Genomic DNA, 57,671 nt, shown 5'->3' on the forward strand with positions numbered 1-57,671 from the left:
CATTCCTATTTTTACAGTTGTGCCACCAATATCAATTCCCATCATAACTTCACTCATCAGAAACACACCTCTTCCTTTGTTCACGTAAACGCGTTATTTCTTTTCGCAAAAGTAATCTAGCCTGCATATAATCTGTCTTGGATATGAATTGGAACTGATACATTTCATTTATTTCCATCTCCATCAATTCCAGATCTCCAAATCTGTTACCAGTGTATATAAATGTTCCATACCTTCTCAGCATTTGTTGTATATCATATATCGTTTCCATATCGTCACCATTTTTCATTATATCAAATCCCAACATATATAGGAATTATAAATTATAACAGTAAAAATCCAGAACGTCTATTAACGATCTGGATCTTGTGGATTTAAAAAATCCGGTCTTCGATTTTTCAATGGTATTGGTGCTCTTATAAAGATATCCCGAAACGCTTGAAATGAAAATGGTAAAACAGGCCATATATATGGAATGCGAAATGATTTCATCCGGGTTAAATAGAGTATCCATAACGTAATACCTGCAATATAGCCAATTACACCAAACATTGCGGCTGTTAATAATAGAAAAATTCGTACCAGCCGATTGGCAAGACTTAATTCATAACTGGGTGTTGCATAAGTTCCTATTGCGGCCAGGGCTAAGTAAAGTACGACCTCATTTGAAAACCAGCCAACTTCTACTGAAACCTGCCCAATCATGATTGCGGCTACCAATCCTAATGCTGTAGCCAAAGACGATGGAGTATGAATAGCAGCCAATCGTAGCATGTCTATCCCAATTTCAGCGATTAAAAACTGTAAAAGTAAAGGAATATTGCCAATTTCATTAGGACCAATAAAATCCCATCCTTGTGGCAAATACTCCGGATACACTGAAATCAAATAATACAGTGGCAAGATAAAAATTGATGCAAACACTGCAATAAAACGGATCATTCGTAAATATGCGCCAACCAGCGGTTTCTGACGATATTCTTCTGCATGCTGCATATGGTGCCAATATGTAGCGGGGGTAATCATCACACTTGGTGAACCATCTATTATAATAAGTACATGCCCTTCATATAAATGTGCTGCAGCTGTATCAGGTCTTTCCGTATATCGGACAGATGGATAAGGATTCCAGTGCCGGCCACTGATGAATTCTTCAATTGTTTTTTCCGCCATAGGCAGACCATCTGTATCAATCTTTTTTAATACATGCTTTAAATGTTTAACGCGATCCGGTTCTGCAATATCCGCTATATAACAGACACAAATATCCGTTTTTGATCGTCTGCCAATTTGAAGGTATTCCATTCGCAACGAACGGTCGCGTACCCTCCTCCGTGTTAAAGAAGTATTGAACACGATTGTTTCTACATACCCGTCCCTAGATCCTCTTGTTACTCTCTCCAAATCGGGTTCTGCTATAGACCGAACCGGATACGTCCGGGCATCTATCATAATTATTTTATCAAGGCCGTCAACAACCAATGCTGCAGGACCTCCCAATACAAGATCAGATGCCTCGTTTAAATCATCAACCTGATCAATCTCAACATATGGAATATATGTTTTTAGTAATTTCGTCAACGGATCAGGGTCTAAATCCTCAGGCTCTAGCTTAGCCAATAACTTCATTAAAAAATGCAAGATATCGTCTTTTGCAAAACCGTCTATCACAAATAACGCCATATTTCTTTCGGCGTATTCCAAATCCAGTTGAATAAGATCGAAGCTTTCATCCACGCCCAAGAAATTATTCATATATTCTACATTTTCTTGAAAGGAATCAAATAAAAGCTTTTTATCTTTAGCCATAAAGTCACCCGACATTTCATAAAAGTTTATAAGAATAGTTTGCTCTATGAGCTATATTTTATACAGCAATTCTGCAGAATCATAAATACTTGCAACCAATCATATAGTTTTGTTAAGTCGGGCTTTTAAGGATGGGAAATCATGAAAAAAAGAATATTTTTATTAACCGCTATCATACTAACCTGTTCCATTAGCATTCTTTATATTATAAAAATGAATGCATCCCCTGCTATAACATACTTTCCAATTGACGAGGATTCTGTTTTTACTTATGCTAAAACCAACCTGGAACTTTCTCAAGAAACAGGAAATGATTCGTATGAAATAAATTGGACAAGCGGTTCAAAAAGTGATAAAGAAATGTATTTACGTCAAGATGCTTCATTGCTATTTGATAATGGCAGATTAAGAGGGGTGCGGAGTAAATGGGTTCAGGAAACTAGTGAAATTCAATTGCAAGAAAAACTGGCAAGTGAGGACAGCAGTTTCTTTCAGGTAATTTCCTACCACCATGGTGAACTGCATTATCCGGACAATCTAATTAAAAGCATTCACCAAATGTCTTATGATCAATTATATATCATCGATTCACCAGTTACATCACTTGATTCCTTTACATCACCCGCAAATAACCTTGAAAGAGAATGGAAAAGTCTGCTTGACCGTACAACCAAACAGCAATTATTATATCATTGGCATCAATTATTCACGCATTTTCAGATTAACAGCGAATCCTATTTCGCCGTACCCCTGACCAACTTACATCAATATGACGTGGAGCCACTCCCTTCCATGACACAGGAGCAAACAAAGAAAATTATGGGACAATTATGGGAGGGATTGTATAAAAATTACATCATACCAATTACTGAGTCGAAGAACGATGAAGTGACAAGTTATGTCCCAATTATATTGTTTGATAAAGAAAAAGAGCATTTACTGGTATTGTTTGAATTAAATGGTGAGAAGCAACGGCTTATTCAAAAGTATGCAAACTGAAAACGTGTGCAGATAAGCACACGTTTTACCATTTAATTTACATTTTTCCCCGTGATTTGTTCATATAGACTGATAAAGGATTCATCCTCAGGTTTCTTTTCGTATGCGATTTCTATCAATTCCTCTGCTCTACTATCTTCCCCTTCATTATAATACAATAAAGCCAAATTATAATAGGCTTCTGGCAGCGCCTCGTCGTATTGAATACTATGCTCCAAATCCTCAATTGCTAATTCAATCTGATTCATTTCAATATATGCAAAAGCGCGTTGGAATAGCAGGACACTATCCAGGTCCCCCTCCATTTCCAAAGCCTCTGTAGCAATTTCTGCCACCTCTTCGTACTTTTCTTCTTTTAATGATTCTTCCATGTTCATTAATTGGTAGGATTGGTTTTGCAAATTATTTTGTACACCATAAGTGATTAACCCGTAAATCATTGCTATATACACAAGAAATGCAAGTAATTGCATCCCGGGTTTTCTTTTATGAGGGAGGTGCACAATTCCAGCAGCTATAAATCCTGCAACTAACCCCCCTAGGTGTGCTCCATTATCAACCTGTGGAACAGCAAAACCAAAAACAACGTTGATACCAACTAAGATAAGAACATTCATCCCCATTGTTTGGAAAAATACTTTCTTATGAATAACCCCAAAAAACAGCAATGCTCCAAACATCCCAAACAGTGCCCCGGAAGCGCCGGCAGATACACTAGTTGTGAATGCGAAACTTGCTAAACCACCCCCGATACCAGCAAGAAAATAAATAATTATAAAGCGAAATGAACCATATATTTTTTCAACCAGTGAACCGATATAATAAATTGCAAGCATATTCATGAAGAGATGAAATAGGCCAATATGTATAAACATAGACGTTATAATCCGCCACCACTGTCCATCAATAATTGCCGGATTGTATTTTGCACCAAATTCGATCAAATCATTAACAGATGTACTGTCGCCATTCTTCTCAAACATGACAAAAGCAATAATATTAAGCATCAATAATATATAAGTAAAAATCGGTTTACCAAATGAAAAAATACTTTCAACTTCTTTTTGTTTCCTATTCATTTTAGCTATTAAATACATATGATAGTTTTTGATCTTTTCTTCCTTCTCTAAATCAGAAAATCCGTCACGATTTATGACTGGTGTTGCGCCAACATCTGATAATAATCTTGCTTTTTCTTCCGTGGCATCTGTTTCGTCCAAATAATATAATTTCGCTTTTACATTTTTTTTCTCTTTTAGTTGCATTGGTTTCTTCAATTGCTCCCAATCGTCGACAGGTGCATAGAAAGATACATATACATTATGCAATTCAATATTCTTACCAACTAACAGGCCTTTCATCTGCTTCATTTTTTGAAAAACTTGTTCCATATCTTTTTGTAAATGATTTTTCCAATCGAACCCTTTATGTGCCAAACGAATGACCGTTGACGTATTTTTCCCATACTTCTCCAGCCATATCTCTTCGTACACATCATTTATATGTAAAATTTCAAAATCGTTTTCCGCAACTAAATGCCAGGCAATTTGATACATTGTAAATTGTTCGTCAATATACATACCAGCCCTCCCTCCTAAAATACATCATACCAAAATGACCTGGATTTTTCTTTGGAAAACTTAGCTTAACTATCATTTCGCCTTATGCAACAGGAGAATTTTATATTTTTTTCTCATGGCTGATTTCTAAAAGTTTGTTTTTTTTTGACGCAAAAACAATAAAATGCAACGTACTTGAAATAAAGGTTGATGCTTTTACCCGCTGCGGAAAGCAACCCGCAGTTACGTCTTATTTTTATATCAGCTGCGAAGGTTAAAGAGCAACAAACTATGCGAAAAGAGCTTTTCTCATAAAAAAAGAAAAAGAAGCTGTTGATAACAACTTCCCTTTTTAATAACTATGCATCTTTTGGTGGTGGAGCATTAAATAGCCCGGAAACAGCTTTTTCCTTAATTTCCGGCAAATTCATTGATAAACTTACTGCCATTTTTCTCAAGAAGCTTACGGCAAGTATCATGTTCATCACTCGATACCGCCATTTGTAAAGAATTGATATTACTGTTGCGGCACTTAGTATAATGAAGAATATTCGCATGCTAACACCCTTTTCTAATTCATGGTGTTATTAGTTATTTTCTACCGGCTTAAATTTATACATGCTTAAGCTATTTCTTATTTATTATTCCTTTTTCTGTTATAAGATAATTGACGGGTATGTCGTAGATCTCACTGGGGAGAGGATTTACTAGCTGATCTGTGCTTAATATAGATACTGTCTCGTTGGTAAAATCAGTTAAAAATCGATCATAATATCCGCCGCCAAACCCAATTCGGTATCCTTCTGTATTAAACATCAAGCCAGGGACGACCAATAAATCAATGGATAATTTTTCGACTCTCTTTTTTGCTTCTGGTTTTGGTTCCAGCAGATTATAATAAACGACTTCTAATTGTTCATATGTATCCAATTGATAAAATGTAAGGCTTTTTTGTTGTGGATTGCACTTTGGTACACAAACTGACTTATTTTGATCCCATGCTGCTTCAATAATTTGTTTCGTATCCCATTCAAAGCCTTGTGAGATTGTAATGCCGATTGTATGTGCATCTTTCCATAATGTTGAATGCAATAAATTATTTGTAATCAATCGTTCAAGATTTTGCTTCTCCTTAACTGAAATACTTTTAAGTTTTGCAATGGCAGATTTTCTAAGCTGAAGCTTATCCATTTTAACACCTCTTCGCCCACACTTTTAATCCATTCATTAAAAATAAACTCTTATCAATAATCCTGATAAGAGTCTATCTTCTCGCACATTTATTTTGTTTCGCGGTGTAGGGTATGTTTTTTTAAACGTGGGCAATATTTCATAAGCTCAATACGCTCAGGATTGGTACGCTTATTTTTTGTTGAAATATAATTACGATCTCCTGTTTCAGTACAAGCTAAAGTAATGTTTACGCGCATGGTTTTCCCTCCAGACTTTAAAAACTTGCTTTTACTAGCATTTTGTTCATTTCAGACTTAATAATAATAGCAGATGTTTGAAAAACTATCAAGGCACTTCGGAAAAAATTTATGTTTTCTCATTTCGCATTGTATGTTATAAATGATATTGTAACATAATTTGTAGTTTCTTGTATAATCATGTTTGAAACGGAGGTAGTTAAATGTTTTATGCGATAATCTCTATTATTGCTATTGCTGTTGTCTTGTTCATTCTCTCATTTTTTATGAATGATAAATTTGAAGACCTGGAAAATCAGGTAGAACAACTTTCAATTACAACAATGCAAGATACATACCAAGTGAAGAAGAAAATCAAAATTTTAGAAGAAGAATTACTTCCTGATGAGTTCACTCAGGGGACGAAAGAGAAAAGTAATTGATGACATACAAAACTTGGGTATCACAAAGCCTATATGGCGGAAAATTAAATGCAATTATGGAGTAGGACCGTTTTATCCTTTCCTAACTGCAAAAAAATAAGCAGAAGGAGAAAAATATGAAACAGCCAGTTCGTTCATTCGCTATAGGTTTATTCACTGCTGGAATGGTAATGCTTATTGGGATTTACTTTTTTGAGACACGTGAAAATAATGCCGATCAGCTATCTATTGATGAAATGATTCCGGCAATCGAGACAGAGGGTTACCGTGTGCTAACAGAATCGGAATATATCTCTCTTTCAGTAAATGGCGGTAATGATAGTGAAGCAAGTAATGCCATGGAGAAAACAGAAGACACAGAGGAAGAACCTGATGAAAATGAGGATTCCGAAGACGAAACCGTGAAAGAAAACAATTCGGAAGATGAACAAGCAGAAGAAGATTCTGTCACTACGTACATGCTGGATATAGTTCCTGGTATGGATTCTTCAGACATAAGTTCTATATTAGATGAAAATGAAATAATTGATGATACTGAAAGCTTTATCCAATATTTAAATGAGCACGACTACAGTATGTATATTCAAATTGGTGAATTTGAGTTATCGGATGATATGAGCTTTTACGAAATTGCTGAGAAGATTACAAATTAAGCGATAAGCGGCTGATCCAATCAAAGGATCTCGCCCTTATCGCTTTTTAATGCTAGTTTAGATTATAATTTTCCCCTTTAACTAAAAACAATATACTTTCCCCAATATTAGTGATATGATCAGCAAAACGTTCAAGATATCTTGCTGAAAAAGCTATTTGCATAACATATTGAATTTTATCAGGATTCGTTGCTGTTTCACTCAGAAGTTCACTGATTGTACGTTTATAAAACTTATCAACCTGATCATCCATCTCCGATAACTTTCTGGCGATTGTTATATCTTCATTTTCAAAAGCAATTACAGCTGTTTGCAGCATGTCCATACAAAAATCTTGCATCGTCTTAATTCCTTCCGGCACAGGCGACTCGTTATCTGTCCCTAAGTGCAGCGTTGAATTGGCTATGTTTTTAGCGTTGTCCCCCATTCGCTCTATATCTGTAACGATCCTTAAAGCAATAATCAATCTTCGCAAATCAGTGGCAACCGGCTGTTGTTTTGCAATAAGTAATAACGTTTTATTATTTATATCCAATTCTTTTCTGTCTACCATTTTATCATTATCAATGACCTTATTTGCCAGATTGATATCCTGATTATATAAAGCGTCTATCGATTCTGTCAAAGCTTCTCCAGTTTCTTGTGCAAGGTCGATGATCTCCTGCTTTATTTTCTCCATTTCATTCTGGAATTGCCCGCGTGTAACCATTTCTTACTCCCCCTTATTACTTCATTTTTAAAACAACTTTCCTTAGATGTAAATGTATACCTATTATAACTAAATAGTATTAATTCTCTCTTAAAAAAATGTAAATTAATTGTAAATATCAAATCTCTATCTAAAAAACTCTAATCAACGGTCAAATTGATTAGAGTTTTTGGTTAAAGTGTATAAATTTTATGTTATATCTTTGTTCTGTTTATTTAACGGTTCATCATTTTATTCTTGCGCTTCTTCATCTCTGTCTTCTTTTATATCAAAATACGTATCCATTATACGCTCACCAATCGCATGCTGGATTGGATATTCACCACTGGCAGTATGCGGTACGACAACTGCAAATGCAATTTCAGGCTCATCGAAAGGAGCGTAACCGACAAGTGACAGATTCTCCGTTTCAAAACTCGTTCCGTCACCAGGGTAAACAAAACTTTCCGCAGTTCCCGTTTTACCAGCAGGATTATAATCCTTATCAGCATAATAGCTGTACCCAGTACCACCTTGCGATTGGAAAACCTGTCTAAACCCTTCCTGAACACGTTCGATATTGCTCTGATCCATCTGAACACGGTTCAATGCATCCGTATTTATGCTTTTGTAAAGCGGCCCCGGATTATCCATGGATGGTACCGGGTCTCGTATTTCTTTTACAAAATGCGGCCGGACACGATAACCGTCATTAGCAATGGTAGATACATATTGAGCCAGCTGCATCGTGGTATATGAATCATACTGCCCAATTGAATAGTCCATTAATAGCCCCGGGCTATGCGGATTGTCCCCGATGAAACCAAGGGATTCAAAAGGAAAATCAATGCCTGTTTCAGTACCTAAGCCAAATTGCCTGAAATAGTTGCGCATTTCCTGCCAGGAACTTGTATCAAAAGCCGCTGAACTGCCATTAGGAAATGGATACCTGTCTTCCCCGCCCATCTTTAACGCAATATAAAACATATAGACGTTAGATGAGTACTTCAATGCTCCAATATCATCTACAGAACCTATGGTACTACTCAGAGACCCTTTCGGTGATCCTCCCCCGATTTTTATTGGCCTGTCATAAAATCTTTGGCCAGGAGATATAACACCGGCCTGATGTCCAGCCAGCACTGTGGCCCCTTTAATTGTAGAACCTGGAAGGTGTGCATCATACAATGTTTTATGTGCACTGTTTTCATATTCATTTTCATCTCTGTTATACGTTTGACCGGAAACTGCCAGCAATTCACCTGTTTGTGGATCCATCACAACAGCTAACGCGTCCTTTAAGAATCTGTTCTCATACGGATTATCACTTATTGCCGCCTGCAGCTCCTCACGCACAATGTTATCCACTTCTTCCTGAAATTCCATGTCTATTGTGAGAACTAAGTCCTTTCCACGTTTCCCTTCAACTACAGTCTTGGAATCTATCGTTCTGCCACTTTTATCTGTCGTGTACTGAATCTGTTCCTTCCTTCCCCTAAGAACATCTTCGTATTGTTCTTCCAATCCACTTGTACCGACACGGTCATTTCTGCTGTATCCTCTTGTTAAATAGTAATCTTCTGATTCGGCAGGTATACCTTGTTCCTGATCTGTTATTGATCCGAGAAGAGAATTTAAAGTATCACCATAAGCATTGTCCCTGTTCCAATCCGTTGTCGCATTAATCCCTGGAAGTTTATCCAGATTTTCAGCTACCCGGGCATATTCCTCTGGAGTAACATCTTCATTCTTTACAATTTGAGGCGTTAGGGAATAAGCTTTATCCAATTCTTTCTTTATGGCTATAACTTCCTCTTCTGCTTTTGAGAAGTCACTTATTTCTTCTTCTGTAATACGATCCAAAACTTCATTATAATATTCCGAATTACTCATTTCAGCTGCTGCTTCATCTGAGACACGGCTTTCCACTTCCTCGGTGTTATTTAAGTACCAATATTCCTTCCTGTTTCTTTCTGTAATACCTTCCAGATCTTCTTTACTATCCATAGAAATAAATTCTGCCAAATTTTCCGCTACTTCAAGCCGGTCTTCTGCCTGCACTCCTTTCGGCGGGGTGTATGTAATAGAGTAGACAGGATCATTGTCTACTACAACATCATGATTACGATCATAAATTTTCCCCCGTGGTACAGGTATTTTTGTTGTATCCTGTATAGTGCGGTCAATTTCATCCTGAAAATCTTCCCCATTCAGTATTTGAACTACTCCCAGTTGAAGTATCAAAACAGAAAATAATAAAAATACAATGAAAAATAATATGTTTAATCGGAAGGGAAGTTGTGCTTTTTTCTTTTTCTTATTTTTCATTTATTCTCCCCCAAATGAAATGGTTTGCTAAATATCCATTATTAATTATACCATTTCTAAGAACAAATTCTAACAGGTTTAACGATTTTTTTCATCTGTCATCTGATCTTTTATCATAACTTCCTTTTTATTTGGTGCTGTCAGGTAAATATCCTTTACAAATAAATAAATAAATAAATGTCCCGTCCCGAAAATGACCAATAACCATGGGATGATCTGTTCTGCAGAAAAAATAGAGACAGCTATCAGAAAAACACCAATGGATATAAATCTGCCCAGATTAACAAACAATTCCCTTACAACGATATATTCTACACGTAGATCCTTTGCCTTCCAAGCCTTTCCTATGACATCATAGCTTAGAGAAACATAAGGCACATTGATAATTGGATATGCAATCCCAATACATATTGCATAAATAATCAGCAATAGATAACTTATATCAAATATAATGATAAAAATTGAAAAATAAAGGATTAACGCACCGATTAATATTGCCTTTTTCCTTAAATGTGATTTGATAAATTTGGTGGCAATAAAATAAAACACAAATGAAAGTCCGGATAAAAATAAGTTGAATGTTCCTAAAGCAAATTCACTTTGAGTTACCAAATACACCCATATCGTAATCACAAAAAGAAAAATTCCTTCCCTTAATCCTTGTGCCAGGTGTGCATATAAAATCCGATTCCAATTTTTATTATGATGTCTTTCTTCCACAACTCTTTTAAAATGAAAACTGCCTTCTGCCTGGCGGCGATTTAAGAAAAAGCTGCAAGCTACCGCACAAATAAATAAGATAAATGAAAGTGTAAAAATTGTAGTGTATCCAAGGTTTTCAGTCATCCTTGCAATTATTGTCCCTGCCAGTAACGGGCCAACCATTCCACCAAATGATTGTAGCACACCCAAAAAGCCATTAAAGAAGTCTCTCGTTTCCGGTTCAGTTATTTCAAATGTTAATACATTAAATGCCAGCCAATAAAAGCCATAACCGATTCCAAGTAAACTCCCCAGCATAAAATTAAATGTAGAAGCATTTTCACCTATTATTAATACACTTAAAAAAAACAGAGATAAAAAAATTACTCCTAGCCTTAATACGATCACTCTGTCAATTTTCTTTGCAATCTTTCCTGCAAGTATAAAGGTAAGTGGCTGAAATATAACGATGCCCAAATTGTACATAGCAATGGTGATATAATCTCCGGATTGCTTCCACAAATATATATTAACAAATGTATTTGACAGGAAGAGTCCTAATGAATAGAGTCCACCAATGACCAGTAATAATAATAAATCACGATTTATATCCAGTTTATCTTGAAAAAAATTCATTTTTTTTAACATAACTGATACCCCTTTTTGTCATTTATAGTGTTATCAACCCGAGTACCAGATATGCAAATTGGATGCATTAAACAATAATTACCATTAGGAAATCCAGGTAGTAGGAAGGTTTTAATCTTACTGTTGCAAATAAAAAAACACGGGAGTCACTTCCCGTGTTTTCATCGTTTATCATTATTATTTTGCTTCACTATAATTTTTTGCTACTTCATCCCAATTTACAACATTCCAAAATGCAGCAATATAATCAGGGCGTTTATTTTGATACTTTAGATAATAAGCATGCTCCCAAACATCCAGACCTAGTAATGGAGTTTGGCCTTCCATAATAGGTGAATCCTGGTTAGGTGTACTTGTTATTTCAAGTTCTCCATTATTTAGAATAAGCCAAGCCCATCCTGAGCCAAAGCGTCCTGCTGCAGCATTGCCGAATTCTTCTTTGAATTTATCAAAGCTGCCGAATTTTGAATTGATTTTATCAGCTAATTCCCCAGATGGCTCTCCACCGCCATTTGGCGATAAAACTTTCCAGAAAAGGCTGTGGTTTGCATGTCCGCCACCATTATTGCGGACTGCAGTACGTGCACTCTCAGGTACAGCGTCCAGATTACTGATTAAATCTTCAACTGATTTCTCCTGAAGATCTGCATGTCCTTCCAACGCACCGTTTAACTTTGTAACATACGTATTATGATGCTTGGTATGGTGAATGTTCATCGTTTCTTTGTCAATTGTTGGTTCTAATGCATCATATGCATAAGGTAGTTCTGGTAATTCAAATTTTGCCATTTTTAGTGTTCCTCCTCTAATAAAATTGTTATTAAAAGGATTGAAAATTCACCCTTTAGTGTAAAGGTTATCAAAGCTTTACTGGGTATGCAAACTTTATGCATGTACAAAAAGTAGAATTTTCTCCAACATGAAAACTATTCCCTTTTACTGTTAATTAAAACATCATTCATTTAAACATTTTTTACTAAATAAAAAAACAAGCAATTCGCTTGTTAACAAAAGGTGGCTCGGGACGGAATCGAACCGCCGACACAGGGATTTTCAGTCCCTTGCTCTACCGACTGAGCTACCGAGCCGTATTATATATTTTATAATTCAAATTCTGTGCTTTTTAAAACATTGCTTTCGACAATTTTAATTCTATCATCTGATTCATAATTACTTTAAATATGTATGGAGGAGGAAGAGGGATTCGAACCCCCGCGGGCTTTGACACCCCTGTCGGTTTTCAAGACCGATCCCTTCAGCCAGACTTGGGTATTCCTCCGAGTTTTGATGGTGGACCCTGCAGGACTCGAACCTGCGACCGATCGGTTATGAGCCGATAGCTCTAACCAGCTGAGCTAAGGGTCCTTTATATTTAATTTTAATGGGGCGATCGATGGGGATCGAACCCACGTATGCCGGAGCCACAATCCGGTGCGTTAACCACTTCGCCACGACCGCCATCTGTTATTTATTGGTAGCGGCGGAGGGGATCGAACCCCCGACCTCACGGGTATGAACCGTACGCTCTCGCCAGCTGAGCTACACCGCCATATTGGCTCCACAGGCAGGATTCGAACCTGCGACCGATCGGTTAACAGCCGATAGCTCTACCACTGAGCTACTGTGGAATAATTGATTTCGTATTGCTGCAGATTTATTAACTTAAATTAACAGCGACGAAATATAATTTATCATGTTCGACAAGATCTGTCAATATCTTTTGTTAACATTTTAATTTTTTCGTTGTTTTGATTAGAAAACTTTTCTATATGCATAACTTAGTTACACAACTAAGGATTACAAATAAATATCAGTATTCTTTCTAATTCATTATGTAGCTATCCAAGCGACAATATATAATATAGCATTTTAAACTTTGGATTTCAATTAAAAACTTAAAAAACATTTATACAGATACAAAAAAATGAAATCTAAAGTACTTTAATCACCCACTATAAAAGGAAGGTCAATATAATGTGCCTCTTAAAGCATGCCTTTATCTGATGTGCACCTGTAACTCCCTATAAAGGCTTATAAGGAACGAAAATAAAGAGAAGGGGCTTTCCCCTTCTCTTGGCAAATACTATTCTTCCAGGACCTCTTCAGCTATATTAACAGCATGATCGCCAATTCGTTCTAAATTACTAATCAAATCTACAAATACGATACCAGCCGATCCGTTACAAAGACCTTCATTCATCCGTATAATGTGTTTCTTACGGTAAGTGCGTTCCATTTTGTCTATTTCTTCTTCTTTTTGAACTACTGCAAGCGCCTCTTCTCTATCCACATTTTCTAAGGCTTTTACTGACTGTTTCACAGTAAGAATCGTTAAATCAAACATATTATTAAGATCTTCTTCTGCCTGCTCTGTTAAATGCACTTTATTTGATATTTTATAATCAATTAATTCAATAATATTCTCAAAATGGTCGCCAATCCGTTCAATATCACGGACAGTATCCATTAAAGCCGTATGCTTAGAACTTTCTGCCTCTGTTAGAGAATCTGCAGAAATATTAATAAGATATTCTGTTATTTTCTGATCCAGATTATTTAAGGCACCCTCTACCTGCATGGCCATTTCTGAATGTTTTTGCTGATTTGTAGTTAAATACAGATTTGTTTCTTCCAACCCTTTGGATGCGTATTCGCCCATGCGAATAACTTCCGACTTGGCTTGATCCAGCGCTAATGTTGACGATTGCTGGATAAAAATCGGATCTAAATGTTTTGGTTTGTATTCAATAATGGTGTCTTCTCCAGGCACTATTTTCGTTACGAGCCATGCTAACGCACCAATGAATGGAAGTTGAATAACAGTATTGGTTAAATTGAAACTACCATGTGCAAAAGCAATGGTCATCTCTGGGTTTAAATTAAACTGTCCCTGCAGAAAAGAAACTGCTTGTGTAAATAAACCTAAAAGCAAAATACCGATTGTTGCCCCAAGTAAATTAAAAATAACATGTGTATACGCAGCACGTTTCGCAGCAACAGAGGCTCCAATTGATGCCAGGACTGCCGTTATAGTGGTTCCGATATTATCTCCGAACAATACGGGCAGAGCTGCAGCCAATTCAATCGCCCCCTCTGAAAACAACCCTTGCAAAATACCTATGGTTGCACTAGAACTTTGAACAATCAGTGTAAACACTGTACCAATTACTACACCTAATATAGGCGTTTCACTCATACTAACCGTTAACTCATGAAATGCTTCCATACTACGTAATGGAGACATACCACTGCTCATTAATTCCAACCCGAAAAATAACGCCCCAAACCCGAATATTGTTTGGCCAATGGCAGTTACTCTATGATTTTTAAAGAAGAAAATTAAAAAAGCACCTACCGCTAAAATGGGCAAAGCATATGCTCCAATGTCTAAACCAATAATAAATGCGGTTACTGTCGTTCCAATGTTGGCACCCATGATTACACCGATAGCCTGTCTGAATGTCATAAACCCGGCATTTACGAGACCTACTGTAAGTACCGTAGTACCGGAACTACTTTGAATTAATATAGTGACAATAATACCAGCTAACACACCCATAAATGGATTGCTCGTAAACTTGTCCAAAATATCTCTTAATCGGTCACCAGCTGACCTTTGCAGACCATCACCCATATATTTAATACCAAGAAGAAAAATACCTAGTCCACCAATAAATTCAAATATCAGTGTCTGCACATCGATATCCAATTGTTGCTACCACCCTTCAGTCTTGTAGAATCTTGTCGTATTCCATTACTATTATTAAATGAAGTTGAAGGATTTGTAAAGGAACAATTTAAAAATTAACAATAACTTTACATTCCTGTTTAGCTGTCTATTTATTAGTTACCCTATTAGGTGTCTTTTCATTCCTAATATAAACAAATAACCCCCATGAAATCATGGAGGTTATTTGTTTATTGATCAGCTATTTTTTCAACAAGTATCTTTGTACCATCTACATGCACAATCCGGACAGGAACATTCTTTTCAATCCACTGACCATTTGATATTGCACTATAATCTTTTTTATTTACCCTAATGGTCCCGACCGGTCTTAAAGCACTTAACGTCACACCTTCGTCATTGATAAGTTTTTCGTATTCCTGATTCATCGAATTGTATCCAGCTTCTTTTGTTAATTGATCTTTTAAGGCAATCTTGGTCCACATTTCCCTTCGTTTAAAAACTTTCAGGAAAAACAAAGAAGATCCAGCGCCAATAAGAACTCCTAAAACCGCATATAAGCCAGAAGCTAAATCTGGAGCTGCCAGTGCAACGGCAGTTAACATTGTTGCCAGACCCAAGGTAGAAAGCGTTCCATCATTTATTATTTTTCCATCAATCACAATAAGTAATAATCCCACAAAATAAATAATAAGCATAATGATAAAAGAACTGGTTTCCATATATGCTGCAAAGTAAACCGTAATAAAACCAATACCTAGAAGTCCGAAGATCCCCCGCATATTAACGAAAATTTCACCAAGCAAAAATAATGTTCCTAAAAATGTAATAACAAAACCTATCCAAGATAAAGAAAATATTTCCAATTCATTTCCTCCTCCCATTACCTTGTACGTATTACAATTATAAATTGTTTCAACAAAAAGGAGTATACATATGAACTTTTTTAAAAAATTTTTTATCTATATTCTATTTATTCTACTTTTCATAAGTATATACCAGGATTTATCTGTTGGTACAGTTCCGGAGATAAAAAAACAATCGACCGATGTGGAGCAATCTGACGAAAAATATGATGTTGCGCATGTTAAATTGAAAGCTGGAGATACTGTTTTATCAATCGTGGAGCGTATAAATAATAATGAGTTAAAGCAAGTCGATATTGAACAAATTATTACAGATTTTCAAACAATAAACCCTTCCAGTGACCCTTACCAACTTGAGCAAGGTGTTTACTACTATTTTCCAGTGTACAATAAGCCATAGAAAATTCGTATCCATAAAAAAACAGGGGCTGAAATATTCAGCCCCTGTCCATTTAGAAAAAAGGAATAATAAAGAGTGTAATTAAAATTGAGATTGCCCCTGCCGCAATTGCAATATTACCAAGCGTATCTGCTCCACGACTTCTGGAAACAAACCCTAAGATAATCCCTGCGGCTCCTAAAATAACCGGCCATATAAAAAAGGATATGATGGATAAAGCGATCCCAATCCATCCATAGGTGCTAATAACATCCTCACCCATATGACTTTCCTGATCATCATGATTCAACACATTATCTGCTGTAAATTCTTCAGCATATTCTTCATTCCGGGAGCTATCCGGTTCAATACCTACATAGTCTTGATTTTTTCTGTTTTCACCATGATTTGGCGCGGGTTCTACTCCATTATTTCTTTTGTTTTTATAATTATCCACAGATAAGACCTCCTTTTCTACTTTTTGAGGTGCGTTTATAGCTTATGGACTTTTTGTCATTCTAATTATGCTACATTCTGGAAAATTGGCAGAATGCAATTGATTTGTAAACTTTATATCCAGTTTGCATATATTAAAACAGCATCTGTATAAAAAGGAGTATAGATATGTCAGTTTTCATTAAAGAGTTAGTTCGAAATAAATTAAGACAACTAACACCAGAAGAACTGCTTCATTATAGTAAACAGTATGGATTTTCCATAAACCGAACGACTGCTAATAATATCACACAATATTTAAAAACAAACCCTGTCGACCCATTTCACGCAAACGGCCGGGATAAAATGTTTCAGGAACTGTCCAGACTTACTGATACACAAACCGCTAACAAAGCTCAACATCTATTTCAAGAAATAATTAAATCTTACGGACTGGAATACCTTTTTAATGAATAAAGGCAAAAACACACAGTGGTGCTTTAGCTCATGCGGGAGTTTTTGCTTAAGACCTCAGACGGAGCAGGCGCTGGAGCTGGGCGTGGCTTATATTGTAACGAAAATATATACTGCCACATTTATATGCTTTCTTTACTTTTAAAAAAGGAATAACACCCTTTTCAGGTGTTATTCCCAACTCATAATTTTATCTTTCAGTTCTTTATCAAAGGCAGCATTTTTAATCATTTCAATTTCAAATTTATACGGAGCCTTTTTGCTTTTCTTATCTTCACCAACAAAAGGTGTCTCCAATATCTTAGGAAGGTTCTCTAATTGCGGATGATAGATGACATGGCTAAGTGCATCGAACCCTATATGGCCAAACCCGATGTTCTCGTGACGGTCCTTATGTGCTCCACGTTCATTTTTACTATCATTGACATGAATTACTTTTAGGCGATTGACACCAATAGTTTTATCAAATTCATTCAAAACGCCATCAAAATCGTTAACAATATCATAACCCGCATCATGAATATGACACGTGTCCAAACAGATGGATAATTTTTCGTTATGCGTAACACCATCAATGATTTTTGCCAGTTCATCAAATGTACGTCCGATCTCAGAACCCTTTCCTGCCATTGTTTCCAATGCAATCTGAACATCTTTATCATAGTCCAGTACTTCATTTAAACCTTCAATAATTTTCTTCGTCCCTTCTTCAACTCCTGCTCCAACATGAGCACCAGGATGAAGAACGATCTGTCTTGCTCCTAATGCAGCTGTACGGTCTATTTCATTACGCAGGAAATTCACACCTAAATCAAATGTTTCCGGCTTGACAGAATTTCCAATATTAATAATATAAGGTGCATGAACAACAATATCATCAATACCATTCTTTGTCATATGTTCTCTGCCATCTGTAATATTTAATTCTTCAATCGGTTTCCGCCTCGTGTTTTGTGGTGCACCAGTGTATATCATAAACGTATTCTCACCATAAGATACTGCTTCTTCACTGGATCCTAGAAGCATTTTTTTACCTTTCATTGACACATGTGAGCCAATTTTTAACATAGTATAACTCTCCCTTATATTCCTCTTTTAATGCTATTTCTTATACTTATTGTTCTTTGTCAATTGTCTTTTGATGGAAGCCTGTTGCTGTTTCATTTTTTTCTTATGGCCCGGTTTTACTTTTTTCGATTTACGTACCCGCTTCCATGCTTCCTTTTCTATATTTGTTGTCGTTTTTGTTCGTAAATTACGCTCATTCCAAGGTTTTGCCTCTTTCCATTCCCCATTTTTAACTTCGGTATAGATAAAGTCTAACCCTCTATTTTCTAATTTTTCTATAAGTTTAATATCACTTTCCCTATAGAGGCTTATTGCTGTACCTTCCAAGCCTGCTCTTGCCGTTCTCCCGACACGATGGATATAGAAATCTTCTTCTTTCGGCATCTGTGCATTGATTACATGACTGACCCCTTTAATATCAATCCCTCTTGCAGCTAAATCAGTTGCAATAATATATTGGTACCGGAGATTTTGAATATCCTTCAGCATTCGTTTACGTTCACGGGGGCTAAGACCGCCGTGAATTAGTCCCGCTTCCATTCCCTGTTCCTGTAAGGAAGCAGCAAGCTTATTTGCTATCTCCTTTCCATTTGTGAATATAATGGCCAGATATGGATGTATCGTTTTTGAGATTTCCATAATAATATCAGATTCGTCCCGATGCTTGACATCAATCAATCGATGCTCCATTGTCTCAGGTGAAAAATGGTCGTCCACTTTAACATACAATGGATTTTCTAAATACTTTTTGAATAAATGCTGCAATCGTTGAGGAATCGTTGCTGAAAATACGAGTAATTGTACGTTTTTATTGGAACGAACCAATAATTGATCCACTTCATTAATAAAGCCAAGATCAAGCATTAAGTCAGCTTCGTCTATGACAAACGAATTTGCAGAATGGAGCGATATCACATCTTCCTTAACTAAATCAAGTATTCTTCCGGGCGTTCCGACAATAATATGCGGGGGATTCTTTAATTTCTCCGTCATTTTCTGTTTATCTGTCCCACCTACCAGAAGCTTCGCAATCCATTGCTGGTCCATTTCTGCTAAATGAATGATTGTTTTAACTTCATCGTAAATCTGTGTTGCCAGTTCTCTTGTTGGTGCTGTGATGACAAATTGAACCTGGCGTTTGGATACATCCATCTGATTAAAGAGCGGCAACAAATAGGCATGCGTTTTCCCTGAACCGGTACGTGATTGCCCAATAACACTGGTTCCTTTTAAAATTGCCGGGATAACCTGCTTCTGTATATCAGTTGGATTACGAAATTTAAGCCGATCTATAACTTCCTCGATTACCGGTTGAAAAGAGAATTCATTAAAATTGTTTTTCACCATAAATAATACCCCTTCTTCGTCATTCATTATAGTAGAGATTCCTTTTTATAAAAATTGGAATGGATCGGTATTCGATTCAGAAAGAAGAATCTCCACATTTTCATCCTGCAGCTTTTCGTCCAGATATTTCTTTGTAGCTTTTTTCATTACTTTTTCTACATGATGCCCAGGATCAATAACTGCTAATCCATTTACCCAAGCATCCTGTGCTGCATGAAAGGTCATATCACCAGTTATATAGACATCTGCATCCTTTTTCCTTGCAATATCATGATATTTTTCACCACTACCTCCTAATACTGCAACCTTTTTCACTTCTTTCGTTAAATCACCTGTAACCCTTAGGTGCGAAATATCAAAAGCTTCTTTTACTTTGTCACAAAATTCCTGTAGTGTCAGCTTTTCATTGATTGTTCCAATTCTTCCAAGACCATAGGATTCACCCTTATTTTCCAATGGATAAATGTCATAGGCAACCTCTTCGTATGGATGTGCATCAATTACAGCACGTATAACCCGATCCATTTGTTCCTCTTGAACAATTGTTTCGATTTTCACCTCTGGAACAAATTCTATTTCATTGGTGGTTCCGATATAAGGATTTGTTCCTTCAAGCGGCTTAAATGTGCCTTGACCCGCTGATTGAAAGGTACAATGGCTGTAGTTCCCTATATACCCTGCGCCTGCTTCGTTAAAAGCATTCCTTACATTTTCTATGTGAGATTTTGGAACATAGACGGCAATTTTAAACAGGTTCTCTGCATCCGTTTCAATCAGTACATCTTTCGACTTTATATTCAATAAATCTGACATAATATCATTAACTCCACCGCTTGCAATATCAAGATTTGTATGCGCAGCATAAACGGATATGTTATGTTGAATTAACTTTTGGATGACACGGCCTTGAGGAGTGCCGGTATTCAATTGGTTCATAGGCTTAAATAAAAGCGGGTGATGGGCGATAATAAGATCAGCTTTTTTGTCGATTGCTTCATCAACGACAGATTCCAATACATCCAGGGTAATCATTATTTTTTTTACGTTTTTTTGATAGGAACCGATTTGCAGTCCAACATTATCCCAGTCATAGGCTAAATGTTTTGGCGCCCAATTTTCCATTAATTGAAAAATATCCGAAGTGTTTCTAATCATCCTTGAGAACCTCCTCGATCCATTGTAATTCTTTTTCAAACCTTTTTATTTTATCTATATTTTTTACTCTAGCATGATTCATTTGTTCAATCACACGTTTTAGCTTTTTATATTCATGTTTCCATTTTTTATGAAATACATCTGATTTGTTTTGTAACAATAGGGGGCCAAACAATAAATCTTTCTCTGTTTTTTCTTCTTCGTAGACAGGAATAACTCCATCCTTATCCCCAATGATAATTTCGTATATATGCCCGTTTTCTTCAATTATTGCTTCGTTCGTAATTCCATATCCTTGTGCCCAAAACCATCTTCGAACATTTCTGGCATCGACATTTGGCTGGGCTATAATACGATTTACCTTTCCAAGATTTGCTTTGCCCTCCTCGAGAATGTCCTGAATGAGTGATCCTCCCATTCCAGCTATTATAACTTGTTCAACCTCGTTCGGGTGTAATACATGTAACCCATTTCCCAGACGAACTTCAACATTATTAAACAGCCCGTATGAATTGACTGTAGCGACAGCACTGTTAAAAGGTCCCACGTTTATTTCTCCCGCAATTGCCTTCGCCGTTTGGTCCTCTGAACAGACATAGCAGGGTAAATAAGCATGATCTGATCCAATATCAGCAAAAAAAGCACCTTTTGGCAAGTATGAAGCTACTTTTTGTAAACGATGTGATAACTTTATTTTGTCCGTCATTAGAATCTCTACTTTCATAAAATAATGAAAAAGAAAAGCTTTCTGTTTTACCCAGAAAGCTTCCTTGTTTATATTTCATTCGTACTTATTGATATTCTTCTACTAACCACTGGCCTAAAGCTTCTGCCTGTGGCTCTGTAGCCATTCCGGCTGGCATGCTTCCTTGTCCGTTAATGATGATATCCTGGATTTCCTCAGCAGAAAGTTTGCTTCCGACTTCTGTCAGGGCTGGACCTGCACCACCAGATAAATCAGCACCGTGGCAGCTTGCACAATTTGATTCAAAAACGGCAGCCGGGTCTTCGGTAGTTTCACCTTCACCTGATTCTTCAGATCCCTCTGATTGTTCTGTTTGTTCTCCACCTTCTTCTTGCTCCTGAATCGTTTCACGCTGGTTCGCACCAACAAATGAAAAAACGATTACTGTAAGGATCCCTACAGCTGCAATAATAGCATAAGGGATGACTGGGTTCTTCATTGTAATTCCTCCTTATGTATTTCCCCAATATTTTACATCATTAAATAAGACTATATATATTTTACTCGATAACCACAATAGTTTAAAGAGAAATGATGCACAAAATCATAAAATAACACAAAATATTGTAATTAAGATACCGGCACAGCCGCAATCATTAGATATTTCATGTGCTTTTAAAGCTTATCAAATACCAACTGTATAAAAAAATCGTTCCACAGTAAACAGTAATTAGTAAATTAATATAATGTTTAAAGCCTGATGATATATATTATTATGGCCTTTTTCAGGAAAAATAAGTATCCAAGCCGAAGAAATTAAAAACAAAACTAAAATAACAATTTGCAATACAGGCTGAAATTCAGTAAAATATAATACAGTGGATGAAAACGGTAACAAATACACTAAAAATATTATCTTTAAAATTTGCAGCCGATTTTTTGATGTAACACTTTTGGAGTTTGGGTTTCTTTATCTGGTTCATCTCCATTAGTATACAAAACCAAAAGAAAATCACTGTATACTTCCGGAAGAAGATTATATGTTTTCCAATAATTGATATCTTTAACAATCGTTTCAATTCTGTCATTGGCTTCTTACTCCACTCATGATGCCACTTTACATCTGAGCAATTTTTATCACTAATGTATTACAATAAAAAGAAAAGTCATTGTACAAAAAGAATGATGCACAATGACTTTGAAATGCTAATCCATGAAGTCTTTTAATCGCTTACTCCGACTTGGGTGACGTAATTTTCGAAGAGCTTTTGCTTCTATCTGTCTAATTCTTTCTCTGGTTACACCAAACACTTTACCAACTTCTTCCAGGGTTCTGGTTCGGCCATCGTCTAAACCGAAACGCAGACGAAGGACATTTTCTTCCCTGTCTGTAAGTGTATCTAAAACATCTTCAAGTTGTTCTTTAAGAAGTTCATAGGCTGCATGGTCAGATGGAGAAACAGCTTCCTGATCTTCGATAAAATCACCAAGATGTGAGTCATCTTCCTCACCAATTGGTGTTTCCAACGATACAGGCTCTTGTGCTATCTTAAGAATATCACGAACTTTATCTGGTGATAATTCCATCTCCTCACCGATTTCTTCCGGTGTGGGCTCACGTCCCAAATCTTGCAGTAATTGGCGTTGAACTCGAATTAGCTTATTGATTGTTTCCACCATGTGTACAGGTATACGGATTGTTCTTGCCTGATCGGCAATAGCGCGAGTAATTGCCTGACGAATCCACCAGGTAGCATACGTACTGAACTTAAACCCTTTACGGTAGTCAAATTTTTCAACCGCTTTTATTAAGCCCATGTTACCTTCCTGAATAAGATCAAGAAATAGCATTCCCCGTCCTACATATCGTTTGGCGATACTAACAACCAGACGCAGATTTGCTTCAGCAAGGCGCCGTTTTGCTTCTTCATCGTCTTTTTCAATTCTTGTTGCTAATTCAATTTCTTCAGCTGCTGACAATAAATCAACACGACCTATTTCCTTTAGGTACATCCGTACAGGATCATTAATTTTAATACCTAATGGAACACTTAGATCATTCAGATTAAATTCTTCTTCTTTTGCAATTTGTTGCATGTTCGGATCGTCTTCCGTCTCACCAATAATTTCAACACCTTGTTCTCCCAGGTACTCATAAAACTCGTCCATTTGATCTGATTCAATAACAAAATTAGACAAGCGGTCTGCCACTTCTTCGTATGCTAAAGTACCACGTTTCTTACCCATTTCAAGCAATTGTTCTTTTGCTTGTTCGAGTGTTAACTCGGGTTCGTTTTGCTTTGTTTGCGAAGGCTTGTTTTCGGCCATGAGTTCCCCTCCTTCCAACTGCATTTAAATCAGTTTGTCTTCTTAAACTGTTTTTGTATTTCAATGATTTGCATAGCAATTTGTGCCGCTTTAAGCGGATCATTTTGTTGCTCAGCCAACTTCTGTTGTTCTTTTAATGTTTTAATATTACTCTTATCATTAGTTTCAGCACGAATCATTCTAATATAATCATTGATTTCCCTATCACTGATATCATCAAGTGTCGGGTTCATTGCAATCTCTACAACTAACTGCTTTGCTTTCTGGTCGGTTAATCTTTCGATAAATAAACTAACATCAGCAGGGTGACCTTCTTCATAAAATGCATATAAATGTGTTGCAATGATTTTATGCTCATCCATGGTAAAAGCGGCCCCAATTTCCTCCTGCGCTTTTTCAGCAATATAAGAATCCTGTAACATATATGAAATAAGCTTTCTTTCAGCATTATAATAAGCCGGTAATAATTTTTCGCCTTTATAAGCATTTACTGCCCTATTAGTATAACTGTTCTTTTCTCTCTTATCCTTATGAAAGCCTCTTTTTTCGCGATGTAATTGGATTTCTTCCAATAAAGTATCCATTGTTATATTATATTCAGTGCTGAGCTCTTTTAAATAATGTTCCCTTTCAACGGAACTATCAATCATTGCCAGCTGTTTTAAAACAACTTCTATATATTTTATGCGGTCCCCTTCCAGGCTAAGATTATAATCTTTTTTCAGATAGCGCATATAAAAACTCATGAACGTATCACTGGCTTTGATGATTTGATTTTTAAAAGCTTCGGCACCATAATTTTCAATAAAATTATCAGGATCCATATCGCCTGTTAAGTGCGCTACTTTCACTTCAGCGCCAACCTGACGCAATAAATTTGCAGCTTTGTATGTGGCATCAAGTCCGGCATCATCACCGTCATAACACAGAATAACAGTATCGACATAACGTTTTAAAAGTTTTGCCTGGATTTCTGTCAGTGAAGTACCAAGTGTGGCTACGGTATTTTTAACGCCTGCCTGATATGCAGATATAACATCCATATAACCTTCAAATAAAACTGCTTCACTTTCTTTTCTAATATATTTTTTTGCCAGGTCAAAATTGTAAAGCAACTTTCCTTTCTGGAACAATTCACTTTCCGAGCTGTTTAAATATTTGGGCTCCTGTTCTGTGATTGTTCGACCACCAAATCCAATGGTCTTTCCTAAATGATTTCGGATAGGAAATATGACTCTGCCTCTAAATCGGTCACTTACACTATTATCATCTTTTAACGATAGTAAACCTGCTTTAACCAGTAATTGTTGATGAAACCCTTTTTTTTCGAGAAATTCTTTTATGAAATCTTTCAGGTTAGGTGCAAAACCTAATTGAAACACTTCAATCGTTTCATCGTCAAGTCCTCTGTCTTTAAAATAACTGTAACCTTCTTTACCATCTTTGGTATGCCTTAATAAATGATGATAAAGTTTTGTCAGCCATTCATATGCAGACAGAATACTTTGATTTTCCTGTGAGAGCGTGGTCTCTTTCCTGATTCCGGACTCCGGAAGTTCTACACCACTTCGATCTGAAAGAAATTTTAATGCTTCATAAAAAGAGTAATTTTCCATTTCCATCACAAAGGTCAATACGTTTCCACCTTTACCACAACCAAAACAGTGGAATATCTGTTTTTCCTCTGTAACTGAAAATGAAGGTGTCTTCTCCCCATGAAATGGACAAAGACCAAAATAGTTCCTTCCTTGTTTTTTCAATTGGACATATTCGCCAATAACATCAACAATGTCATTCGTTTTACGTACTTCTTCAATAACTTCTTCAGGTACTTGATTGGCCATATGGATCACCATTCTATAATATTATTCGGGATGTACCTAAAAAAACCCTTCATATTTCGACATTTTTTTCTTTATCGTCGAAAAAAATTCCTTCTAACTCAAAAAAAGGATATCTCTTCATCGGTATTTATTCTTTCAATACTTTACCGTTGCCTGGTATTCAAATTAGACAATAAGTGACTATTTACTAAATTCTACATGAAAGGATGAGAATCCTTCCTATTTTTGAATGTTTTATTATTCAGAATACCTATGCAAGTGCAAAACGTTATTTTTCACTACATATATCTTTGCACAAATACATATTATAATACAAATATGATTAAATTGCCATTAAAAAATTTTATTTAAACAAAAAAGAAAGCATTCTACAGTCCACTGAAGAATACTTTTAAATTATAAAATTATTTTTCTTATCTACTTTTGATCGTATGCAAGATGATATTCGCTGTTTCTTCGACTGCTTTGTTGGAGACATCAATCACATCACAGCCAATTCTCTCAACTATTTTATTAAAGTATCCGATCTCCTGCTGAATTCTTTGTATATTTGCATAGGTAGCCTGGTCACCTAATCCTAAAGCTTTCAGCCGTTCTTTTCTAATCTCATTCAATTTACCCGGTTTGATTTTTAAACCGATACATTTTGCGGGATCCACTTCATATAATTCTTCTGGTGGATCAACTTCAGGAACGATTGGTACATTGGCGACTTTCAAGCGTTTATGTGCCAGATATTGTGATAAAGGTGTCTTTGATGTACGTGACACCCCTATTAACACAATATCAGCTCTCGCAATTCCTCTTGAATCCCTGCCGTCATCATATTTGACAGCAAATTCGATTGCTTCTACCCGTTTAAAATAATCTTCATCGAGCTTATGAACCAAGCCGGGTTCGAAGCGTGGGGTCTCATCAAATGCACGTTCCATTGCCTCTAGTGTTGGTCCCATAATATCGATTGCTTCTATATTTTTTTCTTTTGCCTGGAGATTCATATGATTTCTTAAAACAGGATCAACTAATGTGAATCCAATGATTCCATTCTGGTCTTTCGCCAATTGAATGAATTCATTAATTGTTTCTTTATCTTCAACATAAGGAACCCGGTTTATTTTAAAATCGCTATTGTTAAATTGACTTGTTCCTGCCTTAATCACTAATTCGGCAGTTTCACCAACAGAATCCGACAATACAAAGACAATTGGTTTTGCTCCCATCGTTTTAGCTCCCCCTTATACATGATCCTCCATCACCAATTCTACAAAAACTTTTGTAATTGTGGTTTTCGTGATGCGGCCTACTACTTCCAATCCTGCATCGGTATCTTTAACAACAGGTACACCATCAATTTGTTTATTAATTAATTGGTTAGCAACATCGATTAACAAGTCATCTTTTCTGCACACTGTAATATTTGGCATTCTCGTCATAATTATATGAACAGGGACACTACTTAAATCCTGTTGACCAATACTTGCTCTTAATAAATCCTTGCGCGATAGAACACCCGTTATACATGAGTTGGCATCCACAACAAAAATGGTACCAACATCTTCAAGAAACATTGTAGAAATCGCATCATATACGGAAACACTTTCTTTAACTACAATTGGCACATGCTGAAATTCATGCACTTTATATTTTTTAATTTTTTCTGTCAGTAACTCAGAACCTGTTTTACCAGTAAAAAAATATCCGACACGTGGCCTGGCATCAAGAAAACCAGCCATTGTCAAAATTGCTAAATCAGGTCTTAATGTAGCTCTTGTAAGATTTAAATGTTCTGCTATCTTTTCCCCGGTGATCGGGCCATTTTCTTTAACGATTTCAATAATTTGTTCCTGTCTATTTGATAATTCCACCTTTTCACCACCTAACGAGCAGTATGTCATACTGCTCTACAATATTATATCTTATTTGAAGGGAAAAGGAAATCTAAGTTATACTAATGGTTTTTAAAAATTCTGCTGCTTCCATTCAATAGTTCTTAAGTCAGCATAGTCGTTTATCAGTTCAGCAACCAGATTTACTAATCCAAGCCGATTATTGCGAACCTCTTCATTTTCTGCCATTACCATATTATGTTCAAAAAAGTCATGGATATATGCTGCTAATTCACCCAGTATTTCCATAGCTTTGGATGCATCATTTTCATTATCGGCCTTTTTGTAAGCTTTTGCAACCTGGAGATATTTTTCATATAAGTTTTGTTCTGAATCAGTCTCAAAATGTGCTGAATCAATCTTTGGCTTAACCGTTTCCGTTGATAAATTCAATACACGGACCAACGCTTCCTGAATATTTTTAAACTGGTCATCACTTCTTTTTCCGGATAAGACTTTAGCTTTGGCAAATGTATGATAAATAACACCAATTTCATTATGCAGAACTGCCTGCGTAACATCTTGTTCAATCCCTATTTCTTTTAACAAATATGCAGTCCGCTGCTTGAAAAATTCATGAAGCTCCTGGTTTGTTTCTCCATTATCTTGCTGACCTATATCCACTGAAAGATAGATGTCTTTAGCAATACCTAATAAACTCTCGATTGATACATCCCACTTGTTGACTTTCATTATTCTTAATACCCCGGTAGCCTGGCGTCTGAGGCCATATGGATCCTGGGAACCTGTTGGTATTAACCCGGCAGAAATACAACCCACAATCGTATCAAGTTTGTCTGCAATACTTACAATTGATCCTGCCGTTGATTCCGGAAGCTCGTCATTTGCATGTTTCGGCAAATAATGTTCACGTACCGACTGGGCAACAGCTTGATCTTCACCGAAATTCAACGCATATTTTTCCCCGATTAGTCCTTGTAGCTCTGTAAATTCATTTACCATGTTTGTCATTAAATCAAATTTACTTATTTCGGCGGCCCGAACTGCTGCTGATGTAGTTTTATCATCCAGTTGTAATAATTGTGCAAGCTTTGTTGTAAATTCGACAACACGTTTTTCCTTATCACTGATTGTTCCCAGTTTTTCCTGAAACACGACACGCTCTAATCGTTCTTGATAGTAATCAATCGAATGTTTTTGATCTTCTTCATAGAAAAATTGCGCATCAGCCAACCTCGCGCGAAGTACTTTTTCATTCCCTTTTGTCACTATATCAAGTTTGTAACTGTCCCCGTTACGTACACCGATAAAACGAGGTAATAATTTTCCATCATTTGATTTTACAGGAAAATAGCGCTGATGCTCTTTCATTGACGTAATTAGGACTTCCGGGGGCAACTGCAGAAATTTCTGTTCAAATGACCCTGCAAATACTGTCGGATACTCCACTAAGTTTTTTACTTCATTTAATAATTCTTCATCTGCCGGTATCTGAAAATCCTCTCTTTCTTCCAGTTCCCGAATGCCTTCTACTATTAAATGTTCCCGTTCTTTAGCATCTGCAATAACAAAACTATCCTTCAAAACGGATGGATAATCCTCCGCCTTTTCCAATGTAATTTCTTCCCCTAAAAACCGATGGCCAAATGTTCGATTACCAGTTTCAACATGAGCAACTGCAAACGGAACGACTTTTCCCCCATAAAGTGCGACCAGCCAGCGAATCGGTCTGCCATATCTTAAGGTTTCTTCAGCCCAGCGCATGTTTTTCCCAAATTGGATAGACTCAACAATCTCTTTAAACCCTGGCAATAAATCAATCGTTTGCTTACCTTCAATATGTTTTTTAACAAAAATATAGGATGTTCCTTTTATTTCCTTTGTATATATGTCTTCTACCGATTTACCCTGTCCTTTCGTAAAGCCCAAGGCTGCCTTTGACCAATTTCCATCGGTATCTTTAGCTATTTTTTCTGCGGGTCCTTTCGCTTCTTCTTCAATCGTTGTCTGTTCTTCTGCAATGTTTTCAATTTGTACAGCAAGCCTTCTTGGTGTTGAAAAAGAAGTAATGCCATCATAGGTGATACGTAACTCATCCAACCAGCTTTTTGTTTTTTCTGCCAGTTGTTTTTCTGCATCATCTATAAATCGTGCAGGCAATTCTTCCAAACCAATTTCAAATAAAACATCTGTAGTCATTTACCTTTCCTCCTCTTTCAGCATCGGGAATCCCAGTCGTTCTCTTTCAGCAACATAGGCTTTGGCAATATTTCTTGCCAGGTTTCTGATTCTTGAAATATAGCCAGTGCGCTCTGTTACTGAAATAACACCTTTTGCATCAAGCAAATTAAAGGTATGGGAACATTTCAGTACATAATCATAGGATGGGAAAACCAGTCCTTTTTCCATCGTAGCCCTGGCTTCTTTCTCGTACATCGTAAACAGTTCAAAAAGCATCTGGGTATTGGATGCTTCAAACGTATATATCGAATGTTCATACTCCGGTTGGAAAAATATATCCTTAACCGTAACATTTTTTGTCCATTCCAAGTCAAATACATTTTCTTTATCTTGAATATAGGAAGCAAGGCGCTCAATTCCATAAGTCAGCTCCACCGATACTGGGTTTGCTTCAAGTCCACCTATTTGCTGGAAATAAGTAAATTGGGTGATTTCCATTCCATCCAGCCAGACTTCCCAACCTAAACCGGCAGCCCCAAGTGTCGGATTCTCCCAGTTGTCTTCCACAAAACGGATATCGTGTTGAAGTGGGTCGATTCCAAGCTTTTTTAGTGATTCCAAATACAGTTCCTGAATATTATCCGGTGAAGGTTTCATAATAACCTGAAATTGATGATGTTGATACAAGCGGTTTGGGTTATCGCCATAACGGCCATCCGCCGGTCTTCTTGATGGTTCCACATAAGCAACGTTCCATGGCTCAGGTCCCAGACTTCTCAATAATGTCATTGGAGACATGGTCCCAGCACCTTTTTCCACATCATAGGCTTGCATAATAATACAATTTTGTTCAGACCAGTGTTTTTGAAGTGTTAATATCATTTCCTGGATATTCATTGTTTTTATACCCTCCAATAAGTTTTTACAATTAAATTCATAATTCATAACCGAAAGCAATTGGCAAAAAATTCTCGGGTTCACACTCATTTTTCTACGCGAAATGAAAAACCCGCCCCTATGTCTATACTTATATAGACATAGGGGCGGGTTTTAACCGCGGTTCCACCCTATTTGCTCTTATTTGTCATAAGAGCCACTTTTTATCCGAATTGCTCTGGAGTGCCGTTCCTTACCGTTCTATTATCCGGCTATCACTATTCCGGACTCGCTTTGAATAGAACCAGCTGCAAGTACTATTCTCCATCTCAGCAATAGTATTATATCAATATGTATAAATAATACTTTATTCCATGCTATATTGTCAATGATCGCATCATTTCAGCAGATCGATCTGATTTAGGAACTTTTTCGACTTTAAATAATATCCTCCGTATTGTTCATAATATGCATCCAGAATTTGCCGCAATAGTTTTCTATTCTCTGGTCTTACGGAAATGGACCCAACGCGCTCAAGTTCCAGACTGGCAAAAACATGTAACAGTTTTGCAACAGAATCTGGTATGGAAATCGCTTCATGATCCAGATGCCTGCAACGGTTACAGAGTAATCCTCCCTCCCGGATCGAAAAGGCAAATGGTGTCTCCTGATTTCCACAATTGGTACATTTATCAACTGTTGGAGCAAATCCACCTTTATTAAACAGTTTTAATTCATACATCATGAGGGGCACTTCTATATCCTCATTTTCTTCAATCCAACGCATTGTTTGGTATAACTGATCAAACAAATACAAATCGGGACTTTGAGAATCGACCAGTTTATCCGTCAATTCTGTAATATAGGCAGTATACGCTGTTTTCATTATATCCTCGCGAATCTTTCTGAAAGAATAGATCATTTCCCCCTGCTGTATCGTACTCAGACCACCTGAATTCAGGTAAATAAAAAATTCACCATATATGAATGGCTGCGTGACAGCAGCCATTCTACTTTTAGGTTTCTTTGCTCCTCTTGCTATACAAGCGATTTTTCCAAGCTTTTTACTAACAATTGTAACTATCTTATGTGTTTCGCTATAGTCCGTTGTTTTTATAATAATCCCATCAATTTTTTCCAGCACATACTTCACCTTTCTGTCTTATCAGATTGAAGTCAGACTGAACAAACATGCTCGTACTACTAATTCTTATCCTGTGGAGTGAGTTCTTCATTCGTTGAACCTTCAAATTCATTGACCTGTGGTTCATTTTCCAGCTCTTTCATTAATAAATAGGTTTCAATGTTTCCCGTTTGACTAAAGATTTTCCAGGTTATGTCAATCACAAGAAACCCCACCTTTCGTTAAATGTGTTTGAAAATGTAACGCATTCTTAGATTTCCCACACCTATTCAAACAATTAGTATAAAAATTTACCATGATTAATATTCATCGCTGCGAAAACCATATTCATTTAACTGACTTTGCTTGTTTCTCCAATCCTTTTTAACCTTAACCCAAAGCTCCAAATATACCTTTGAACCTAGTAATGCTTCAATATCCTTTCGTGCATTTTTACCGATATTTTTCAGCATACTTCCTTGCTTTCCAATAAGAATACCCTTTTGAGTCTTTCTTTCGGTTACAATGGTCGCCTGGATAAATAACTTTTCAGACTCCCTTTCTTCGATATTCTCAAGAACTACAGCAATAGAATGCGGCACTTCCTCTTTAGTTAGATGTAAAACTTTCTCCCGAATCAATTCCGTAATTACAAACCGCTCTGGATGATCAGTCACCTGATCTTCTGGATAATATTGTGGACCTTCTGGCAAATGCGTTTTCAGCACATCAAGCAAATGCGTCACATTATTTCCTTGTAAGGCTGATATAGGTATAATTTCTTCAAACTCGTATTTTTCCTTATATTGTTCGATTAATGAAAATAAATCATCTGGATGGATTAAATCGATTTTATTTATGATAAGAAATACTGGTCGTTTCACCTGCTTAAGGCGATCTAAAATATACTGATCACCTTTTCCGTATCCTTCTTTTGCATTAATCATAAACAAGACAGCATCAACTTCATTTAATGTGTCTTCTGCAATCTTCACCATAAAATCACCCAGACGATGCTTTGGCTTATGAATTCCTGGGGTATCAATAAAAACCATTTGCGCATCTTTTTCGGTTAATACACCTTGAATTTTATTTCTCGTAGTTTGTGGTTTATCACTCATAATCGCTATCTTTTGTCCAATTACTCTATTCATAAATGTTGACTTTCCGACATTTGGTCTGCCGATTATGGCAATAAACCCGGATTTATAATGATTTTCCATGTTGTTTCCTCCACGACGTATTTCTTTATGTTTTATCATACTACAAATACCTTCCAATTTCATGCTATCGACAAAACCTTTAAAAAGTATTTCTTCTTTTATAAATTAGGACATAATCTGTGAAAATGTTGCAAACTTTTTCCGGGTATTATAAAAAGCCCTTCATTCTGCAGGGCTTTTAAAAAAAACTATATAACCTGGGGAGAAAGATAATCAATCCAATAATCATTGCAATAATTACTGCAGTTAACACAGCACCTGCTGCAATATCTTTTATGGACTTCGCTGATGCATGCATTTCCGGTTTCAGATAATCAATCATCCGCTCAATTACACTGTTTGTTATTTCAGCTATGAGTACCATACCTATAACAAGGATAATAACTGCCCATTCTACCTTCGTTAATTCGAAGATAAAACCGGCAATTACGACCATTAAAGCCGCAGAAAAATGGATACGAAAGTTCCGTTCTTCCCTGAAAATTTCCAGTATCCCGTTCCAGGCAAATAAAAAACCAATTGATTTCTTTTTATCGCTCAATTCCAAATTCACCTAATATATCGTCCTGTCTTTGGAACATTTCCTTTTCTTCTTCTTCTTCCATGTGATCATATCCCAATAGATGAAGAAAACCATGTACGGTTAAAAAACCCAATTCTCTCTCGAAGGAATGATTATATTCATCTGCTTGTTCTTTTGCCCTATCAACAGAGATTACGATATCTCCCAACACTAGAGGGATATCTTCACCGACAATATCCAATTCACCTTCGACCGTTTCCTGAAGTGCGAAGGAAATAACATCTGTCGGTCTGTCCTGCTGGCGATAGTTTCGGTTCAACTCCTGAATCTCCTTATTATCGACAAAATTAATGGAAAGCTCGGCTTCTTTAGAAACACCTTCCTTTTCAGCAGTAAATATGAGTAACTTTTGAAGCAAATCGATGTAGTCTGTCGGGACAGATTTTGTTTCGTCATGGAAATCGATATGCATTTGTTTTACCTCCTTTATTGGGTACTGAATTCTAGAATGGGAGATGCCCTTAAATGATTCACAAATTGTAAGGTGAATTATTTTCAGATCTTTTAATGTTAACGGTGTTTCATTAATCTGCCCATCCGTCAGCCGGACATTCACAATCGAAGTTACAATTTCTTCATTTTGCAGGCTTCTTTAATGAACGTACAGCTGCTTCTACAGAATTACATATATACATGTGACTGCCACCTCTCTGGTTTGCGTTTTTAACCCAGCTAGCGATAAATGCTTCATTCACCTGTTTATTACTTTCCTTTCCCTGTAATAGAATTATTTAAGCAAGATCGTTTCATGATGTTTAGCAATAACAAAAACTCCTTTTGGAAACCAGGCCTTCTTTACTGTTAAAAAGGCTGATATAATCCTAAATACTGAATGAAAAAATAAATCAGCAATGGTATATTTTTTAAACGAAAGAAATACAAATAACAGTGTAGTTAGTGTAATCGCCAAACGTTCATGATGCAGATGCTTCATCAACAAAACGCCTATACCAGCTGGCTGCCGTCATGTGTATATAAGCTCTCGATGTTCAATATTGAAATGACAATTTTACTATGAACTGGATAGCGATTACTTTCCCTTTGTCCAATTTACTTCGGTTATGTAGTCTCACCATCCCAAAAAACCATCAAACTGCTTCTCCGAATGATTAATAAACTCAGACCGACAAGCAGGAGTACATTACGTTCATTATTCATTCGTCCGGAAAGGGTAGACTCATATTCGTTATTGTTTGTCCTTTCCGGACGATGATTTTCCTGCTCTTATAACAACTGGACACCCTCTTGTTTTTCATTTTAAACAATGATTTTACATGGAACTGCAATTTTCTTCATTCATGTCACCCCATGGCATGAATACTGAATATAGAAATATGACCCGAGTGTCCGGGTCATTCATTCTTTATGCAAAATCTAGTTGTTTTTAGCATATGCTTCAATAATTCGTTGTACTAGCGGATGTCTTACCACATCTGACTGATCAAGATGAATGAAAGAAATTCCTTTTACAGGACTTAGAATCTGACTGGCTACATGCAATCCGGATGTCATTCCTTTAGGTAAATCAATTTGTGTAACATCTCCGGTAATGACCATTTTCGATCCGAAACCTAATCGTGTCAGAAACATCTTCATTTGTTCTGGCGTAGTATTTTGTGCTTCATCCAGGATAACAAATGCATCATCAAGCGTCCTTCCCCGCATATAGGCTAATGGAGCAATTTCAATGGTGTCTCTCTCCATTAATCGTAATGTATGTTCCGCACCGAGTACATCATGCAACGCATCATATAATGGCCTTAAATATGGATCTACTTTCTCCTTTAGGTCGCCTGGCAGAAATCCAAGACTTTCGCCTGCTTCAACAGCCGGCCGTGTTAGTACAATCCGTTTCACGAGACCATTTTTTAAGGCGTGAACAGCCATCACAACAGCTAAGTATGTTTTACCGGTGCCGGCAGGACCAATCCCGAATACAAGGTCATTTGATTTGATCGCAGCGATATATTCTTTTTGGCCTAATGTTTTTACCCGGATTGATTTCCCTTTGACATTCTTCGTTATTTCATCTTCAAAAAGTGTTTCAAATTGATTGATTTTCCCTGCTTTTGCCAGGTCTACAGCATAAACAATATCACGTTCTGAAACGGTCAGTCCTCGTCTGATAACTGACAACAAGGTTAACAGGATATCCTGGACAAGAGCAATATCTTCATCTGTACCCGCTACACTCACTTGTTCCCCCCTGGTAACGATGGAAACATTCAATTGTGCTTCAATTTGTTTTAGGTATTTATCATTTGTACCAAATAGAGCCAATGCTTCATTTGGACTTGTTAATTGTAAATCAATTTCAGTAAGGTTTTCCGGCATAGTAAATCTCCTTGATAAAAGGTAGTCAAATCACAGCTTATTTATTTCTTCGTTGAACCTTTTGTTAATGGTTGAGCTGTGGCAATATTTTCCTCTACACTAATATATAAGTTTAATTTAACTTTACCATTCTCTAATGTTTCTTGCAAAACTTTTTCTGAGATAATTTGTGACTCTGGCCCCAACTGTAATTTCAATTCACTTTTTGCCTGTTCAATGCCTATTTTTACCGCTTCTTCTTTTGTTCTTTCAATATTGTTGAAACTTTTTTCACTTAAAATAGTTTCAACAATATTTACTGGTAAAGGCCATTTAAAAAAATATAATGATTCATCATTCATTTCTCGATGTATTTCCTCATACTCTGGTGATCCAAACCCCCAAATTGGTAATTTTAATTTTCCAATCTGTACATAATATTTTTTTTCGCGATTTCCAGTAAGAAATTCATAATTCCCTTCCAAAGGTACCGTTACTGAAACCTCATACCATGTAGTTGCTGTAATTTCCCCATCAGCAGCAACAAGCCCCAATTCATTTTCATTATCTTCAGCGTCGTCATCTTCATTGTCTTCCTCATTTAATATTCCCGAAACAAGTATATCACCCTCTTCCACATAGTCATTAACACGGACCTTTGGAAGGCCATTTGACACATACATATTTTTAATTACCCCTTTTTTCGTGGCTATCAAATTACGCGGTTCTTTTTCTACTTCTTCCTTAACAACTATTTTTTCTACACCTTCAAGGTAAAAGGTTGTCCCCTTTTGTTGAACTCCCACCCATAACAGTTCTGGTACATCCTTAATCAATTGCTGCTGAATTTGATTTTCAGACTCTAATGTGAATATCCAGGCACCTGAATGAATTCCATAGTTGTCCAGCTGTTTACTTATTTTTTCTTCAATGTCTTTAGGAACTCCGCTTATTTTTACTTCCCAGATTATATTCGATAGAAAAAGGATAAGCATTATACTTAAAATCATCCCTAATATAAGTCCCTTTTTTTTCATAAATCGCTTCATAAAAAACGGAATGCCTCTTTTATGGATGAATTTCAACTTATACCCGGTTCTTCGTTTCACACTTTTTATTTTATTCATATCATTTAATCGAATATTTCCTTTACATACATCTGATGAGACTCTTTTCACATCCCACACTGCAACATCCATTTGATTACACGCTTGGAAAAACAACTCCGGATTTTCTCCCTTGACCAGTACCGTTACGTATCCAGTTATAATTGAGCCTTGTTTATGCTTCATTTCTTCCTCCTTACCAGTTCAGAGCTATTATTCAGGTATAAACTTAACTTCTGCAATCTTTCCTTCCAATAAGATTTCTTCCGGTACCATCAATTTAATAACAAAAGAAGACCCTGTAATTTGAATAAAACCATTATTCGTTTTTAGTCGCAGTTCAGTATCTGAATAGGTTGCCAATCCTTGATGGTTTTCAATGTATACATGTAATTGCCCAATAATTGTAATACGGGGCAATTCAAGAATTACGTCAGAAGGAAGGGAAAGGTATTTAATCAGCCATGGACGAATAAACTGTTGAATTTTTTTCACGTATAGAGCCCCCCTCTCTCATTCATATTTATGAATGAACAGAAAAGATAAGAACAATAATGATAAACTTCCATATGAAAGAAATATAGCATACAAAAAAGCCATCAACCCTGGAAGCTTATTCGCTCACAAGATTGATGGCAGCTATCTGATTCATGAATTCCTTTTTTTTGCCAGAACAGATTGGTATGGCTTTTTTGCCCTTGGTGGACCCAAAACTTCAGACATAATAATACCATTTACTAACCCTTTTCTATCCAGGTTATCTTTTATCTGACTTTTAACCTCTTCTTGATTTTTACTTAAATCTTTACTTCTTTCTAGTGAAGTATTTTCCCTTATGGCATCATGCGGAAGTTTTTCCATCTCTTGTTTGGAATCTGTCCGCAATTTTCTTGCCAAACGGTCCATCTGTTCATTTTGCTGTTCCTCAACGGAGGTTGTTGAAATAGAACGTTGAGATGGTTGTTCCGCTGTCCTGCTTTCTTGCTGTGACTCGTTACCACCTGAAGGATAAGGTGTAGGTCTGGGAACATTATTCCTGTTTCCAGGCGGTTGCGCTTTTCTATTCTGCTCTTGTTGTTGGGCAGCATTGTTCCTGAAAAACCCCAGTATCCCAGCAATGATAATAATGACGAGAAAGAAGTTGTTGGCAATAAACTCAAAAAGACCTTGCATCAAATACCTCCTTTAACAAGCTATATCGCCTTATTTATCATTGTCTTCATTATTTTCTTCTGATAATTTACCAATTGAATCACGCATATCGGTATCAGCATCAATATTTTTATAACTCATATAATCCATAACACCTAAATTTCCAGAACGTAATGCTTCTGCGAGTGCAAGTGGTACATCTGCTTCTGCTTCCACAACTTTTGCACGCATTTCCTGTGTACGGGCAACCATTTCCTGTTCTTGGGCAACAGCCATTGCACGACGCTCTTCTGCTTTAGCCTGAGCAATGTTTTTATCAGCCTCTGCCTGATCAGTTTGTAGAATCGCACCGATGTTTTTACCAATGTCAACATCTGCAATATCAATGGACAGAATTTCAAATGCTGTTCCTGAATCCAGCCCTTTGCTCAGGACAGTTTGAGAAATCGTATCCGGATTTTCCAAAACTCTTGCGTGTGTATCCGAACTACCGATTGTACTTACAACACCTTCACCAACACGAGCGATGATTGTTTCTTCACCAGCCCCACCGACTAGACGGTCAATATTTGCACGAACTGTAATTCTTGCTTTTGCCTTTACTTCAATCCCATCCATCGCGATACCTGCAATAAACGGTGTTTCAATAACTTCAGGATTTACACTCATCTGTACCGCTTCAAGCACGTCACGTCCTGCCAAATCAATTGCAGCACCTCGTTCAAATGGCAATTCAATATTTGCTCTGTGTGCAGCAATTAACGCATTAACAACTCTATCTACATTACCACCGGCAAGGTAGTGGCTCTCCAGCTGATTGATTTTGACAGTTAAGCCGGCCTTGTGTGCTTTAATCAATGGATTGATTACACGATTTGGCACAACACGACGTAAACGCATCCCAATTAAGGTGAAAATACTGACTTTGACACCTGCTGCCAGTGCACTAATCCAAAGTGCGACCGGTATAAAAGTAAATAAGATTGCTACAGCAATCAAGATGACCGCAATAATAATCAGCGGCATAAGTTCTGATAGTTCCATACGAAATTCCTCCTGTTTTTTTAATTATTATATATTAGATTTCTCTAACAACAATACGAGATCCTTCAACTTTCACAATTTTTAATTGCTTATCATTCTCGATGAAATTGCCTTCTGATACAACATCCAACCGTTCACCTTCAAAAACACCTGAACCTGCTGGTCGTAGAGGAGTTACTGAAACACCCTCCATTCCAATTAATTCGAGACGGTTAACAGAAGATACATAACCTGATTCCGTTGCTGTACTGTCTCTTAGAATAACATGCCGGAAAACCCCTTTGTCCAGACCTATCCTTCTGAAGAGAATCACTGCAACAATGATTGCTATTAATAAAGCGATCCCTATACTCATTGACATCTGCCCCAAATCATAGCCAGACATAAACAATGCTCCAATGATCGCCCCTACACCAAGTAGGCCGAGAATCCCACCAGGCACAAAAAATTCAGCTATAACCAGTGCAACACCCAGTATGATCAATACAACTGCTTCCATGCCGGCCAGTCCAGCAACAATATGACCATAGAAGAATAATATCAGGGAAATCAGTCCCATTATACCAGCAATGCCAAATCCTGGAGAGAATATCTCTACGACCAGACCAATACTCGCCAAAGAAAGAAGGATTGGAATCACAACAGGATTCGTCAAAAATCTTGCAACTTCTTCAGCCAAAGTAGTTTCCGTTTCAATAACGCTTGCGTTGGTCAGCTCCAGCTCATTTAAAAGTTCTTCACGATTGTCCATGACTCCCTCGGCATACTCCACTTCAACCGCTTCTGAAGGACCTAATGTCAAATATTCTCCCTCAGGTGCACCATATTCGGGAAGGTCTATATCGGGGTCTGCCATTGCTGCTGCATAAAGCGGATCTCTTCCTTGGGATTCGGCGGCACTTCTCATAGCTGCAAGCCATGCAGAGCGTGCTTTATCATCAGCCGCATTTCCATCCTGGGTTATTATTCCGCTTGCCCCCATTGTAGCTTGTGGACTCATATAAATATTATCTGTATTTAAAGCAATATACGAACCAGCTGACAATGCCTGATTAACAACAAAAGAGGTAGTGGGGATTTCCAGTTCCTGAATCATTGTTGCAATCTGTCCTGCAGAATCCACTCTCCCGCCAGGGGTATCGATTTCAAAAATGATGCGGCCGGCCCCTTCAGCAATCGCTTCTTCGGTTGTACGTGATAAGAAGGCTTCCAACCCTCGTTCCACCTCTTCTTCAATTGGAATAACATACACTAATTCTCCTGCCCCATCATTTGCTTTAGCAGGGTCATCACTGATTGGCAGTGTGAAAAGAAGGACTGCCAATAATAAAAATATGTATATTGTCCATCTTTTCCCCGGCAAAATTAGTCACCTCCCTCATACTGTCATCTTTACATACGTAAATAGCAGTTAATGGGTTTCATTTTATTCTAATTAAATACTATCACAATGTAGCCGTCTAATGCACTTCTTTCTATGTTAACTCCACATTAAAAAGGCCCTTGACAAAATATATGACAAGGACCTCTTGGAAATTAACTTAATTGTTTTTGTACGAGTTTATTTATCTGAGAACCATCTGCCCTTCCTTTAACCTTAGGCATGACAGCGCTCATTACTTTACCCATATCTTTTTTGGAAGTTGCATTTACTTCCTGAATCGTCTGCTGAACAATTGCTTCCAACTCTTCATTAGAAAGCTGTTCCGGCATATATACTTGTAAAATATTAATTTCAGACTCAAGCTCTTTAACTAAATCGTCGCGTCCAGCTGATTCAAATTCTTGGAGGGAATCTTTCCTTTGTTTTAGCTCTCTGGATAAAATAGTTAACTCTTCATCTTCCGAAAGTGTACCATTACCGAGCTTAATCGATTCATTTTGTAATGAAGCTTTTAACATTCGAATTACTTTCAGTTTGTCTTTATCTTTATTCTTCATTGCCTGCTTCATGTCTTGATTCAGCTGTTCTAGTAATGTCATGCTCTCCAACCCTCTTTAAAATTTACGCTTTCTAGCAGCTTCCGATTTCTTTTTACGTCTAACGCTTGGTTTTTCATAGTGTTCACGCTTACGATATTCTTGTAGTGTTCCACTTTTTGACACACTACGCTTAAAGCGACGAAGAGCATCCTCAAGAGACTCGTTTTTACGAACGCGAGTTGTATTTGACATGCTAATTTCCCTCCCTCCGAAGCACAAAACTCAAAGTATACAAGCATATATAAACTATCATATGCCTTTATAAAGTATAATATATTCTATCTTTTAGGTCAACAGAATATTACATGCTAATAAAATTTTAATCAATAATCAGAAGTACCTTTATTGCCACTCACAATATCAATTCCGGCACTTGCACCGATTCTCGTTGCACCAGCATCAATCATTGCTTTGGTTGTTTCAAGATCCCGGACACCTCCGGAAGCTTTTACCCCCATTTCACTTCCGACTGTTTCACGCATTAATTTAACATCTTCAACTGTTGCTCCACCACCGGAAAAACCAGTTGAGGTTTTTACGTAGTCAGCCCCAGCCTCTTTTGCCAATTTACATGCACGTACTTTTTCATCATTTGACAACAGCGATGTTTCTATAATGACTTTGGTTAATGCTTTTCCTTCAGCAGCGTTTACCACCGCTTCAATATCCGATTTGACAACTTCATCATTATTGGACTTCAGTTCACCAACATTAATTACCATGTCCACTTCCGTTGCACCATCTTTTATTGCTTGTTTCGTTTCAAAAACTTTTGTTTCTGATGATGTAGCTCCCAAAGGGAATCCAATAACAGTACAGACTTTTACGGAAGTATCTTTTAAATTTTCATAGCAATATGGAACCCAATATGGGTTAACACAAACAGAAGCAAAATCATATTCTCTTGCTTCATCCACGATTTGTTTGATTTTTTCTTTTGTGGTTTCAGGTTTTAATTGTGTATGATCTATATATTTAGCTAAATTTTTGCTCATTTTACTTGGCCTCCCAATTTAGTTGTACGTACCTCTGATTATCATAGCATAATTAAAATAAAAAATCTAATTTAGCTTTGGGTATATTCTCCGATATATTTTAAGTTTCACTAATGAATTAAAAAAATAAACCCAGCCAAACGACTGGGAGTGAAATCAATTCGCTTCAATCATTGAATGTGTTGGGTTTTCCATCACACGGACAAATATTCCTTCATTATAAGGATAACCAGACTTTTTAATCTTTACACGTACAATTTTGCCAATCATATCCTGATTTCCTTCAAATTGCACTTTTAAATAGTTATCTGTATAGCCGACCAAAAGGGAAGGATTATTTTCATCCTGTACGCTTTCTTCCGGAATCACTTCAAGTACCTCATCCTCGTACCTTGAAGCATATTCTTTTGCGAGTTGATCAGATAAATTAATCATCTGTTGTACCCGTTCATTTTTCAGTTCTTCATCAACCTGATCTTTCATCCTTGCTGCCGGCGTTCCAGTACGACGGGAGAATGGAAAAACATGCAACTCAGAGTAACCGACCTCTTTAATGAAATTATATGTTTCCATAAATTCTTCTTCCGTTTCTCCAGGAAATCCTACAATAACATCAGAAGTGATGGCCAAATCTGGTAAAGCTTTACGAATTTTTTCCACTTTTCCCTTATAGTATTCCGTGGAGTATTTCCTCCTCATTCTGGCAAGCACTGTATCCGAACCGGACTGTAATGGGATATGCAAGTGTCGGACAATTTTACTGGAATTATCAAGCGCTTCAATAACTTCATCTGTTATTTGACTGGCTTCAATCGATGATATCCTGATACGTTTCAATCCACTCACTTTTGTTTCTAGATCGTTCAAAAGCATGGCGAAATTATAATCATTCATATCTTCTCCATATCCAGCTGTATGAATGCCCGTTAAAACAATTTCTTTATAACCGGCATCAACCAATTTTTGCGCTTGTGCAACAACATTTTCAGGATCTCTTGAACGCAATAGTCCACGCGACCAAGGAATAATACAAAATGTACAGAAATTATTACAACCTTCTTGAATTTTTAATGAGGCTCGCGTTCGATCAGTGAATTCCGGAACATCCATTTCTTCAAACACCCGGTTTTTCATAATATTTGTTACACCATTGATTGGTTTTCTTGTTTTTTGGTGTTCCTCAATATATTCCACCATTTTTTTACGATCCTGCGTTCCGACTACAATATCAACGCCAGGGATTTCCATTATCTCCCCTGGAGAAGTTTGTGCATAGCATCCTGTAACACAAACAATTCCATCAGGGTTTTTGCGGATCGCACGCCGAATCGTTTGCCTGCTCTTTTTGTCTCCGGTATTCGTTACGGTACATGTATTAATGACATATACATCAGAATCATGATCAAAATCAACCCGTTCGTATCCACTGTCCTTAAACATCCTCCAAATACCTTCTGTTTCATAATGATTTACTTTACAACCTAACGTGTGGAATGCTACTGTTGGCATCAATTACACCTCAATTCTTCAAAATGGTAGGAAATACTTGCTAAAACATATAATGATGCTGTCTCCGTACGCAAAATTCTGGGGCCGAGCCGCACAGCGTAAAATCCGTTCTGCTTCAACTTTTCTGCTTCCTTCTGGGAAAATCCTCCCTCTGGTCCAATGCAGACTAATAAACTTGCTCCAACTTCAAGGGTATTAACAATCGAAGCAAACGACTGATGATCTTTGGTTTTTGCCTCTTCTTCATAAGCAAACATCTTCACATCGTAACCAGTGCTTTCTTTTATTAATTCATCAAGCGGCATAGGTGCTTTAACCTCTGGTATTTTATTGCGGTGGCTTTGTTCACTTGCTTCTTTGACAATCTTTTGAAAACGCTTCGCCTTTTTTTCCTTTTTTTTATTATCCCAAACAACCACAGAACGCTCCGCTTGAAATGGTATAAACGAATGAGCACCAAGTTCCGTACCTTTTTGTAGAATCAAATCAAACTTATCTCCTTTAGGTAAACCTTGGGCAATCGTAATATTCACCGGCAGTTCAGCCGTCTCATCGAGCCATTCCTGTATCACTGCCAATACCTGCTCCTGATCAACAGAAATGATTTCACAGACGGCAGCTTGTCCATTTGGTTTATTACAGATAATTTTATCTCCAGCTTTATGTCGTATTACTCGACCGATATGGTGTACATCATCCCCCGTGATAACAACTTCCGTATTCATCCAGTTGCTTTCAGGTACAAAATAACGTTGCAAAGCATACACCCACTTTTAAATCTTTATTTACTTACTTTTTTTGCGATGATGGAAATCCAGTCTTCCATCTCATTCAATTCTATGATCTGGAATCCCTGATTCTCCAATTTATCTTTTACCATTTGCTTCTTATTTTGGATAATCCCAGAAGTAATAAACAGACCGCCCTCAACAAGATTATTCCATGCATCTTCTACAAACCGGATGATAATTTCTGCTAAAATATTTGAAACAATAACATTGGCTCTAGTGTCTACATGGTCAAGTAAATTATTTTGTTTCGCTGTAATTTGTTTATCCATATTGTTCAGTTCAGCATTCATCATCGTACTTTTCACAGCAACATCATCCAGGTCAAAAGCAAGAACTTGTGCTGCACCAAGTAATGATGAAGCAATGCTTAAAACACCAGAACCGGACCCGACATCTATAACAACATCATCCTTCTTTAAATGCTGTTCCAAGGCCTGTATACTTAATACAGTTGTAGGGTGTGTTCCTGTCCCGAATGCCATCCCTGGATCAAGTTCAATAATAATTTCATCTGTATCAACAGGAGTATACTCCTCCCATGTTGGTATGATTGTAATTTTCTTTGATATTTTAACCGGCTTATAATATTTCTTCCAGGCAGTCGCCCATTCTTCTTCATGAACTTCACTCAATGTGACATCATTTTTCCCTATATCTATATCATAGATAATCAGATTATTAATGGCCAACTTTATTTCTTCGACGGTTTCACCCAAAAAACTGTTCATAGGGAGGTACGCTTTTATATAAACACCCTCTTTCGGGTAGTCTTCAGGGTTAAGCTCATAGACTTCACCAAAAAACGTGTCTCTTTCTTTCATTAAATCCATTGGGTCTTCAATCACAAGTCCACTCGCACCCGTTTCATGCAATATGTTAGAAATTGGTTCAATTGCTTCATTTGTTGTATGAATACATATTTCTGACCATTTCATTCCAGCCAACCACACCTTTTTGAAACTCTATTTATGTAAGCGATGTTGCAGTCAACATCGCTAATTGTTATTTAAATGCATTTTTAAACTTTTGGAATATCGAGCTATCCTGTTCATTCGTTGATTCATTACCGCCAATTTCATTAAATTCACGCAGCAATTCTTTTTGCCGGTCTGTTAATTTAGTAGGGGTTAATACTTTTACAATGATATGTTGGTCCCCATGACCATAACCACGAACGTTTGGAGCACCTTTTCCTTTCATCCGGAAGATTTTACCTGATTGTGTTCCGGCGGGTATCTTCAGCATTATTTTTCCATGAACGGTAGGCACTTCTACTTCATCACCTAATGCAGCCTGCGCATAATTTAAAGGTATTTCACAGTAGATATGATCTCCTTCCCGCTCAAAGAAATCGTGGGGTCTTACTTGAATTACTACAAATAAATCCCCTGGAGGTCCGCCATTTACGCCAGCTTCTCCTTTGCCAGCTACACGAATTTGCTGTCCTTCATCAATGCCTGCAGGAATTGTAATGTGAATACTCTTATTCTTTTTCACTTTACCTGCTCCCCGGCAAGTCGTACATTTATCCTCAATAAATTTACCTGATCCTCCGCAATGATGACATACTCTTCGGTTAACCACTCGGCCAAAAGGTGTATTCTGTTCTGTATTTAATTGTCCGGATCCGTTACAATGTGTACACGTTTTTGGCTTTGTTCCCGGTTTTGCCCCAGATCCGTTACATGTTTCACAATTTTCCTCTTTTGGAATGCTGATATCTGTTTCTTTTCCGAAAATGGCTTCTTCAAAATCCAGTGTCATTGTATATTGCAGATCAGCTCCCTGTTGCGGAGCATTTGGGTCACGACGTCGGCCGCCGCCAAAGAACATATCAAAAATATCGCCAAATCCGCCAAAATCTTGAGCTCCAGCACCGCCAAACCCTTGGCCATCTGTAGCTGCATGACCAAATTGATCATATTGAGCCCGTTTCTGTTCATTGCTCAATACTTCATAGGCTTCTTTTGCTTCTTTAAATTTATCTGCTGCATCCTCTTCTTTATTCACATCAGGGTGATACTTTCTTGCTAATTTACGATATGATTTCTTAATTTCGTCTTTCGATGCGCCCTTTTCGATACCAAGCACATCATAATAATCACGCTTACTCACTTGTAGATCACTCTCCCTACACTACTGCATAATTTTCATCTTATCATCATCTTATCCCTGGAGGCAAATAAGCCCTCAGTCATAAAGCTTTGTCATTGAGGGCATCTCCATTCCAAAAAAGTTTATACTCTTATTCCTTAGAAACTTGACTTTTGCAAAACCCTTTGTGGCAAAAGCCGAAGCCCACACTTATACAGTTAAGAAAGTTTTATGCTTTCTTAACTGCTAAAAAAGTCAAAGTCAAGAGAATCCTGACTTTGACTTTTTGTTTGGTATCTATTATTTTTTATCTTCTTCGTCGTCTACTTCTTTGTAGTCTGCATCGACGACATCTTCATCACTGTCTTGTCCCTCTTGCTGACCTTGCTGTGCTTCTGCATCTTGTGCCATTTGTTCATAAAGTTTAACAGAAAGCTGTTGTACTTCTTCCTGCAGCTTTTCTTTCTTCTCTTTGATTTGATCCAGATCATCAGCTTCGATAGCGTTTTGCAACTCTTCTTTAGCAGCTTCAGCTTTTTGTTTTTCTTCATCTGAAACTTTATCATCAAGATCTTTAATTGTTTTATCCGTGGTGAAAATCAGTTGATCAGCTTCATTACGTAATTCGATTTCTTCACGGCGTTGTTTATCAGCTTCAGCATTTTCTTCTGCATCTTGTACCATTTGATCAATTTCTTCATCAGATAGTCCTGAGGAGGATTTGATTGTAATGGATTGCTCTTTATTTGTTCCCATATCTTTTGCACGAACATTCACAATACCATTTGCATCAATATCAAAAGAAACTTCGATTTGTGGTACGCCTCTTGGAGCCGGTGGTATATCTGCTAATTGGAAACGACCAAGCGTTTTGTTATCTGCAGCCATTTCACGCTCACCCTGAAGCACATGAATATCAACCGCTGTTTGGTTATCTGCAGCTGTTGAGAATACCTGTGAATGACTTGTTGGGATTGTCGTATTGCGTTCAATCAACTTCGTAGTTACAGATCCCATCGTTTCGATTCCTAGAGATAGTGGTGTTACATCAAGTAATACGACGTCTTTTACATCACCTTGAAGAACACCGGCCTGGATTGCCGCACCAAGCGCTACAACTTCATCCGGGTTAACACCTTTTGAAGGATCCTGACCAATTGTCTTTTTGATTGCTTCCTGTACAGCAGGAATACGTGTTGAACCACCAACCAGAATAACTTTATTGATTTCATTTGCAGCTAAATCAGCATCAGATAATGCTTTACGAGTAGGAACCATTGTACGTTCTACTAAATCAGAAGACAATTCTTCAAACTTCGCCCGTGTAAGGTTCATTTCCAAATGCAATGGTCCTGCTTCACCTGCTGTAATAAACGGTAATGAAATTTGAGTCTGGGATACACCGGAAAGATCTTTCTTTGCTTTCTCAGCAGCATCTTTCAAACGCTGTGTAGCCATTTTATCTTTTGATAAGTCAATACCGTTTTCCTTTCTAAATTCTTTTACCATATGATCGATAATAACTTCATCAAAGTCGTCACCGCCAAGACGATTATCACCCGCTGTGGAAACAACTTCAAAAGTTCCATCTCCAATATCTAAGATAGAAACATCAAATGTACCGCCACCCAAGTCGTATACAAGGATTGTTTGATCCTGATCATCTTTATCAATCCCATATGCTAATGCTGCAGCTGTTGGTTCGTTTATGATACGTTCTACTTCAAGACCCGCTATTTTACCAGCATCTTTTGTAGCTTGGCGCTCAGCATCATTAAAATAAGCCGGAACTGTAATAACAGCTTTCTCAACTTTTTCCCCAATATAGTCTTCCGCATATGACTTAATATGCTGCAGGATGATTGCTGATACTTCCTGAGGGGTGTAATCCTTATCTTCAATTTTAACTTTGTAATCTGTTCCCATGTGACGCTTAACGGACTGGATTGTATTCGGGTTTGTAATTGCCTGACGCTTTGCAACTTCCCCTACTTGTCGTTCTCCATTTTTAAAGGCTACAACGGAAGGAGTTGTACGGTTTCCTTCAGGGTTAGGAATAACAACCGATTCTCCACCCTCCATTACAGAAACACATGAATTTGTTGTTCCTAAGTCAATTCCGATAATTTTACTCATTTTATTATTTCCTCCTTAACAGCTCAAAAAAATTATTTATTTACTTTTACCATTGCTGGCCTGACTACTCTATCTTTTAGCATATACCCTTTTTGCAACTCTTCCACGATTATATTTGATTCGTACCCCTCATCTTCAATTTGCATAACCGCGTGATGGAGATTTGGGTCAAATTCCTTGCCATCTGTTTCAATGACTTCCACACCTTGAGATTTCAATGCGTCCTGAACTTGCTTATAGACCATTGTAATCCCTTCAACCAGGCCGGAGTTAGCATCCGTTGTTTCCACCTGTAATGCTCGTTCAAAATTATCCATTGCTGGCAATAATTCATTAACCAGATCTTGGGATTTATACTTACGGTCGGCTTCCTTCTCTTTCTGTGACCGTTTTTTAAAGTTATCATACTCTGCTTGTAGTCGAAGCAACCGCTCATGAGTTTCTGTTTTTTCCTGTTTTAATGCTTCCATTTCTTTCTGAACTGAATCTATATTACTTTCTTCAGTTGGAATGTCTTTTTCTTCTGAATCAATCACTTCGATATTTTCAGCTTCATCTTTTCTGAGTTGTTCTTCTTCAGCAGCTGTTTTATTACCTTGTTCTTCCACTTGTTACACCTCCCATTTAAAATAACCATATAAGAATATATCATGAATTACAGATAAATTAAAACATTGTATTAAAATACCTGCAGGTTCTTCTAAAGCATTATCTGGATATATTTTATCAATCATTGTTTTTATACCATTTATATAATGCTTCTGTCATTTCATTTGATAATGCATTTAATAATGTAATAACTTTTCTGTACTCCATCCTTGTTGGTCCAAGTAACGCTATTGTTCCCATCTGGCCATCACCCAACTGATAGGATGATGTGATGAGACTGAAGTCTTTAATTGCATCAACCTGATTCTCATTACCTATCGTCACGTTAATTCCAGTATTTGTCCGTTTGAGCAGATTTGCTATCTCTTCTTCCTTCTCCATCATGGAATAAAAAGACCGTATTTTATCCACGTCGTTGAATTCAGGCTGCATTAAAATGTTTGATCTGCCGCCAATATACATTTTAACGGGATACTCATTAAAAAAAGCTGCTTTTAAATAATCATAAGATTTATCATACTCACTGAGATACGTCTTCATCAATGATGCGATTTCCGTATTAAACATTTCTGGTAATTTTAGAATAGACACACCATACAGCCGGTCATTTAAAATATTAACCATTTTTTCCAAATCTGAAGGATTCATTTCTGCAGGAATAGAAAAAGAACGATGCTCTACATGCCCCGTATTTGTGATTAGAATAGCAACAGCAGAGTTTGGTGATAATGTAACGATTTGTATTTGCTTTAATTTTGTTTCAAATAGCTCAGGTCCCAAAATGATAGAAGTGTAATTTGTCAGTTCTGATAGAACCTCAGCCGACATTTGCACCAACTGCTCAAATTCAAAGAAACCATCCTGAATAAAGCTTCCGATGACATTTACATTATCCTTTACGGAAAGTGGTACAATTAAATGATCGACATAATATCTATACCCTTTTTCTGAAGGTATACGTCCTGAAGATGAATGTGTTTTCTCCAAAAAACCCATATCTTCCAAATCTGCCATCTCGTTTCTGATTGTAGCAGCACTATAAGGTATATTATCTTTTTTTGAAATAGCACGTGAGCCAACCGGATGCGCCGACTCGATGAAATCATCAATAATCACTTTCAGGATCAATAATTGCCTTTCAGTCAACATGATAATCACCTCTGTTAGCACTCAGCTTCAACGAGTGCTAATGCTATTAATAAATTATCAAATCCTTATTTCTTTGTCAATTATGACGTTCTCCAGATCAGATTTCTCCAAAAGGAATTCCTGAAACACCCTGTTGGCCAGCAGCAAACCTTTGTCTGTCAGACGAAGGTTTTGACTATTCTCTTCAAGCAAACCTCTGTGAGTCAAGTCAGCTATTGGGTACTTATACAGCTTTTCAGGTAGGATTCCGAATTTTTGCTCAAAACTTCCTTTATCTATCCCGTCTATTCTCCGTAAACCTAAAAACATTTCTTCTTCAATTCTTTCTTTTAAACTGATTTCATCAACCTGTAATATCGGTTTTCCACTATCCATTGCCTTTTTCATATATTCAGGTAATGGACGAATATTGGCTATGCGCTTTCCAGGGAGATAAGCATGGGCACCAGCGCCAAATCCATAATAGTATTCGTTACCCCAATACGTTAAATTATGCTTACTTTCAAACCCCGGTTTTGCGAAATTACTAATTTCATATTGACGCTGTCCATTTCCCTGCATTGTTTTCCTTAAAATTTCATACATTTGCACTTCATCATCCTCAGCAGGACGGTGCAATTTTCCTTTTTTATGTTTCTGATAGAAAACCGTTTTGGGTTCAATCTGTAATGCGTAGGTCGAATAATGTGGCAAATTAAATGAAACAGCTTCATCAAGTGATTTTTTAAATTGTTCAACGGTCTGATGTGGCAGTGCATAAATCAAGTCGAGACTTATATTCGTAAAATTATGCTTGTTTAGTAAATCTACTGTTTCGTAAACATCACTTACCCTATGTAATCTGCCTAGTCTCTTCAGCATCTTATCGTCCATTACCTGTACGCCAAACGAAATTCTATTAATTCCAAAAGCTTGAAGCAATTTGGTTTTTTCCATATCCAAATCACCAGGATTAACCTCGATAGAAAACTCTTCAACATTTGAAACATCAAATTTTTCGTGGATAATTTGGAATAATGACCGTAACTGCTCCTTATTCAGTGCTGTTGGTGTTCCTCCACCAATAAAAATAGTTCTTATTTTATTTTTCTTTCCGTTAATATTCATATTTATTTCATGGGCCAATGCTTCTATATATTCAGTTGCCGCTTTTTCATTATAGTAAAACTTCACAAAGTCACAATATTGACATAGCTGCTGGCAGAATGGGATGTGAATATAAACGGATTGTACTGGATTCAAAATGATTCACTCCTATTGATTGCAAAATTTGGCCAGTGTCCTTTACTAACGCCAGCCTTGTAGACAATTTCACTTTTTTGGGCAAAAGGAAAAAGGAAAACCGGGGTAGCAAACCAATGCATCCAAGTTCTCCCTTTAGCCATTAATTATTATCATCATTCATTTCTAATACGGCCATAAAAGCTTCTTGAGGCACTTCCACAGAACCAACCATTTTCATACGTTTTTTACCCTCTTTTTGTTTCTCCAGCAGTTTTCGTTTACGCGAGATGTCTCCACCATATAATTTGGCAGTTACATCTTTTCGTATTGCTTTAATGGTGGACCGTGCAACAATTTTATTGCCGATTGCGGCTTGTACGGGTACTTCAAATTGTTGTCTTGGAATAAGATCTTTCAGTTTATCAACAATTTGTTTTCCACGTTCGTATGCAAAGTCTCTGTGAATAATAAATGAGAGAGCATCGATTGTTTCCGAATTTAACAGGATATCCATTTTCACCAGTTTTGATGGTCTGTGTCCGATCATTTCATAATCAAATGAAGCGTATCCCTTTGTATTTGATTTTAATTGGTCAAAAAAGTCGTAAACAATTTCACCTAATGGAATATGATAGACAACATTCACGCGAATATCATCCAAGTATTGCATATCAACAAATTCTCCGCGCTTTTTCTGGGCAATTTCCATGACAGCCCCAACATAATCATTCGGAACCATAATAGTTGCTTTCACAAATGGTTCACTGACTTCCTCAATGACCTGAGGATCCGGCATAATGGATGGATTGTCAACCGTTATAATTTCTCCATCTGTCTTCTCCACTTCATAAATTACACTTGGAGCAGTCGTAATTAAACCAATATTAAATTCTCTTTCGATTCTCTCCTGAATAATTTCCATATGCAGTAATCCCAAAAATCCACAACGGAAACCGAAGCCTAATGCCTGGGAAGTTTCCGGTTCATATTGGAGGGCTGAGTCATTTAATTCCAATCTTTCCAATGCGTCCCTTAGAGAGTTGTAATCATTGGAATCAGTCGGATATAAACCGCAAAATACCATCGGATTGAGCTTGCGGTAGCCTGGTAACGGTGTTTCAGCTGGTTTATTTACATGTGTGATCGTATCTCCAACGCGGGATTCTGATACATTTTTTATGGAAGCTGTTAAATAGCCGACATCCCCTACAGTTAACTCATCTTTATTAACTTGCTGCGGTGTAAAGACCCCAATTTCATTAACCTCAAATTCTTTTCCTGTTGCCATCATTTTAATCTTATCCCCGACTTTAACAGATCCCTCTTTAATACAAATATAAGCGATAACTCCTCGATACGAATCATATATTGAATCGAAAATAAGCGCTTTTAATGGTTCATCTGCACTACCCTCGGGTTCTGGGATTTCCTGTGTAACACGCTCCAGTATATCTTCTATTCCAATATTTGATTTGGCTGATGCCAGAATGACATCCTCTTCATCTATACCGATTACATCCACCAATTCCTGCGTGACCCGTTCAGGATCCGCACTTGGCAGGTCAACTTTATTAATAACTGGAATGATTTCCAATTCATTATCAAGCGCGAGGTACAGATTTGCCAGAGTTTGCGCTTCAATCCCCTGAGCTGCATCCACCACCAGAATCGCACCTTCACAAGCAGCAAGACTTCTGGAAACTTCATATGTAAAATCCACGTGGCCAGGAGTATCTATTAGATGAAAAATGAATTCCTCACCATTTTTGTTTATATATTGAAGCTGTACCGCATTTAACTTTATGGTGATTCCTCTTTCGCGTTCCAAATCCATCGAATCAAGAAATTGTTCCTTCATTTCTCTTTGTGTCAATGATTTCGTATTTTCTAAAATTCGATCAGCCAGCGTTGATTTACCGTGATCAATATGGGCTATAATCGAAAAGTTACGTACATTTCTTTGTTTTTTCGTCATCCGTGATGTTCACTCCTACATCACTTTTATCTCGATCAGATAAAAGTATTAAATTTATCCCATATGTAACCGGCAGCTAGACCTCGCTTCAAACCTTGGAGTTAAAACCAGGTTGGGCAAGTGGAAGTTCAACCGCCAGCACATGTCCGATTCGTTGAACTAACAATTACTAGCATTGATTATAGCAATAGTAGTGGCTTTATTCAATGAAAAGAAATAATGGAGCCCTGATTAACTACATTTATTAATCAGGGCTCCATTCGTATTAGAAATAATTAGAAAGGGAAAAATTATTCAGTATAACCACAGGAAGTGATTTTCTTCCGAGGAGGCTGAAGCATTGCCCGTGAAAAGCGACTGCCCGGAGCGGAAATCAACATGCTCTTACGTCGCTTTATCATTTTTGTGTCAAAAACAACATATCTTTTGGTGGGACGAGTAACCGCAGTCCCATATCTTTTGGTGGGACGAGTAATCGCAATCCCACACCTTTTAGAGGTAAGCCTTCTGATTAAATTAGTTGTCTTCATTATCGATGATGGCGGCATGTTCTTAGCCGCCATGTTGGTTTCTTAACTGCCTAGAAAAATAATTGGGATATTTGATAAAGCATTTGGACAACCATTTCGTAGAAGCCTTTAACTACTGTTTCCAATAGGGATGCAGCCTTTTGCGTAAAGTGTACCTTCCCTTCCATCTCCAGCGCTTCCTGACTGACAGCCTGGTCTACTGTTTCGATTTGCTCCGTTTCCTCTACCATTTGCTCTTTTTCCTCAATTTCCTCTATAGTTTCATCCTTGCCGGCTAAATCATCACGTTCTATTCCATACACCATACCAGTTAGAAAAAATACGGCAAGTAGTAAAATAACAATAAAAGAACGAATCATTTACGCTGCCTCCCTATGAATCAGCATCTACTTCTTCTGCATCCCAATAAAATTCACTAAACACATCTGCCATAGCATCAGCAGACCGGTATAATTCTTCCAGGTTATTCTCTACGCCGCCAAACTCAATCAACAGCGCATTATCCGATAAATCCTGGTTGTAAACACCGTTAGTACCCGCCCCTTTTTTTGGTAAAACTCCTCTGCTTAAGCCAGGGTATTTTTCTTCTATTAAATAATGTAGTTCTGTAGCTATTTCTAAATTTTGCTCGTGGTCTGCATGTTCAGCACCAACGACAAACATAATTCTGGCATATGACTCCCCGTTTATTTCTTTTGTCGTTTTATCCCGGGGAATGGAATCACGGTGCAAATCAAATATATATTGAATATCCTGGTTGGAGGCAAATGCTTCTTCCACTACTTCCCTGGAAGCTGTATATGAATCAGGGTATCCCAAACCCTTCTCATTAAGAAGATTCGAAATATCCGCATCAGCAACCTGTGTTCCAATACCATCAGCCTCCAAAGATGCAGAAAGCCGGTCACTCACCTTGGTTATATTCACTTCATGATGATGTGCATGATGGGGATTCGTGACATCAGGTAAGTGAGGTAAAAAAGATTCCCGGTTATGTGAATTATAAATAAATACAATATCCCCTTCCGTGCTTGGTGAAACCTCATCCTGATCGTCTTTGGATTCACCCGGATCTTCGGATTCCCCCTCTTCCTCCAATACAGCTTCCCTCTCACGTAATACTTCTTCCAGTGGAGGCGATGATTCAATAGGCAGGTTGGTATAATCGGTACCTTCTCCAGCTATTAGAATTCGATTATCATACGCAGAGAAACCAGGCAATTCATTTCCTAGTAAACTCCTGGGATCATTTGGCTTGATACTTGTTGTTATTTGAAAGAGTGTTGCAGAAATCCCGGGAAACATTTGATCCTCTGGGTATACCTGTTTAAATGCTTTATTTTCCATACCTAACAGATATAAAAAAACAGAACCATCTACATCACTTGTCCATTCTGTTATCATATTAGAAGAAAAACGGTACGCTGGTTTTATGGTGGTTAATACACCAATGGATACAAACAATACAACAATGCTTATTAGGTAGATAGCACTTTTTTTAAAAAGGATTCTTTTACCATGGTGTTCGTTATGTCTTAATAGCATGGTCCCACCCTTCCTGAAGTTGACTCTTAGTTAGAATCTATGAGCTGACTTCAGGAACTAGAACCAAATCTCTTTATTTTTTAAAAATGGTAGAACGATGAAAAAGTCTATCTTGTATAATTGGCAAAATTATCAACATCAACTTTTTCATGTAGTGCGGCATTAATTCCATTTGCAATTACATTTGCCATATCAATCATAAAACCATCCACTTCTTTAGGAGTAACCATCAGATTATGGCCGATTGGTGTTAGCACTTCCGTTATAAGCTTCCTTTTTTCTTCTTCCGTCAGCCCTCCTACTATCCCAAGAAATGTCTCCCTTCCCTCTTCATTGGGTAAATCTTCTTCCGTAAATTCTTTGTTTCCAAAGTTTAAACTTGCTGGTGCTATTGATTTGGAAGGACTGTCCTTCTCCTTCCATTCACGCCCAAAGTGTTTTAATAAAAAGTCAATTGTGTCACTCGTGATTGTGACTGCGTCCACAACAGTCGGAACTCCGATTGCCAATACAGGAATCCCTAATGTTTCTTTACTTAATTCCTTCCGTTTATTCCCCACGCCCGAACCAGGGTGTATACCGGAGTCGGATAATTGAATGGTTTCGTTAACACGCTCAATTGATCTGGAAGCAAGGGCATCAACCGCAATGACAAAATCAGGTTTAAACTTCTCTACAATACCAAAAATAATGTCACTTGTTTCAAGCCCGGTTACTCCCATTACTCCTGGTGTAACAGAAGCGACAGGGCGATAACCCTCTGATACCGTTTCATGCTCCATTTTAAACAAATGACTAGTAACTAAAATCTTTTCAGCTGCCATCGGACCAAGAGCATCTGGGGTTACATTCCAATTTCCCAGACCAACAATCAGCCCTGTGCTATTAGCATCTACACCATTTTTGGCTATTAACCGCTCCAATTCTTTTGCAAGTATTTTTGCTGCAGCCTCCTGTCTGTCTGTGTCCTGCCTTTTTACCCCATCAGCATAGATTGTAATATAAGACCCTGCTTTCTTGCCTATTAACTTTCCGCCTTCCTTATCGATATCCACATAAGAAATTTTTATATTATCTATTTCCTGCTCTTTTATTGTTACACCCTTTAATTGATTTTCCTGTACTTGCTTTTCTTCCGTTTCAACATACATATCCCTTGCTTCAACTGCTAAATCAGTCCTGACTTGGAAAACTTTGTCTCTATCAGCCATGATTATTTCATCCTTTCGCTTATTATTAGTATTAGAATTTACAATCTATACAAATTCATGTATAAACGAACAAAGATATTGAAAACAAACTGGTCCTTTGGTAAAATGTCTGTTGTCCGCTAATAAAGCGTAATTGGTTAACCAATGCTTGAGATGAGGATAAAATTTATTTTACAATTGACTAAATAATGATTTTTACAGGAGGTGAAAACATGGCCAATATTAAATCTGCAATCAAACGTGTTGATGTTAATAATAAAAAACATGTGAACAACCAGGCACAAAAATCAGAAATGCGTTCACAAATTAAACGTGTTGAAAAATTGGTTGAAGCAAATGACGTAGAAAATGCTAAAACTGCATTGTCTACTACAATGAAACATATCGATAAAGCTGTTCAAAAAGGGATTATTCATCAAAACAACGGTAATCGTCAAAAATCACGTCTTGCTGAAAAAGTAAATAATCTGGGAGCATAAAAAAACGATCCTATTATGGATCGTTTTTTTATACTCCCAGAACGCTATATAGCAAAAACTTTATAAACAGCTAAAGCTAAATTCATGACTATAGCTTTGGGCTAAGCCAAGTTTTATAACTTTTATGATGCTTGTACAAGCTCGTATAACAGTAATTCAAATGCTAAGCCTTTTTCCATGTCGCCCTGTTTCATAGCCGTATCCGCATTGGTTAATTTATCGATAATACCCTGCAGCTTCCCAACAGTGAACTGCTTTTCACGATTAAGGGCTATTTTAATTACATATGGGTGCGCACCAAGCTGTTTTTGCATTTGGGATTGACTATATCCCTTTAATTTTAGAAGCTTTACACGAAGAATCGTTCGAAATTGAAATGCCAGTAAACCAATCAAAGCTATCGGCTCTTCTTTCATTTTTTCCAAATCCTTATAGATGGCTATGGCTTTATATAAATTTCGGTCAATTACCGCATCAACTAACCTT

General features: G+C 37.2%; 59 protein-coding genes, 6 tRNA genes and 1 other annotated feature (2 of these 66 only partly in view). Of the genes, 6 read left to right on the forward strand and 59 right to left on the reverse strand.

Annotation, left to right across the window (positions count from 1 at the left end):
* From ACZ427_RS09515 to ACZ427_RS09525, 3 genes are all read right to left on the reverse strand, one after another.
* A protein-coding gene (locus ACZ427_RS09515) for an ROK family glucokinase (protein WP_461177622.1) crosses the window boundary here: on the reverse strand, positions 1-57 show its beginning. It extends 915 nt beyond the left edge of the window; the window shows 57 of its 972 coding nt (coding positions 1-57); it begins with the start codon at positions 55-57; its stop codon lies off the left edge, out of view.
* On the reverse strand, positions 50-289 hold the full coding sequence (locus ACZ427_RS09520) for a YqgQ family protein (protein WP_461177621.1): 240 nt from the start codon (positions 287-289) through the stop codon (positions 50-52). The genes ACZ427_RS09515 and ACZ427_RS09520 overlap by 8 nt, the downstream gene beginning before the upstream one ends.
* Before the next feature lie 62 nt (positions 290-351).
* Complete coding sequence (locus tag ACZ427_RS09525; RefSeq protein WP_461177620.1) at positions 352-1,809, reverse strand: spore germination protein; 1,458 nt, start codon at positions 1,807-1,809, stop codon at positions 352-354.
* A gap of 141 nt (positions 1,810-1,950) precedes the next feature.
* Between ACZ427_RS09525 and ACZ427_RS09530 the strand changes: the two genes are divergently transcribed.
* Positions 1,951-2,808, forward strand: coding sequence for a hypothetical protein (locus ACZ427_RS09530; RefSeq protein WP_461177619.1), 858 nt, complete (start codon positions 1,951-1,953; stop codon positions 2,806-2,808).
* A gap of 32 nt (positions 2,809-2,840) precedes the next feature.
* On the opposite strand, the gene ACZ427_RS09535 is transcribed toward ACZ427_RS09530, so the two are convergent.
* From ACZ427_RS09535 to rpmG, 4 genes are all read right to left on the reverse strand, one after another.
* Positions 2,841-4,388: a rhomboid family intramembrane serine protease gene (locus tag ACZ427_RS09535; RefSeq protein WP_461177618.1), complete on the reverse strand. Its 1,548-nt coding sequence runs from the start codon at positions 4,386-4,388 to the stop codon at positions 2,841-2,843.
* Positions 4,389-4,726: 338 nt separating this feature from the next.
* Entirely contained in the window at positions 4,727-4,852 is a 126-nt protein-coding gene (locus ACZ427_RS09540; protein WP_464883415.1) for a hypothetical protein, read from the reverse strand.
* Positions 4,853-4,994: 142 nt separating this feature from the next.
* A complete protein-coding gene (locus ACZ427_RS09545; protein WP_461177616.1) occupies positions 4,995-5,558 on the reverse strand; it encodes a 5-formyltetrahydrofolate cyclo-ligase in 564 nt (187 codons plus the stop codon).
* A gap of 89 nt (positions 5,559-5,647) precedes the next feature.
* Positions 5,648-5,797: a 50S ribosomal protein L33 gene (gene rpmG, locus ACZ427_RS09550; RefSeq protein ID WP_026906199.1), complete on the reverse strand. Its 150-nt coding sequence runs from the start codon at positions 5,795-5,797 to the stop codon at positions 5,648-5,650.
* A gap of 203 nt (positions 5,798-6,000) precedes the next feature.
* Here rpmG and ACZ427_RS09555 point away from each other — a divergent pair, with 203 nt between their 5' ends.
* Both ACZ427_RS09555 and ACZ427_RS09560 read left to right on the forward strand, forming a co-directional pair.
* Complete coding sequence (locus ACZ427_RS09555; RefSeq protein ID WP_461177615.1) at positions 6,001-6,219, forward strand: hypothetical protein; 219 nt, start codon at positions 6,001-6,003, stop codon at positions 6,217-6,219.
* Positions 6,220-6,335: 116 nt separating this feature from the next.
* On the forward strand, positions 6,336-6,872 hold the full coding sequence (locus ACZ427_RS09560) for a hypothetical protein (protein ID WP_461177614.1): 537 nt from the start codon (positions 6,336-6,338) through the stop codon (positions 6,870-6,872).
* 52 nt (positions 6,873-6,924) lie between these two features.
* On the opposite strand, the gene phoU is transcribed toward ACZ427_RS09560, so the two are convergent.
* From phoU to ACZ427_RS09620, 12 genes are all read right to left on the reverse strand, one after another.
* Positions 6,925-7,581 (reverse strand): phosphate signaling complex protein PhoU, encoded by a 657-nt coding sequence (gene phoU / locus ACZ427_RS09565; protein ID WP_461177613.1) that lies wholly within the window; start codon positions 7,579-7,581, stop codon positions 6,925-6,927.
* A 231-nt stretch (positions 7,582-7,812) separates the two neighbouring features.
* Positions 7,813-9,888: a peptidoglycan D,D-transpeptidase FtsI family protein gene (locus tag ACZ427_RS09570; RefSeq protein ID WP_461177612.1), complete on the reverse strand. Its 2,076-nt coding sequence runs from the start codon at positions 9,886-9,888 to the stop codon at positions 7,813-7,815.
* Positions 9,889-9,966: 78 nt separating this feature from the next.
* A complete protein-coding gene (locus ACZ427_RS09575) occupies positions 9,967-11,238 on the reverse strand; it encodes an MFS transporter (protein WP_464883416.1) in 1,272 nt (423 codons plus the stop codon).
* 177 nt (positions 11,239-11,415) lie between these two features.
* Positions 11,416-12,027, reverse strand: coding sequence for a superoxide dismutase (locus tag ACZ427_RS09580; protein WP_461177610.1), 612 nt, complete (start codon positions 12,025-12,027; stop codon positions 11,416-11,418).
* 226 nt (positions 12,028-12,253) lie between these two features.
* A tRNA-Phe gene (locus ACZ427_RS09585) sits at positions 12,254-12,326 on the reverse strand.
* 98 nt (positions 12,327-12,424) lie between these two features.
* A tRNA-Ser gene (locus ACZ427_RS09590) sits at positions 12,425-12,517 on the reverse strand.
* A 9-nt stretch (positions 12,518-12,526) separates the two neighbouring features.
* Positions 12,527-12,603: transfer RNA gene (locus tag ACZ427_RS09595), tRNA-Ile, on the reverse strand.
* Positions 12,604-12,620: 17 nt separating this feature from the next.
* Positions 12,621-12,696 (reverse strand) — tRNA-His (locus ACZ427_RS09600).
* A gap of 14 nt (positions 12,697-12,710) precedes the next feature.
* A tRNA-Met gene (locus tag ACZ427_RS09605) sits at positions 12,711-12,787 on the reverse strand.
* Positions 12,788-12,791: 4 nt separating this feature from the next.
* Positions 12,792-12,866: transfer RNA gene (locus tag ACZ427_RS09610), tRNA-Asn, on the reverse strand.
* Positions 12,867-13,321: 455 nt separating this feature from the next.
* The gene (locus ACZ427_RS09615) at positions 13,322-14,947 is read right to left on the reverse strand and encodes a Na/Pi cotransporter family protein (protein WP_461177609.1); all 1,626 of its coding nucleotides are present in this window, start codon (positions 14,945-14,947) and stop codon (positions 13,322-13,324) included.
* A gap of 209 nt (positions 14,948-15,156) precedes the next feature.
* Positions 15,157-15,792, reverse strand: a complete 636-nt coding sequence (locus ACZ427_RS09620) for an NfeD family protein (protein WP_461177608.1) — start codon at positions 15,790-15,792, stop codon at positions 15,157-15,159.
* A gap of 70 nt (positions 15,793-15,862) precedes the next feature.
* Here ACZ427_RS09620 and ACZ427_RS09625 point away from each other — a divergent pair, with 70 nt between their 5' ends.
* Positions 15,863-16,192 (forward strand): hypothetical protein, encoded by a 330-nt coding sequence (locus ACZ427_RS09625; protein ID WP_461177607.1) that lies wholly within the window; start codon positions 15,863-15,865, stop codon positions 16,190-16,192.
* Positions 16,193-16,244: 52 nt separating this feature from the next.
* On the opposite strand, the gene ACZ427_RS09630 is transcribed toward ACZ427_RS09625, so the two are convergent.
* On the reverse strand, positions 16,245-16,628 hold the full coding sequence (locus ACZ427_RS09630; RefSeq protein ID WP_461177606.1) for a hypothetical protein: 384 nt from the start codon (positions 16,626-16,628) through the stop codon (positions 16,245-16,247).
* Between the two features lie 167 nt (positions 16,629-16,795).
* Here ACZ427_RS09630 and ACZ427_RS09635 point away from each other — a divergent pair, with 167 nt between their 5' ends.
* Positions 16,796-17,083: a DUF2624 domain-containing protein gene (locus ACZ427_RS09635; protein ID WP_461177605.1), complete on the forward strand. Its 288-nt coding sequence runs from the start codon at positions 16,796-16,798 to the stop codon at positions 17,081-17,083.
* A gap of 168 nt (positions 17,084-17,251) precedes the next feature.
* Here ACZ427_RS09635 and ACZ427_RS09640 read toward each other — a convergent pair whose 3' ends face one another.
* The 38 genes from ACZ427_RS09640 to gpr form a co-directional block, all read right to left on the reverse strand.
* A complete protein-coding gene (locus tag ACZ427_RS09640) occupies positions 17,252-18,148 on the reverse strand; it encodes a deoxyribonuclease IV (protein WP_461177604.1) in 897 nt (298 codons plus the stop codon).
* Positions 18,149-18,181: 33 nt separating this feature from the next.
* Complete coding sequence (locus ACZ427_RS09645) at positions 18,182-19,495, reverse strand: DEAD/DEAH box helicase (RefSeq protein WP_461177865.1); 1,314 nt, start codon at positions 19,493-19,495, stop codon at positions 18,182-18,184.
* Between the two features lie 45 nt (positions 19,496-19,540).
* Positions 19,541-20,650 (reverse strand): Nif3-like dinuclear metal center hexameric protein, encoded by a 1,110-nt coding sequence (locus ACZ427_RS09650; RefSeq protein ID WP_461177603.1) that lies wholly within the window; start codon positions 20,648-20,650, stop codon positions 19,541-19,543.
* Positions 20,643-21,374, reverse strand: a complete 732-nt coding sequence (locus tag ACZ427_RS09655) for a tRNA (adenine(22)-N(1))-methyltransferase (RefSeq protein WP_461177602.1) — start codon at positions 21,372-21,374, stop codon at positions 20,643-20,645. The genes ACZ427_RS09650 and ACZ427_RS09655 overlap by 8 nt, the downstream gene beginning before the upstream one ends.
* 67 nt (positions 21,375-21,441) lie before the next feature.
* Complete coding sequence (gene cccA, locus ACZ427_RS09660) at positions 21,442-21,834, reverse strand: cytochrome c550 (protein WP_461177601.1); 393 nt, start codon at positions 21,832-21,834, stop codon at positions 21,442-21,444.
* A gap of 707 nt (positions 21,835-22,541) precedes the next feature.
* Positions 22,542-23,663 (reverse strand): RNA polymerase sigma factor RpoD, encoded by a 1,122-nt coding sequence (gene rpoD / locus ACZ427_RS09665; RefSeq protein ID WP_461177600.1) that lies wholly within the window; start codon positions 23,661-23,663, stop codon positions 22,542-22,544.
* A gap of 29 nt (positions 23,664-23,692) precedes the next feature.
* Positions 23,693-25,507, reverse strand: coding sequence for a DNA primase (gene dnaG / locus ACZ427_RS09670; RefSeq protein ID WP_461177864.1), 1,815 nt, complete (start codon positions 25,505-25,507; stop codon positions 23,693-23,695).
* A 413-nt stretch (positions 25,508-25,920) separates the two neighbouring features.
* Positions 25,921-26,727, reverse strand: a complete 807-nt coding sequence (locus tag ACZ427_RS09675; protein ID WP_461177599.1) for a pyruvate, water dikinase regulatory protein — start codon at positions 26,725-26,727, stop codon at positions 25,921-25,923.
* 15 nt (positions 26,728-26,742) lie between these two features.
* Positions 26,743-27,372 (reverse strand): helix-turn-helix transcriptional regulator, encoded by a 630-nt coding sequence (locus ACZ427_RS09680; RefSeq protein WP_461177598.1) that lies wholly within the window; start codon positions 27,370-27,372, stop codon positions 26,743-26,745.
* 93 nt (positions 27,373-27,465) lie between these two features.
* Positions 27,466-29,553 (reverse strand): glycine--tRNA ligase subunit beta, encoded by a 2,088-nt coding sequence (glyS, locus tag ACZ427_RS09685; RefSeq protein WP_461177597.1) that lies wholly within the window; start codon positions 29,551-29,553, stop codon positions 27,466-27,468.
* Positions 29,554-30,432 carry a glycine--tRNA ligase subunit alpha gene (glyQ, locus tag ACZ427_RS09690; protein WP_461177596.1) on the reverse strand — a complete coding sequence of 293 codons (879 nt, stop codon included), beginning with the start codon at positions 30,430-30,432 and terminating at the stop codon, positions 29,554-29,556.
* Positions 30,433-30,571: 139 nt separating this feature from the next.
* Positions 30,572-30,751: a binding site (T-box leader), on the reverse strand.
* A 57-nt stretch (positions 30,752-30,808) separates the two neighbouring features.
* Complete coding sequence (gene recO / locus ACZ427_RS09695; protein WP_461177595.1) at positions 30,809-31,555, reverse strand: DNA repair protein RecO; 747 nt, start codon at positions 31,553-31,555, stop codon at positions 30,809-30,811.
* Between the two features lie 59 nt (positions 31,556-31,614).
* Positions 31,615-31,758 carry a YqzL family protein gene (locus ACZ427_RS09700; protein WP_461177594.1) on the reverse strand — a complete coding sequence of 48 codons (144 nt, stop codon included), beginning with the start codon at positions 31,756-31,758 and terminating at the stop codon, positions 31,615-31,617.
* Positions 31,759-31,854: 96 nt separating this feature from the next.
* On the reverse strand, positions 31,855-32,757 hold the full coding sequence (gene era, locus ACZ427_RS09705) for a GTPase Era (RefSeq protein WP_461177593.1): 903 nt from the start codon (positions 32,755-32,757) through the stop codon (positions 31,855-31,857).
* Positions 32,758-32,935: 178 nt separating this feature from the next.
* A complete protein-coding gene (locus ACZ427_RS09710) occupies positions 32,936-33,298 on the reverse strand; it encodes a diacylglycerol kinase family protein (protein WP_461177592.1) in 363 nt (120 codons plus the stop codon).
* Positions 33,288-33,752, reverse strand: a complete 465-nt coding sequence (gene ybeY / locus ACZ427_RS09715; RefSeq protein WP_461177591.1) for an rRNA maturation RNase YbeY — start codon at positions 33,750-33,752, stop codon at positions 33,288-33,290. The genes ACZ427_RS09710 and ybeY overlap by 11 nt, the downstream gene beginning before the upstream one ends.
* A 315-nt stretch (positions 33,753-34,067) precedes the next feature.
* Positions 34,068-34,274: a hypothetical protein gene (locus ACZ427_RS09720; protein WP_461177590.1), complete on the reverse strand. Its 207-nt coding sequence runs from the start codon at positions 34,272-34,274 to the stop codon at positions 34,068-34,070.
* A 440-nt stretch (positions 34,275-34,714) separates the two neighbouring features.
* Entirely contained in the window at positions 34,715-35,674 is a 960-nt protein-coding gene (locus ACZ427_RS09725; RefSeq protein ID WP_461177589.1) for a PhoH family protein, read from the reverse strand.
* 41 nt (positions 35,675-35,715) lie between these two features.
* Entirely contained in the window at positions 35,716-36,945 is a 1,230-nt protein-coding gene (gene yqfD, locus ACZ427_RS09730; RefSeq protein ID WP_461177588.1) for a sporulation protein YqfD, read from the reverse strand.
* Positions 36,946-36,972: 27 nt separating this feature from the next.
* On the reverse strand, positions 36,973-37,254 hold the full coding sequence (gene yqfC, locus ACZ427_RS09735) for a sporulation protein YqfC (RefSeq protein ID WP_461177587.1): 282 nt from the start codon (positions 37,252-37,254) through the stop codon (positions 36,973-36,975).
* A gap of 153 nt (positions 37,255-37,407) precedes the next feature.
* A complete protein-coding gene (locus ACZ427_RS09740) occupies positions 37,408-37,932 on the reverse strand; it encodes a hypothetical protein (protein ID WP_461177586.1) in 525 nt (174 codons plus the stop codon).
* A 30-nt stretch (positions 37,933-37,962) separates the two neighbouring features.
* Positions 37,963-38,955, reverse strand: a complete 993-nt coding sequence (gene floA / locus ACZ427_RS09745) for a flotillin-like protein FloA (protein ID WP_461177585.1) — start codon at positions 38,953-38,955, stop codon at positions 37,963-37,965.
* A gap of 34 nt (positions 38,956-38,989) precedes the next feature.
* A complete protein-coding gene (locus tag ACZ427_RS09750) occupies positions 38,990-40,318 on the reverse strand; it encodes an NfeD family protein (RefSeq protein WP_461177584.1) in 1,329 nt (442 codons plus the stop codon).
* Positions 40,319-40,491: 173 nt separating this feature from the next.
* On the reverse strand, positions 40,492-40,938 hold the full coding sequence (locus ACZ427_RS09755; RefSeq protein ID WP_461177583.1) for a GatB/YqeY domain-containing protein: 447 nt from the start codon (positions 40,936-40,938) through the stop codon (positions 40,492-40,494).
* Between the two features lie 15 nt (positions 40,939-40,953).
* Entirely contained in the window at positions 40,954-41,130 is a 177-nt protein-coding gene (gene rpsU, locus ACZ427_RS09760) for a 30S ribosomal protein S21 (RefSeq protein ID WP_019377991.1), read from the reverse strand.
* Between the two features lie 131 nt (positions 41,131-41,261).
* Positions 41,262-41,933 (reverse strand): deoxyribose-phosphate aldolase, encoded by a 672-nt coding sequence (gene deoC / locus ACZ427_RS09765; RefSeq protein WP_461177582.1) that lies wholly within the window; start codon positions 41,931-41,933, stop codon positions 41,262-41,264.
* Positions 41,934-42,089: 156 nt separating this feature from the next.
* Complete coding sequence (gene mtaB / locus ACZ427_RS09770; protein WP_461177581.1) at positions 42,090-43,442, reverse strand: tRNA (N(6)-L-threonylcarbamoyladenosine(37)-C(2))-methylthiotransferase MtaB; 1,353 nt, start codon at positions 43,440-43,442, stop codon at positions 42,090-42,092.
* The gene (locus tag ACZ427_RS09775) at positions 43,442-44,200 is read right to left on the reverse strand and encodes a 16S rRNA (uracil(1498)-N(3))-methyltransferase (protein WP_461177580.1); all 759 of its coding nucleotides are present in this window, start codon (positions 44,198-44,200) and stop codon (positions 43,442-43,444) included. Before ACZ427_RS09775 ends, mtaB begins: the two co-directional genes overlap by 1 nt.
* 23 nt (positions 44,201-44,223) lie before the next feature.
* Positions 44,224-45,168: a 50S ribosomal protein L11 methyltransferase gene (gene prmA / locus ACZ427_RS09780; RefSeq protein WP_461177579.1), complete on the reverse strand. Its 945-nt coding sequence runs from the start codon at positions 45,166-45,168 to the stop codon at positions 44,224-44,226.
* A gap of 67 nt (positions 45,169-45,235) precedes the next feature.
* The gene (dnaJ, locus tag ACZ427_RS09785; protein WP_461177578.1) at positions 45,236-46,348 is read right to left on the reverse strand and encodes a molecular chaperone DnaJ; all 1,113 of its coding nucleotides are present in this window, start codon (positions 46,346-46,348) and stop codon (positions 45,236-45,238) included.
* A gap of 279 nt (positions 46,349-46,627) precedes the next feature.
* Positions 46,628-48,463 (reverse strand): molecular chaperone DnaK, encoded by a 1,836-nt coding sequence (gene dnaK / locus ACZ427_RS09790; protein WP_461177577.1) that lies wholly within the window; start codon positions 48,461-48,463, stop codon positions 46,628-46,630.
* A 32-nt stretch (positions 48,464-48,495) separates the two neighbouring features.
* A complete protein-coding gene (gene grpE, locus ACZ427_RS09795; protein ID WP_461177576.1) occupies positions 48,496-49,071 on the reverse strand; it encodes a nucleotide exchange factor GrpE in 576 nt (191 codons plus the stop codon).
* 118 nt (positions 49,072-49,189) lie between these two features.
* Positions 49,190-50,221 carry a heat-inducible transcriptional repressor HrcA gene (gene hrcA / locus ACZ427_RS09800; protein WP_461177575.1) on the reverse strand — a complete coding sequence of 344 codons (1,032 nt, stop codon included), beginning with the start codon at positions 50,219-50,221 and terminating at the stop codon, positions 49,190-49,192.
* 57 nt (positions 50,222-50,278) lie between these two features.
* Positions 50,279-51,463 carry a radical SAM family heme chaperone HemW gene (gene hemW / locus ACZ427_RS09805; RefSeq protein WP_461177574.1) on the reverse strand — a complete coding sequence of 395 codons (1,185 nt, stop codon included), beginning with the start codon at positions 51,461-51,463 and terminating at the stop codon, positions 50,279-50,281.
* Between the two features lie 142 nt (positions 51,464-51,605).
* A complete protein-coding gene (lepA, locus tag ACZ427_RS09810) occupies positions 51,606-53,420 on the reverse strand; it encodes a translation elongation factor 4 (RefSeq protein ID WP_461177573.1) in 1,815 nt (604 codons plus the stop codon).
* A gap of 580 nt (positions 53,421-54,000) precedes the next feature.
* A complete protein-coding gene (locus tag ACZ427_RS09815; RefSeq protein WP_461177572.1) occupies positions 54,001-54,309 on the reverse strand; it encodes a hypothetical protein in 309 nt (102 codons plus the stop codon).
* Positions 54,310-54,322: 13 nt separating this feature from the next.
* Positions 54,323-55,495: a stage II sporulation protein P gene (gene spoIIP, locus ACZ427_RS09820; protein WP_461177571.1), complete on the reverse strand. Its 1,173-nt coding sequence runs from the start codon at positions 55,493-55,495 to the stop codon at positions 54,323-54,325.
* 107 nt (positions 55,496-55,602) lie between these two features.
* Entirely contained in the window at positions 55,603-56,706 is a 1,104-nt protein-coding gene (gene gpr, locus ACZ427_RS09825; protein WP_461177570.1) for a GPR endopeptidase, read from the reverse strand.
* A 212-nt stretch (positions 56,707-56,918) separates the two neighbouring features.
* On the opposite strand from gpr, the gene rpsT reads away from it, so the two are divergent.
* Positions 56,919-57,185, forward strand: coding sequence for a 30S ribosomal protein S20 (gene rpsT, locus ACZ427_RS09830; protein WP_461177569.1), 267 nt, complete (start codon positions 56,919-56,921; stop codon positions 57,183-57,185).
* 122 nt (positions 57,186-57,307) lie between these two features.
* Here the strand turns inward: rpsT and holA are convergent, their stop codons facing one another.
* Positions 57,308-57,671, reverse strand: partial view of a DNA polymerase III subunit delta gene (holA, locus tag ACZ427_RS09835; protein WP_461177568.1) — the 3' portion only. Its footprint extends 656 nt past the window's final position; the window shows 364 of its 1,020 coding nt (coding positions 657-1,020); the start codon falls outside the window, past its right edge; its stop codon occupies positions 57,308-57,310.

The sequence above is a fragment of the Virgibacillus ainsalahensis genome (assembly GCF_055380755.1).

Excerpts from the sequence above, each read along its gene's own strand:
- ACZ427_RS09520 (WP_461177621.1), bottom strand. The coding sequence starts at position 289 with ATGAAAAATGGTGACGATATGGAAACGATATATGATATACAACAAATG.
- ACZ427_RS09525 (WP_461177620.1), bottom strand. The coding sequence starts at position 1,809 with ATGGCTAAAGATAAAAAGCTTTTATTTGATTCCTTTCAAGAAAATGTA.
- ACZ427_RS09530 (WP_461177619.1), top strand. The coding sequence starts at position 1,951 with ATGAAAAAAAGAATATTTTTATTAACCGCTATCATACTAACCTGTTCC.
- ACZ427_RS09535 (WP_461177618.1), bottom strand. The coding sequence starts at position 4,388 with ATGTATATTGACGAACAATTTACAATGTATCAAATTGCCTGGCATTTA.
- ACZ427_RS09540 (WP_464883415.1), bottom strand. The coding sequence starts at position 4,852 with ATGAACATGATACTTGCCGTAAGCTTCTTGAGAAAAATGGCAGTAAGT.
- ACZ427_RS09545 (WP_461177616.1), bottom strand. The coding sequence starts at position 5,558 with ATGGATAAGCTTCAGCTTAGAAAATCTGCCATTGCAAAACTTAAAAGT.
- rpmG (WP_026906199.1), bottom strand. The coding sequence starts at position 5,797 with ATGCGCGTAAACATTACTTTAGCTTGTACTGAAACAGGAGATCGTAAT.
- ACZ427_RS09555 (WP_461177615.1), top strand. The coding sequence starts at position 6,001 with ATGTTTTATGCGATAATCTCTATTATTGCTATTGCTGTTGTCTTGTTC.
- ACZ427_RS09560 (WP_461177614.1), top strand. The coding sequence starts at position 6,336 with ATGAAACAGCCAGTTCGTTCATTCGCTATAGGTTTATTCACTGCTGGA.
- phoU (WP_461177613.1), bottom strand. The coding sequence starts at position 7,581 with ATGGTTACACGCGGGCAATTCCAGAATGAAATGGAGAAAATAAAGCAG.
- ACZ427_RS09570 (WP_461177612.1), bottom strand. The coding sequence starts at position 9,888 with ATGAAAAATAAGAAAAAGAAAAAAGCACAACTTCCCTTCCGATTAAAC.
- ACZ427_RS09575 (WP_464883416.1), bottom strand. The coding sequence starts at position 11,238 with ATGTTAAAAAAAATGAATTTTTTTCAAGATAAACTGGATATAAATCGT.
- ACZ427_RS09580 (WP_461177610.1), bottom strand. The coding sequence starts at position 12,027 with ATGGCAAAATTTGAATTACCAGAACTACCTTATGCATATGATGCATTA.
- ACZ427_RS09625 (WP_461177607.1), top strand. The coding sequence starts at position 15,863 with ATGAACTTTTTTAAAAAATTTTTTATCTATATTCTATTTATTCTACTT.
- ACZ427_RS09635 (WP_461177605.1), top strand. The coding sequence starts at position 16,796 with ATGTCAGTTTTCATTAAAGAGTTAGTTCGAAATAAATTAAGACAACTA.
- ACZ427_RS09640 (WP_461177604.1), bottom strand. The coding sequence starts at position 18,148 with ATGTTAAAAATTGGCTCACATGTGTCAATGAAAGGTAAAAAAATGCTT.
- ACZ427_RS09645 (WP_461177865.1), bottom strand. The coding sequence starts at position 19,495 with ATGGTGAAAAACAATTTTAATGAATTCTCTTTTCAACCGGTAATCGAG.
- ACZ427_RS09650 (WP_461177603.1), bottom strand. The coding sequence starts at position 20,650 with ATGATTAGAAACACTTCGGATATTTTTCAATTAATGGAAAATTGGGCG.
- ACZ427_RS09655 (WP_461177602.1), bottom strand. The coding sequence starts at position 21,374 with ATGAAAGTAGAGATTCTAATGACGGACAAAATAAAGTTATCACATCGT.
- cccA (WP_461177601.1), bottom strand. The coding sequence starts at position 21,834 with ATGAAGAACCCAGTCATCCCTTATGCTATTATTGCAGCTGTAGGGATC.
- rpoD (WP_461177600.1), bottom strand. The coding sequence starts at position 23,663 with ATGGCCGAAAACAAGCCTTCGCAAACAAAGCAAAACGAACCCGAGTTA.
- dnaG (WP_461177864.1), bottom strand. The coding sequence starts at position 25,507 with ATGGCCAATCAAGTACCTGAAGAAGTTATTGAAGAAGTACGTAAAACG.
- ACZ427_RS09675 (WP_461177599.1), bottom strand. The coding sequence starts at position 26,727 with ATGGGAGCAAAACCAATTGTCTTTGTATTGTCGGATTCTGTTGGTGAA.
- glyS (WP_461177597.1), bottom strand. The coding sequence starts at position 29,553 with ATGACTACAGATGTTTTATTTGAAATTGGTTTGGAAGAATTGCCTGCA.
- glyQ (WP_461177596.1), bottom strand. The coding sequence starts at position 30,432 with ATGAATATCCAGGAAATGATATTAACACTTCAAAAACACTGGTCTGAA.
- era (WP_461177593.1), bottom strand. The coding sequence starts at position 32,757 with ATGGAAAATCATTATAAATCCGGGTTTATTGCCATAATCGGCAGACCA.
- ybeY (WP_461177591.1), bottom strand. The coding sequence starts at position 33,752 with ATGCATATCGATTTCCATGACGAAACAAAATCTGTCCCGACAGACTAC.
- ACZ427_RS09720 (WP_461177590.1), bottom strand. The coding sequence starts at position 34,274 with ATGAAGCATCTGCATCATGAACGTTTGGCGATTACACTAACTACACTG.
- ACZ427_RS09725 (WP_461177589.1), bottom strand. The coding sequence starts at position 35,674 with ATGCCGGAAAACCTTACTGAAATTGATTTACAATTAACAAGTCCAAAT.
- yqfD (WP_461177588.1), bottom strand. The coding sequence starts at position 36,945 with ATGAAGCATAAACAAGGCTCAATTATAACTGGATACGTAACGGTACTG.
- ACZ427_RS09740 (WP_461177586.1), bottom strand. The coding sequence starts at position 37,932 with ATGCAAGGTCTTTTTGAGTTTATTGCCAACAACTTCTTTCTCGTCATT.
- floA (WP_461177585.1), bottom strand. The coding sequence starts at position 38,955 with ATGGAACTATCAGAACTTATGCCGCTGATTATTATTGCGGTCATCTTG.
- ACZ427_RS09755 (WP_461177583.1), bottom strand. The coding sequence starts at position 40,938 with ATGACATTACTAGAACAGCTGAATCAAGACATGAAGCAGGCAATGAAG.
- rpsU (WP_019377991.1), bottom strand. The coding sequence starts at position 41,130 with ATGTCAAATACAACTCGCGTTCGTAAAAACGAGTCTCTTGAGGATGCT.
- deoC (WP_461177582.1), bottom strand. The coding sequence starts at position 41,933 with ATGAGCAAAAATTTAGCTAAATATATAGATCATACACAATTAAAACCT.
- mtaB (WP_461177581.1), bottom strand. The coding sequence starts at position 43,442 with ATGCCAACAGTAGCATTCCACACGTTAGGTTGTAAAGTAAATCATTAT.
- prmA (WP_461177579.1), bottom strand. The coding sequence starts at position 45,168 with ATGAAATGGTCAGAAATATGTATTCATACAACAAATGAAGCAATTGAA.
- dnaK (WP_461177577.1), bottom strand. The coding sequence starts at position 48,463 with ATGAGTAAAATTATCGGAATTGACTTAGGAACAACAAATTCATGTGTT.
- hrcA (WP_461177575.1), bottom strand. The coding sequence starts at position 50,221 with ATGTTGACTGAAAGGCAATTATTGATCCTGAAAGTGATTATTGATGAT.
- lepA (WP_461177573.1), bottom strand. The coding sequence starts at position 53,420 with ATGACGAAAAAACAAAGAAATGTACGTAACTTTTCGATTATAGCCCAT.
- ACZ427_RS09815 (WP_461177572.1), bottom strand. The coding sequence starts at position 54,309 with ATGATTCGTTCTTTTATTGTTATTTTACTACTTGCCGTATTTTTTCTA.
- spoIIP (WP_461177571.1), bottom strand. The coding sequence starts at position 55,495 with ATGCTATTAAGACATAACGAACACCATGGTAAAAGAATCCTTTTTAAA.
- gpr (WP_461177570.1), bottom strand. The coding sequence starts at position 56,706 with ATGGCTGATAGAGACAAAGTTTTCCAAGTCAGGACTGATTTAGCAGTT.
- rpsT (WP_461177569.1), top strand. The coding sequence starts at position 56,919 with ATGGCCAATATTAAATCTGCAATCAAACGTGTTGATGTTAATAATAAA.